The sequence below is a fragment of the Candidatus Limimorpha sp. genome, from assembly GCF_056203535.1.
This window is the reverse complement of sequence record NZ_JBADWU010000115.1, coordinates 1-50,805: the sequence shown is the minus strand read 5'-3', so window position 1 is coordinate 50,805 and position 50,805 is coordinate 1. Positions and strand designations below refer to the sequence as shown.

The window sequence follows — 50,805 nt, the reverse complement described above, 5'->3', positions numbered from 1 at the left end:
ATTTCAGCAAAATTTCGTACTTTTGACATCGCAAGCTTTTTTGCGATTCCCCCAATTTTCACTTTTTCGCGGTGGTTGGGGGAATTCTGTTTCCCAATATCAAAGATACAAAATTCTAATGAATTATTAATCAATTTGTTAAAAAAGTTTTCAACATTTCCCGACTGCCCCCAGATTAATTTATGGAAATTCATGTTTAATTTGTGGAAATTCGTGTTTATAAAAAACGATATTGATAGGTGTTAGAATTGTCTCAACTTATTATTTTATCGTACTAAAGTTATTGTTTACAAAAGGCTCACCGTCTTCTCCTGTCTTTTTTCTTGCCGTTATTTTCATCCAGAATCACAAAGTCCATCTGGCGCTTGAACAAATCGACGGCCTTGATTCTGACCTTCACTTCGTCGCCCAACTGAATGACCTTTCCGGTGTCCTCACCGATGACGCGGAAATTGTCTTCATCGAGGAAATAATAGTCGCCGGGCAAATCCTCGTAACGCACCATGCCCTCGCACTTGTTGCCTTTCAGTTCGACATAAACGCCCCACTTACTCACGCCCGAAACCAAGCCCTCGAACACTTGGCCGATTTTGTCCTGCAAGTATTCGGCCTGCTTGAATTTCACCGACTGGCGTTCCATTTCCTCGGCCTGTTTTTCCATGTCGCTTGAGTGCAAACACATTTCCTCGTATTTCTTCTTGTCGGCAGACGGCTGACCGTCAATCAGATAACGCTCAATCAAGCGGTGAACCATCAGGTCGGGATAACGACGGATAGGCGAAGTGAAATGCGTGTAGTAATCGAATGCCAAGCCATAGTGACCGATGTTGTCGGTAGTATAGACGGCCTTTGCCATAGTGCGGACAGCCACCTGTTCCACCAGATTCTTTTCGCCCTTGCCTTCGACATCCTTAAACAGTTTGTTGTAGGAACTGACCAGTTTCGAGCGCGTGCTGATGTCCATCGAATAGCCCAAACGCGAAATCAAGAGGATGAACTTGTTCAGTTTCTCAGGATTCGGCTCGTCGTGGACACGGAAGACAAAGGTATGGTTTTTCCACTTGCTTTGCTTGCCGCCGAAGGTTTCGGCCACCGTGCGGTTGGCCAGCAGCATGAAGTCTTCAATCAGTTCGTGCGACTCGTTTTGTTCGCGGATATAAGTGTCAATCGGTTTCTTGTTTTCGTCGAGAATGAACTTCACCTCTTCCGAATGGAAATTGATGCTACCTGCCGCCATGCGTTTTTCGCGGAGCTTGGTAGCCAGTTTGTTGAAAGTGAGAATCTCTTCCTTGTAATCGCCATCGCCGCCTTCAATCATAGCCTGAACCTCTTCGTAAGTGTAACGGCGGCAGGATTTTATGGTGGTCTTTCCAATCCAACTGTTGTAAATGTTAGCATCATCGTCCATTTCGAAAACGACCGAGAAAGTGAGTTTTTCCTCATCGGGACGCAAGGAACAGACATTGTTGCACAGCTTTTCGGGCAACATCGGAATAGTCCGGTCGACCAGATAAACCGAAGTGCCGCGGCTCAAAGCCTCCTTGTCGATGGCCGAACCTGGCGTGACGTAATGCGAAACATCGGCAATGTGAACGCCCGCCTCCCAATGTCCGTTTTCCAATTTGCGCAGCGAGATGGCATCGTCGAAGTCCTTAGCATCGGCTGGGTCGATGGTGACGGTGAACACATCGCGGAAATCGCGGCGTTTCCTGATTTCTTCCGCCTTGATTTTCACCGGAATACTTGCCGCTTCCTTTTCAACCTCTTCAGGAAAATCTATCGGATATTCGTGCGCCGCAAGGATGGATTCCATCTCCACATCGTTTTCGCCAGGCGTGCCCAACACGCGGACGATTTCACCAAACGGGTTGCCTGAACCGTCAGGCCAATCCACCAAATGAACGATGACTTTCTGTCCGTTCTTGGCGCCATTCAGTTCGCCTTTCGGAACGAAAATATCGACCGGAATCGATTCCATATCGGGCACCACAAACACATAGCCATGCGTGATGCGCAACAAGCCGACAAAATCAGTATGCTTTCTTTCAAGCACCTCAACGATCTCACCTTCAGGCTTTTTCTTATTGCGTTTCGGGAACATCGCCACACGCACGCGGTCGCCATGCAAGGCCTTGCCCGTGTTGTTGGAAGCGATGAAAATGTCTTCGCCGTCCTCGTCATCCAAAACCACATACGCCTTGCCCGTCGATTTCATGTCAACGGTTCCTTCCACATATTGCGTCTTCGGACCAAACTGTGCCAATCCGGCAGCACTCAAAATGTAACTGTAAGGACGTGCTTCCTCAAGCAAGCCTTTCTCGTTCAGATCAATGAGAATGTTGTAAACCACATCTTTTCCGGCTTGATCCTTGATTCCCATGATTTTACATACCTGTTTGTAGTTTTTCGGACGGAATGGTTCTTCAACAAAAATGCCCAAAATAGCACTTGTAAATGTGCTTAACTTGTTTTCTATTCTTTTCTTTTTTGCCATAATGTTCTAATTTTTAATGTTTTTTAATCTTTCATGTCAAGCAATTTTCCAATCAGATACAACCCGCACTGCCTTTCATGAACAAAAACACAACGCAACGACCTTTTGTTTCCATTTGCGCTGCAAAAATAATCAAATCAAACGAAATCAAAGGATTAGCATGTTGATAATTTTGTTGATAAAAAAATTCCGCCGTTTTTTGGTGCGGAAAAATGAAAAGATTTACTTTTGCAAAATGAGTTTTTCCAAAAGAAAAATTCACTCAACTTTCTGAAAATCAGGGAATATTGTAAAACGAGCACATTTTATGAGCAACGGCGGACTATACATTACCAAAAGAGACGGAAAGGAAGAAGCCTTTTCCGTTGAGAAGATAAAAATAGCCATTAGCAAGGCTTTTCTGGCATCGGGATTCTATGCCACCGACGAGGATTTGAACTCCATTCTGAGCCGCGTCAGGGTGACCAACGGCATGACCGTTGAGGACATCCAGAACCAAGTGGAAACCGCGCTGATGGCCGAACAATATTATACCGTGGCGAAGAATTACATTCTTTACCGCCAAAAGCATACTGAAGACCGTGAAATTCACGAGAAAATCGAGTTTTTGAGTAATTACTGCGATGCTTCCAACGCTGCAACGGGTTCGAAATACGATGCCAACGCCAATGTGGAAAAGAAAAACATTGCCACGCTGATTGGCGAATTGCCCAAGTCGAGTTTCATCCGCATCAACCGCCGCATGCTCACCGACCGCATCAAGGAAGTGTATGGTAAGGAATTGGCTGACAGATATATGTATCTGCTCAACAATCACTTTATCTATAAAAATGATGAAACTTCGTTAGCCAATTACTGTGCTTCCATCACCATGTATCCTTGGCTGTTAGATGGCACCAAGTCCATTGGCGGTAATTCCACCGCTCCGACCAACTTGCGCTCGTTCTGCGGCGGATTCATCAACATGGTGTTCATGGTCTCCTCTCAGCTTTCGGGAGCCTGCGCCACGCCTGAATTCCTGATGTATATGAACTATTTCATCGGCTTGGAATACGGCACTGATTATTACAAGCGTGCCGATGAGGTGGTCGATTATTCCTTGAAAAAGCGCACCATCGACAAAGTCATCACCGATTGCTTCCAGCAGATTATCTACTCGCTCAACCAGCCTGCCGGTGCCCGCAATTACCAGTCGGTGTTCTGGAATATCGCCTACTACGACAAAAATTATTTTGAATCGCTATTCGGCAACTTCTATTTCCCTGACGGCACAAAACCCGATTGGGAATCACTGAGTTGGCTGCAAAAACGCTTCATGAAATGGTTCAATGCCGAGCGCCAGCGTGCCGTGTTGACCTTCCCTGTCGAAACCATGGCTTTGCTCTCGAAAGACGGTGATGTCATCGATACGGAATGGGGCGATTTCACAGCTGAGATGTATGCCGAAGGTCATTCCTTCTTCACTTATCTGAGCGACAACGCCGATTCGCTGTCGTCGTGCTGCCGTCTGCGCAACGAAATCCAGGACAATGGTTTCAGCTACACTTTGGGTGCTGGTGGCGTTTCCACCGGTTCAAAGAGCGTGCTGACCATCAACCTGAACCGCTGCATCCAGTATGCCGTGCGCAACAACATGCACTATCTCACTTTCTTGGAGGAAATCGTTGACCTCTGCCACAAGGTGCAGATTTGCTACAACGAAAATCTGAAAAACCTGCTGAACAAAGGCATGTTGCCGCTGTTCGATGCCGGCTACATCAACATTGCGCGCCAGTACCTCACCATCGGCGTGAACGGCTTGGTGGAAGCAGCCGAATTCATGAAGATTCAGATTACGGATAATCCAGATTATGAGAAATTCGTACAGGATATCTTAGGCCTGATTGAAACCTACAACAGGAAATACCGCTCCAAGGAACTGATGTTCAACTGCGAAATGATTCCTGCCGAAAATGTGGGTGTGAAGCACGCCAAATGGGACAAGGAAGACGGCTATGAAGTCCACCGCGACTGCTACAACAGCTATTTCTACATCGTGGAAGACCCGAACACCAACGTCCTTGACAAATTCCGTCTGCATGGCGAAAAATACATCAAGCATCTTACAGGAGGTTCGGCCCTGCACATGAATCTGGAAGAGCATTTGAGCCAGGCGCAATACCGCCAACTGCTGAGAGTGGCCGCACGCGAAGGCTGCAACTACTTCACTTTCAACATTCCGAACACCATCTGCAACGACTGCGGACACATCGACAAACGCTATCTGAAGGAATGTCCGCATTGCCACAGCCACAATGTCGATTACCTGACCCGCATCATCGGCTATCTGAAACGCATCAGCAACTTCTCCGAAGCACGCCAACAGGAAGCCAGCCGCAGGTATTATGACAAAAGGAATAGCGAATGCCTTAATTAAGTTTGTAAGTGGAAAGTGTAGAAGTGGAAAGTGTAGAAGTGGAAAGTGAAAAAGTTAGGAGTTAGGAATTAGGAGTGAGGAGGAAAGAGCAAGGATTTGGAAATTTGGAATAATCAGCTCGTTGAACTTGTCAAAACGAATTGTTGATTTTTGGTTATCAGTTATCAGTTTACATTTCTTCAAAAGTCTAATAGTCAAACAGTCCACAAGTCCAATTGCCAAATCTTTAATTATTAAATCTTAAATCTTTAAATCAAACAATCCACAAATCTAAAAAGTCAAATAGTCTAAAAGTCCACAAGTCCATTTTTTTATGCTGAAATACGCAAATTTCGATATCGTTTTTCAAGAAGTGCCCGACGAGGTAACGCTTGCCATAAATATTACCAACTGTCCGAACCATTGCGTGGGCTGCCATAGTCCCTATCTTTGGGAAGACAAGGGAACCGTTTTAGACCGCGATGAACTTGACCAGCTTATCAAGAGATACGCATCCGGCATCACTTGTGTCTGCTTCATGGGCGGCGACGCATCGCCTTACGATGTGGCGAACCTTGCCATGTATCTGAAAAGCCAGCATCCGTGCCTCAAGGCAGGCTGGTATTCAGGAAAGAACGAACTGCCCGTCGCTTTCCACGACGAGGTTTTCGATTACATCAAATTAGGCCGCTACGATGCCAAATACGGCCCTTTGGACTCACCTACCACCAACCAGCGCATGATGAAACGTCTGGCCGACGGACGCGTCAAGGACATTACGGAAAGGTTCAGGAGCAAAAAACAGGAAACGACAAAACAACAATAAAAAAATCCCGTGCGTAGGCAGCTTGCTGCAACACACGGGATTGTTTAGACAAATGCTAAAGTCTTACTTCCAGCCGAAAGGATGGTCGCTCAACGGCAGTTTTGCCATCGGGTGATAGTCGCCAATCAAACCGACAGGCTGGGCGTTACGGATTTCGTAGACGATTTCGATGCAACGTCGTGCTTCGGAAATACTAAAGCCACGGCCTGCAAGGATTTCTTCGTAACTCTTAGTATGGAGTTCGGTGAATCCCTGGCTGAACTCAAATTCCTCGCCGTCAATGTTGATGGTGCGATAGGTGTTTTTTTCACCTTCAACGGCATTTTCCGGCAAAGTATCGGCATTGATACTCAGGAAGTAACGAACACGGGCACGCTTCAATTCCAGATAACCGGCAACACGGTCGTGTGAAGCGACATGAACGATGTTTTTCTGCACATCGCCGAAAATCCACGACAGCATATCGTAGAAATGGACACCGATATTCGTTGCAATGCCACCGCTCTTGTTGACATTGCCTTTCCATGATGTGTAATACCAGTAACCTCTTGAAGTGATGTAAGTTAAATCCACATCGTAGATTTTATCCTTCGGACCTTCCTCAACCTTTTTCTTCAAGGCAATGATAGCAGGATGCAAACGGAGCTGAAGGATGGTATAGGCCTTGTGGCCTTGGCGTTTTTCGACCTTTTCCAAAGCATCGATATTCCATGGATTCAAAACGACAGGCTTTTCGCAGATGACGTCAGCACCAAGTCGCAAACCGTAACGTGTGTGGGCATCATGCAGATAGTTTGGCGTACAGACACTCACATAATCAATCTGTTTGCCATCATCCTTGAGTTTTGTGCAATGACGGTCGAAAAGTTCCTGTTCGGTGAAAAAGGATGCTTTTGGAAAATAACTATCCATGATACCGACACTGTCGCTCTTGTCGTAAGCAGCAACAAGATCGTTTCCGGTATCCCTAATGGCTTTGAGGTGGCGTGGGGCAATGTAGCCGGCTACGCCAATGATGGCAAATTTTTTCATATTCTGAAGTTAATAATTTCGTCTTTTAAGAAACAAATCTAAAACAAATCAATAATAAATCTTTCTATTCTCTTTTCCTCTGTCCGATTCCCCTAATCGGGGTTATCGGATTGCACATCTTTGATGCTTGGTTTCTAACCTCTTAAGAGGTCAAAATCTTTTGAGCATTTGCTATACTTGTATTTTTCAGAATGAAGGTTCTTTGGTTCACCAAAATTGATGAGAATTCCATGACTACATTCTGTAATTTTCATATAGTTGAATAGTTGCGCCCGATGCTCTTTTGTGAGTTCTGAGACCGCTTTCAATTCAACAATAATATCCCCATAACAAACAAAATCCGCCTTATAGTTCTTTTCAAGTTTCTGACCATGAAAATACATGTGAAGTTCTTTCTCTCTTTCCCAAGGTATTGATCTTTCAGAACATATTACGGAGAGACATTCCTGATAAATTGGTTCAGAAAAGCCAGGCCCTATCTCATTGTAAAGACTCATAGCCGCTCCAATGATATTGTACATCTGTTGTTTATAATCGTCTTCTGTTTTCATAATGAAATTCATGAAATAGAAGCACCTTTAGGTGCAATGCCGAAGGCAAAAGATTTATAGCCGATAAGGTCCTTGAAGTCGCTTTGCGCCTTGTCCGGCAGGCATTTGTATTAGATTTGTGTGAGATTTGTTTCCCTAAAAAAATTACAGGTTATTCTTTTCTATGTCTTTAAAGTATTTCACGGTGCCGTAAGTCATTTCGTCGCAAGCAGCGTCATCGCAAACGATAATGCCTTTTGGATGCATTTGCAGCACGCTCACCGTCCACATCTGACTGACAGCGCCCTCAATGGCGTGAGCCAAAGCGCGTGCCTTGTTGTGACCGTTGGCCAGAATCATCACTTCGCGGCTGTCCATGACTGTGCCGACACCAACTGTCAAAGCAGTCTTTGGCACCTTATTGATGTCATTCTCGAAGAAACGTGAATTGGCAATGATAGTATCTGTCGTCAAGGTTTTGACGCGGGTGCGTGATGTCAACGAGCTGCCAGGTTCGTTGAAGGCGATGTGACCATCAGGACCAATGCCGCCCATGAAAAGGTCGATGCCGCCATACGACTTGATTTTAGCTTCGTAACGGGCACATTCGGCTTCCAAATCCTCGGCATTGCCGTTCAGAATGTTGACATTTTCCTTCTTGATGTCGATATGACTGAAGAAATTGTTCCACATGAAGCTGTGATAACTTTCCGGATGATTTTCAGGAATACGCACATATTCGTCCATGTTGAAAGTGACGACATTCTGGAACGAAATCTTGCCTTCCTTGTGCAGACGGATCAGTTCGCGGTAAGTGCCGATTGGCGTTGAACCCGTAGGCAAGCCCAAAATGAAAGGCTTTTCAGCCGTTGGATTGAATTTATTAATAGTTTCAACAATGTGGTTGGCAGCCCAACGCGACATTTCATCATAGCTGTTTTCAATGATAACTCTCATGATTTTAGTGATTTAAAGATTTAATATTTAAAGATTTAACGATTCAGAATTTTTAGAGGTTCTCAGTCATCAGTTTTTTCGATTTAAACCGAAAACTGATAACCTTCTATTTATTATTTGACTTGATTTCCTTAACGTGAGCAATGAATTTCTCGGTTTCTTCCTTGATTTGCTTCACAAAACTATTGTTTTCAATAGATCCAATGACGGCAATCTTTTCCTCTTCGTTGCGGAAAGTGGCATTGCGGTAAGGATTTTCGTAGTCTTTCTTTCTCGACTCATACACCTGATTACAAATGTACTGCTGGATTTCAACCGCCTTATCAAGCGTTGCGTTCCAAGCCTCATGGCTGATTTCGTTTGCCTGCAACAGATACAAGAGCGAAAGATAGGAATGGCGCAATTTTTCCTGCTGATAGTTTTCCCACAGCTCATCGTAACGGTGATGGATTTCATCCCAAGTGTTGAGGACACCTTCATTAATGTCCTTGCGCAATTGCTCGACATATTCGGCTGGCATCATCTGACCGCCAAGATTTATCCATTCGCGCAAACGCTTTCCCTCAAACATACTATTGAGTTTTTCAATGCTATTATCCTCGCTTTCATCAAGATAACGAATGATATTCTTTACGGCATAGTGCAAGATCATTTCACCGTAGGCATTGTAACCTTTGCGCACTTTCGAGATTCTAACTTTGCGTCTGCCTTTCTCCATGCCTTCGCCGAAAACTTCAAGCGAATCGACATATTCTGGCTGATTAATCAGCAGATTTTGACCGATTTGGCGCAATTTCTTATTTGAATATTCTGAAAATTCGACTTTCGATTTGATGAGATGAGCCTTTGCTGTCCAGACTTCAAGCAATTTGCGTCCGGCAATGGTTTCTTCTATCGTATCGGGAGCAAATGTCTCAAATTCAATGTTTTGAATACGTCTTTTGCGCTTGTCGCGACTTTGGTATTTCGAAGTGTTGCGGGCAATGGCGTACATATTGTACATCCACCAATAGGCAGGCTTTACTTCCAACTCGTCATGTTGCACATTATTGCTAACAAGGCTGAACGGCAACATGATGTTCATTTCGTTAGGATAGTCGGCTTTCGACATCATTGTGAAAGAAGCAAACCTTGAAGAATGTTTTACGCTTGAGCAAAGCCCTGGCCAAAAGCCACGCGATGCAACAATCTCGCCATCGGCGGCGCGGCTGTTGTGGTTGGAGCCAATGGTTGCACCGGCAGCCATGTTGCTTTGACCCATAATGCAGGCCGAAATCAGGAAAGAATTGTTGTGGTGCTGTTCGTGCGATGGGAAAATCAAATTGTTCAACACTTCGCAGCATGAAATCGTAGAGTTGTCACCCATAACGGAGTGAATCAGACGCGCTCCGTATTTCAGGGTGCAATTGTCGCCCAATACAAATCTCGTCGCCACAGCAGAATAGAAAATGCGGCAACCATAACCTGTAATACCGTTTACTAAAATGACACCTTCGCCAATTTGAGTCGGTTCTTCTTCAGATGAATTAATGGTGACGTTCTTCAGTTTGCTGGCTCCTTTAATATAACAGTAAGACCCAACTTTCACATCCTTCAAAGTCCAGGAATTCTTGATGACACTCGACTCGCCAATTGTGCCGTAATAGCCACGTTGAGCATCGAAACTGTTTTGAGTGATTTCTTTCAGGCGTTGCTGAAGTTTCGTGTCATCAACATATTTTGCCCAAAGGTAAGCGTCGGCCGTAATCATGCCATCGAACGGCAAAATGCTACGGCCGCCCGACTCATTCATCACTTCGATTTTCACACGGACATCTTCGGATTCACCTTCCTTGATGATACCGTTACCGAATTTCGAGTGGTCTGTGGTGCTGATTTCCTGAATGTTGAAAAGAATGCAATTATCACCGACAATGTAATTGGCCATGTAATGCACATCGTGAATGGCGACATTATCGCCAATATCACATGAAATGATGCTGCTGTCGGTAATGCCAACAGGAACGCGCAAATCGTGATACTGCAAGACTTCGCATTTCACACGTCCGATGCGCACCATGCCGAAAAACCGATTATTACGGATCATGACCGGATCGAATTCTTCCGTGACCAAAATATCATCCCAATTGGTGGCGGAATTGCTGTTTTTCACCAATTGTTCAACCTCATCGGAACGCAAATGACGCCAATGGCTGTCAGGTTTGCCAACTTGCTGCTTGCGGAAATAGTATTCATCATGATTATCATGAAGATATTTCCCCTCGATGAAGTTCTTATAAATTCTATCGTATTCTATTAAAGTTACTTTATCCATTTGATTATTAATTTGTGGTTAAACGAAAAACAAAGATTGGCAAATAAAGTTCATCCTTTCCAATTACTATGGGAAGGGACTGACCACACAGCCATATCTGATGCCTCGACAACAACAAGAATCAGTCATGTTTTGGAAAAATTAAAGTCAATAATTTATTTGCTTTTGGCAACTGGCCTCTGGCTATTGGCTCAATTAATCCTCAATAGAGGAATTATTGCTGAATGATGAACCACTACGCCAACAGATAGAAGCCAACCGCCAGTAGCCAATTATTTCAACGATTTTTATACATATCCTCGTAATACTTCTGGTAGTCGCCAGAGGTGACATTATCCATCCATTCCTGATTGTCGAGATACCAGCGGACGGTCTTTTCGATGCCTTCCTCAAACTGTAAGGATGGTTCCCAACCCAATTCCTTCTGCAATTTCGTGGAATCGATGGCATAGCGCATATCGTGTCCGGCACGGTCAGTGACGTAGGTAATCAGGTCTTCATCAGCACCTTCCGAACGACCCAAAAGACGGTCGACGGTCTTTATCAAGACGTGAATGATATCTATGTTTTTCCATTCGTTGAAACCGCCGATGTTGTAAGTCTCTGCCACTTTTCCTTCATGGAAAATCAAGTCGATGGCGCGGGCGTGGTCTTCGACGAAGAGCCAGTCACGCACATTTTCACCTTTTCCATACACGGGCAATGGTTTGCGGTGACGGATATTGTTGATAAACAATGGAATGAGTTTCTCTGGGAACTGATATGGACCATAATTGTTGGAACAGTTCGTCACCACGGTAGGCATTCCGTAAGTGTCGTGGAAAGCGCGGACGAAATGGTCGGAACTTGCCTTGGCGGCACTGTATGGGCTGTGAGGCTGGTATTTCAGTTCTTCGGTGAAGAACTTTTCGCCGTAGGCTAAATGATGTTCGCCCGACGAAGCCTTTGTCGTGAAAGGCGGCTCAATACCTTGCGGATGAGTCATTTCCAAAGCGCCATACACTTCATCGGTCGAGATGTGGTAGAAACGCTTGCCTTCCCATTTTTCGGGTAGCGATTCCCAATACAATTTGGCGGCCTGCAACATGCTCAAGGTGCCCATCACATTGGTCTGCGCAAAGGTAAACGGGTCCTTGATGCTACGGTCGACGTGGCTTTCGGCAGCGAGATGAATGATGCCATCCACATGTTCTTCCTGCATCAGCTGATAGACACCTTCGAAATCGCAGATGTCCATCTTGACGAAGCGGTAATTCGGCTTGTCCTCAATGTCCTTGAGGTTGGCGAGATTGCCAGCGTAAGTCAGCTTATCGAGGTTGATGATCCTATATTCAGGATATTTGTTGACAAAAAGGCGGACGACATGTGAGCCGATGAAACCGGCACCGCCTGTGATGATGATTGTTCGTTTGTAATTCATTTGGAACACTGTTATTATTGAACACGGATTTATCGGATTTAACTGATTTTTTCTTCCTTGAAAATCCGTGCTATCCGTATTCGATTTGATTTTTACCGAACACTGATTTATCGGATTTCCACGGTTTTTTTTGCTTTGCAATTCTTCCGTGTCTATCCGTGCTATCCGTGTTCAGTTTTAATCCAAGTTTTCTTTTCCCGTAGCTTTCATTTCGTCGATGACGCGAATCAAATACTGACCGTATTCGTTCTTAATCATCGGCTGCGCAATTTGACGCATTCTTTCTTCCGTAATCCAGCCTTTGCGATAGGCAATGCCTTCCAAACAGCCGACTTTCAGGCCCGTACGCTTTTCTATGACTTCGACGAAAGTGGAAGCCTCGCTCAGCGAATCGTGCGTTCCCGTGTCAAGCCAAGCGAAACCGCGGCCCAAAGTCTGGACCTTCAGTTCGCCATCTTCCAAAAAGCGCTGGTTGACCGTAGTGATTTCCAATTCGCCACGTGCCGAAGGCTTGATGGTCTTTGCCACGTCGACGACTTTATTTGGATAGAAATATAATCCCACCACGGCATAATTGCTTTTCGGTTGCTTTGGCTTTTCTTCAATCGAAATGCAGTTGCCATCCTTGTCGAATTCAGCCACGCCGTAACGTTCCGGGTCGGCAACCCAATAGCCGAAAACGGTAGCTTTCTTGTCTTCTTCGGCAGTGCGGACGGCTTCTTTCAGAAGTGAAGTGAAACCATTGCCGTAGAAGATGTTATCGCCCAAGACCAAGCAGGCGCAATCGTCGCCGATGAATTTTTCACCGATGATGAATGCCTGAGCCAGACCGTCAGGTGAAGGCTGTTCGGCATACTCGAAGTGAACGCCATAGTCGGAGCCGTCGCCAAGCAAACGCTTGAAACCTGGTAAATCCATAGGCGTCGATATGATGAGAATATCACGGATTCCAGCCAACATCAAGGCTGAAATCGGATAGTAAACCATCGGTTTGTCGTAGATTGGAAGCATTTGTTTGCTTACACCCTTTGTGATAGGGTAAAGACGTGTGCCAGATCCGCCGGCGAGTACGATGCCTTTCATATTTTTATATTTTGATTTCTATTTAATACCCTTCCGGATTGTTTTTCTGCCAGTTCCAGGCGTCGCGGCACATTTCGTCAAGGCCGAACTGAGCTTTCCAGCCCAATTCCTTTTCGGCTTTGGCTGGATTGGAATAGCAAGTTGCAATGTCGCCCGCGCGTCGCGGCTTGATGCTGTAAGGAATGTCGACACCATTGACGCGAATGAAAGCCTTCACTAAATCGAGGACCGAATAACCATGGCCTGTGCCGAGATTGTAAATACCTAAGCCACAATTCTTTTCAATGGCTTGCAAAGCCGCCACATGGCCTTTTGCCAAATCAACGACATGAATGTAATCGCGCACACCCGTGCCATCTGCCGTATCGTAATCGTTGCCGAAAACGCCCAATTCAGCGCGTTTTCCGACGGCTACCTGCGTGACGTAAGGCATCAGGTTGTTCGGAATGCCATTTGGATTTTCACCAATCAAACCGCTCGGATGCGCTCCGATAGGATTGAAATAGCGCAGCAAAACCACGTTCCATTCCTTGTCGGCTTTCTGCATGTCCATCATGATTTCCTCCAACATGCTTTTCGTCTGTCCGTAAGGATTCGTGCAATGGCCTTTGGGACATTCTTCCGTAATCGGGATGATGGCTGGGTCGCCGTAAACCGTTGCAGATGAGGAAAATATGATATTCTTGCAATTGTGCTTGCGCATCACATCAAGAAGTGTCAAAGTGCCGGAAATATTGTTTTCGTAATATTCCAAAGGTTTTTCAACCGATTCGCCGACAGCTTTCAATCCGGCAAAATGAATGCAAGCATCGAATTGATGGGCTTCCATCACCTTATTGAGACCTTTCCTGTCGCGGATGTCGACCTCATAAAACGGAATTTCCTTGCCTATGATTTGCGCTACGCGTGCCAATGATTTTCTGTTTGAATTGCAAAGATTGTCAACGACAACCGTCTCATGTCCAGCATGATGCAACTCTATTAACGTATGCGTGCCAATGAATCCGGCGCCTCCGGTAACTAATATTTTCATAACTTGATTTGATACAAATTGTAAATAAATTCGTCGATAGCCGAGATGTATTGTTCATCGCCAGCCAACACCTTGTCAACCATCGCACTTAATGCTTGGTCTTGCTCAGCCGTGATTTTCGGGAAAGGCAAGCTCATCAGGTTGCTTTTCAGAATCTTGACATCATCGTAGCGTTTCGTGTAATAGAAATTGAAAAGCTCTGAATTAAGGAAAGCTAATACCGTCTTGATACTCATGCCTTTAACTTCCGGAATGAGAATGTTGGCGCTATTCAGAAACAAACATTGTCCGTTGTCGTAAGTGAAGCAAAGATGACTCGAAATGAATTTGTAGACAAGCTTTTCGGGTGCGCGGTAAAATTCTTCCTTGGCGCATTGCTGAAAACCTGCACGGTCGAACTTAATATATTTTTCGGTAGGCAAAAGTTTGTATTTCCGAATGTTTTTGCCCGTATGAATCGGTTCTAAATCTTTGCCTTTCTTTTCTTTAAGTTTCTGTTCGTTGTTGCCCGTAATGATGCCCAAGGCAAACTGGCTGTGCGACAAATCATCGTTGCGCAAGTTGTCCATTTTTGCCAAAATCGCTTTTTCGTGTTTTGTCAAAATTGGCAATGCGCAATCCATTTTGTGCTGTTTTCCAGAGGCTTTCGGACTGACGGAAAGACTCACAAAATCGGTGAAGACGCCTTTGAAACGGTCGTCGAACAACTGCAAATCTTCCACACAAGCGTTTTCCATCACAAACTGACGGAAGTCGGCGTGGCGTTTGATTTTCAGCAACGAAGTCGGCAAAAGGAATTTCATGATACCCGTTTCCTTGAGCAAAGGCAGCGAATGGCTGAAAAATGTCGATGCACGCTCTTCGTTATCGTGATGACGGTCGATGCCCCAAGGTGGATTCGTGACGATGAAATCAAATTTCTGATCGCCCAATGCCGTCTGTGCATGTTTCAGGAAATCAAGCAGATATACTTGTGGATAAAGTGTTGAATTCTCAAATTTCGACATTAAGTTCGCCTTGGCAATCATGATGGCAATCGGGTCGTTGTCGAAGCCGAAAAGCTGTTCGGGCTTGGCGTTTTCGAGCATCATCAGGAAGATGCCGCTACCGCAGCAAGGGTCAAGGAAAATGGACTTGTGGTCGAGATAGAGATTGGAAAGCATCTTGCTGACAATCATCGGATTGGTGTAATACAAACCCGTGAGAATGCGCTGACCTTCAGCCGTAAGCGACTGATAGACAAAGCCAATCCAATCGTCCTGACGGTTTTTCAAAATCTGTCGCGGAATGTTGAATTCAATTCTTTGACAATCAGAATATTCCTCTAAAAAACGGTTTTTGTTTTCGGGGCAAACCTTGTTCTGCTCGATTTTTGCAACACATAGGCTGAAAATCAAGTCCTTCATCGGGTAATCGTTTTCCTTCAACTGCTCGACAAAACGCGGCAAACTACGCGCCGTGACATAGCCTTCGGGCGTGATGGTTTTCTGCGAGCGGCTTTTGTTTGCACGTCGTGTAAGTCGCTCGTTTTTAGAACCTTTCAGTTTGTCCCAATTGCGCCGTGTGGCGTCTGAAATAAGTAAATCGTTGGTTTTCGACATAATAATGCTTCGCCTTCTAAGTCCCATTGCAAAGTTGCAAGGAACCTCTAAAAAACTGTTAGAAAGCCTTAATCCGAGTGGATTTTGTATATACGCCACAAAAATAGGAAATTATGAGAATTAATCGGTCAAAAAGTATGTTTAATTTTTTAAAAGCCGTGTATCTTTTCTCTTTTATCAAGAATTTGAGAAATCGAAGATTCGACGTAGTCAATTAGAGAAGCCTGCCGGAAGTGCTGGAGAATGTGCTACAGAAGTTCTGTGCGCTAGCGCACTTTGTTGAATTTGAGATTTCCCTGATTCACGTATGAAGTACCAACTTCAAGTAGGACTGCGTCTAGAAAAATTCTCTAATTCTCTAATTCTTGACAAGAAAAATCATTTTGATTGCCCCTAAAACCGTACCTTTGCGGCAAATTTCATCATCATGATACTCTGTTTGGAAACCGCCACGCCTGTTTGTTCGGTGGCACTCAACGATGGCAACAAGACTTTGGCTCAGCGCGAATGTATGGGTCAAAATGCACATTCTGAAAAGATTACGATATTCATCAAGGAAGTTCTCGATGAAGTCGGCGTTGGTTACGACCAGCTTGATGCCGTGGCCGTGAGCATGGGACCGGGTTCCTACACGGGCTTGCGCATCGGCGTGAGCACCGCCAAAGGCGTTTGCTATGCCGCCGACCGCAAACTGATGGCTGTCGACACCTTGCAGGCCATGGCTTACGGGATGCACCAGCAACTGGCCGACCGTTTGCAACCTAATGACTTGCTGATTCCCATGATCGATGCCCGCCGTATGGAAGTCTACGCCTCCATTTTCGATGCCAACCTGAATAAGATTCAAGACACGGCAGCCTTGGTCATCGACGAGCATAGTTTTGAAGATTTGCTCAGCAACCACCGCATCTGGCTTTTCGGCGACGGTGCTCCGAAACTTGAAAAAGTGTTTGGCGGTAACGAAAAAGTTCAGATTATCAATGGTTTCACGCCTTCGGCAGCCTATATGGCTCCATTGGTTGATAAGGCTTTACAGGAAAACCAATTTGTCGATGTGGCGTATTTTGAACCATTCTATCTGAAAGACTTCGTGGCTGGAAAACCGCATGTGAAGGGGTTGTAATGATGCGATTTGTGCTGTCCAAATCTTAAAATGGAACTATTGGCAATATTCCATTTCACGCATAAACTCATCGGCAACATAGAGGTCGTCATAGAGATACAAGCCTGTGGACTTGTCGTGCAAATCTGCACAGGTTTTGCTCTCGTAAAACAATTTTAATGCTTTTACCGGCTCAATACCCAACCGTTTGGCCAATTCCATCGAAATGACGCCTATGCGATTGCTAATGATAATTTCCTGAATTATCTGAGATTTAGCAGAATCCTCATAAACAATGCGATTGCTCATAATTTTTCCTCCCAGTTTTTCAGACATTCAGCAATGCCCTGTGCGATGTTTTCCCTGCTTTCGCTATGAAGTGTTTCGTATTGCGGAACAATATAATTTTCAATTAATCCCACACAATTCATCCGATAGTAAATTTCTTTATATGAAGTGTTTAGCAGCCTTGCGGTAGCTTCGATGCAAGTAGCCACAAAAGCCATCACAATCTGCATTCTTGGTATTTCGATAAGCTGTTCCATCATTTTTTCGTTTGACTTTGCAAAAATAGTAAAAAACAATGCAAAAGGAAAAATCTTTGGGCACACTTATCGGACGATGATGGGAGAGAATCTTCAAGATATTCTTATGAATTAGCAAGCGTTTCTTTGAGAAAATTCAAAAGCATTGTTTCTGTTATAGTTTCGTTGGTAGGGAACTTTCCTTCTACCACACAAATGACCGTCTTTTTTCCGCAGACGCAATTCAATTAAAAAATGATTTAATTCATTCATTATGAAGAAAAACAACCGCAAATCATTTGTTAATTATTTGAATATCAAATTAATGAATAATTATCGGTAATTTGCGTTGAGAGACAAACGTTTTCACATAATTTCCGTATTTTTGCGGTCTCAAACAATTGCAATATGTTCACAAGGAGAAAAAGATGGCGCGTTCCAGCCGGAGAGGAACCTACAGCATTGGATAGAAAAGTGATGGCTTTTGAAAATCGTGGTGCCTTGGTGCCGAAACGCACACTCATCCGCACTCCCGAAGAGATTGAAGGCATCCGCCGCAGCGGTGTCATCAATACAGCTATCCTCGATTTGGTCGGGGAGAAGATCCATGCCGGCATGAGTACTTTGGAAATCAACGACATCGTTCACAATTACACGATTGAACACAATGCCATTCCTGCCACTTTGGGTTACGAAGGTTTCCCGAAAAGTGTCTGCACTTCCATCAACGAAGTGGTTTGCCACGGTATTCCGTCGGCAAAGGAAATCCTGAAGGAAGGCGACATTATCAACGTGGACTGCACGACTATTTTGGACGGTTATTATGCCGACGCATCGCGCATGTTCATCATTGGTAAAACCACACCACAAAAGGAAAAGCTGGTGCAGGTCGCCAAGGAATGTCTCGAAATCGGCATGGAAGCCGCCAAGCCTTTCGGCTTTGTCGGCGACATCGGCTATGCCATTGAAAAACATGCACATAAGAACGGCTTTAGCGTGGTGCGCGACCTATGCGGCCATGGCGTGGGACTGAAATTCCACGAAGACCCCGAAGTGCTGCACTACGGCAAGAAAGGCACAGGCATGTTGCTGGTTCCAGGTATGGTTTTCACCATCGAACCAATGATCAATATGGGCACATGGAAAGTCTTCATCGACAGTGCCGACGGTTGGACCGTTATCACCGAAGACGAACTGCCCTCAGCCCAATGGGAACATACTTTCGTGATGACCGAAACAGGATTGGAAATCCTGACGCGTTGATTTTTCTGTGGAAGTTTCCAAACAAAATATTTCGAGATAAGCAATTGACATTTTCAATTACTTATCTCGAAATTGTTTTTTAAACAGCTTTACTTTCTTTCTAATTCTTCAATGCGACTTTGCAAGCTTTCGATGATTTCCTGCTGTTTCAGTGTGTAAAGTGTCAGTTCCTCGATTTTTTTCAGGAGAATGCCTTGCATTTCGTTCAGTTCGATGCCGTTTTCCATCACTTCCTTTTCAGATGGCACATCGGGCAAGTGCTGGTTTTCGCTGATGTAGGCTTTCAGTTCGTTCAAAGGCATGAGGCCGTAATTTTTGCCAAAGACATAATCATGCCATGCGCTGACATCCTTAATGAGCACTTCATCGGTAATGATGCCTCCGCCGACAGTCAGCGAAAAGCCTTCAATATCGTTTGCAGCATTGATGCCGACCTTGCCGTTTAAGGTTAATGGTAGCTGGTTGTTTTCAGCGCCGCTGTTGATGCACATCTCGCCGTTTGTGCCTACGCTGATGCCGTGGTTTTCGTCGTGCAACCTGATGAAAGTGCTATTTGTCTCGGGTTGCTTCGGTTCAAGGATGATGCCTGCCTCTTCGCCTTCGTCAGAACGGATAATCATTTTAGCATCAGTATCTCTTAGTTCATCTCCAGAGACATCACCTATGGCGATTTTACCCGTCATATCAATAACATCTCCAACATTTCTTGGGCCATAAACTAGAAAGGTCGGTTTTGTACTGTTGAAGCCGACCGTAAAAGAGCAATTTATGGTATTCTCAAATTGAATGGACTCTACACCATTGTAATAACCACTTCCAAACGAAATGGAATTGAGACCTGCCACAGTTAAATTTGAGCCAAAAGCCATAGCTAAATCGCATGCCGTAATGTTTGAACTGCCTACGATAAAGCCATCCATTGCTGATATAATGTTATGGTTGCCAAAAATTGCAGAGCATGGACTAAGTCGATAGATGGTGTTGAAACTTCCTGCTGCCAAGGAACAATTTGAATGGATTTCGTTTTGCAAGCCAATGGCATTACCATAATCAACACCATCGCCTATCACATTGCTGCTGCCGACATTCAAATATGAGCCAACCACAGGATCTTCAATTTGTGCATTTGCATTTTTTACACATAAAATCACTGAAATCAGTGCTACTACAATATATATACTTTTTTTCATTTTTTTAAAATTTAAATTATTGTTTGTCATTCTTTTACAAATTTACCTTTTGTCAAAATCCTATCGGCGGAAACTACTTGGTAGAGATATGTCCCTGCTTCAAGGTTTTGCGTGTCGATTATGATGAGATTCCCGTTTTTGCTGATGCTGCAATCGAGACATTTCTCACCCAACAAGTTGTAAATCTGAATGTGTGAAACATCAGAGGTGATGTCGTTTATTGGAATGTTCAGAGTGCTGTTTGCAGGATTCGGAAAAGCCGCCGCAAGATGGTCTTGGCTTTCGCTGACGCCCGTTCCCGAAATGCGGAAATGAGCCGATTGCTGCGAGGCAGCTGAAAAGGAGAAGCCAGGCAACAGGCTGATGTAGTCAGTGGCTACATATTCGTGGCTTTCGTTGGCAGGCAAGGCCTCGGCCAAATTGAATTGCTGTCCGAAATGCTGCTGGGCAAATGCCGTCGATGCCGACAGCAAAATCAATGCTATGATTATCGTTTGTCTTTTCATGGTGTCGTTATTTGTTTTCAAGTCCTTCGATGCGGTTTTGCAGCATGGCGTTCTGCTCTTGCAATTGCTCAAGCATTTCCTGCTGTTTCAGTGTATAAAGTGTCAGTTCTTCGATTTTTTTCAGGAGAATGCCTTGCATTTCGCTCAGTTCGATGCCGTTTTCCATTACTTCCTTTTCAGATGGCACATCGGGCAAGTGCTGGTTTTCGCTGATGTAGGCTTTCAGTTCGTTCAAAGGCATGAGGCCGTAGTTTTTGCCAAAGACATAATCGTGCCATGCGCCTACATCCTTAATGAGCACTTCATCGGTAATGATGCCTCCGCCGACAGCCAGCGAAAAACCTGCAACATCGTTTGCAGCATTGATGCCGACCTTGCCGTTGAGTGTGATTTCTTGCGCATCCATGTCAACGGCATCATTTCCAGAAATGCTGATTTTTGAAGCTGCCATCGTCATGTTTTCGGGAGCGATAATTGAAAATTCCTCGTTTCCATTATTTTTAATAAAGGCATTTTCGGAGCCAAAGCAATACGAATCGGCTTTGAATATCATCTTGCCGTTTCCTGCACTAAACCACATTCTGTTGTCTGTTCCAACCGAAAGGAAATGGTTTTCGTCTTGCATTTGAATGTAAGCAGAATCATGAGCCTGATTAGTAGATTGGATTATCATTCCTGCGATTTCATTTGGGTCGGAAATGATATGGAATTTTGCTTGTGGAACTGCTGCACCAATGCCGACTTTACCCGTGTTATACAACTTGTTGACTCCGTCATTATCAGAACGGGTGATGAACAAAGTCGGGTTGACACTGTTCATTCCCAACATGATGCCATCGGTGTAATTGTATAACGGATAAGACTGATTATTGATGATGCCGCATCCCAAAGTTATGGCATAATCCTGTTCAGTAACGGTGTGGGAACCGATTGAAACCGATGCCAATCCAAGTGCTTGATTGTTAAACCCAATCGAAACACTGCTGAAATTCTGAGCGTATGCTTCCAAGCCCATGGCAACGGAGCCTTCCCCAAAAGCTCTGGCATGGTAACCACAGGCAAACGAAAACTGACGGGTCGCCTTGCTTAGCTTCCCAAGAGCAAAGGCACTCTCACCCGTAACCGTATCGTTTTCTCCAAATGCAAAAGACTGATTTCCTGAAGCATAAGAATTAAGGCCTCCTGCAAACGAACTTTGGCCGCTGGCTTTGCTATTCGAGCCTATGGCCGATGAACAAACGCTTGAATCGGCTTCGCAAAGCGTGTCGTAATAAACTTGGGAATTTACACTTCCAACGATTCCCATGATAAAAAGCATGGAAATCAACAATGATTTGAATACAGTATTCATAATGAAAAATTGTTAAATTAAATGTTTTGATTTTCAATAGTTTGCATCATTACTTACAATGCGCAATCCGCATTAAAACTTCGCCATCGGAAACTGTGGCTGAACGGCGAAGCCGTCATTTGGGTCTCTTCTTCTTGCAGAGCCAAATCTTAGGCAAAACAAAACTTCCGCCCAAACAGGAGCTGAAATGTGAGGATGATATGAAGCAATGTGTCTTCATGGTTCTCGCTTTGTTTTGCCGAGGGCAAATTTATGAAGGAAAACACATTCAAGTCAAGGAAAAAATGAAGTTTTTTGTAATTGGAAATATCACTTCACTATTAGTTTCAATGTTTCAAGCTGGCGGCTTTCGTTGGAAATCTGCATGACATAGAAACCTTTCGCCAGATGGCTGATGTCCATCTGATGCAACTGATTGCCTCGTGAAAATCCAGCCGATTGCCGTTCAACCAATTGACCTTGAAGATTATAAACATCGAAATTCACCGTGCTATCGAATCGGTTGAAGAAACAAATGTTGACGACATCGGAAGCCGGATTGGGCGCGATGGAAGCGTTATACTCAGGTATCAAAACATTTTCTTCGACAGCCAGTTTTGCAGTGACTGCCAGCTTCATTGTGATGGGCAAATGGTCGGAGCAATCGAAAACGGCTTCGATCACGTCTTGTGGTGCCGAATTGTTACTACCTTGATTGATAGACTGATTGAAATGACGGCCGTCGTTGCCGACAGCTTTGTAAGAATCGCGCACATAGCGGATGTTGTGGTAGCCGAAAGCGATTTCATCGGCCATGAGAATGAAGTCGAAACGGTCGTCCATGCCGCCCGTCGAGCGGCAGTCGTTGTCAATCCAGCTGGCCGTGGCCTGCGTGTGGTATTGTGCATAATTGGCGTTTTCGTTCCACGGACCGACACCCGCACTTCCGACAGGATCGACAAAACAGATTTCCGAATGGCTGTAGGTGCGCGTCAAAAGCTGATAGCCTGATTCGGAAGACGAATACATATTGAAATCGCCCATAATCAGCACGTTATCATTCGGATAATACTGATAAATGTAATCCATTGCAGTCTGCAATTGCGCCCTTCTTGAGCTTTCTTCATTCATGCCTGCCTTCAGGTGTGCCACCACGCAGATCAGTTTTACGGTGTCGCCGGCCGCTAAACTTGCCGTCTTGCAAAATAATTCATAAACATCTGTATCACGAGGATTTGTTCGTAATGCAACTCGTTTCTTCAGTCCAAATTTATTTGAATTATAAAAAATGTGATTTATGATAGTGCTGCCAGCATAATTAATTCTATTGTCAGATTTCCAATAATTTACACCGCCAACATTCAGGTTGTGCCGCAAAAAATCGTTGCAAATGGCATCGGAAGCGCCAAACTCGTTGACGGTGAAAATATCAGGTTTCACATATTTCAATATCGTGCGGATGTCTTCATCCTTTTGCTGCGTGTTGTTGTTAGTCTCGAAACAACTTGCCCAGCCGCTATTGTAATTGCCGTATTCCAGCAGATTGTACTGCATGACGGTGATGGTGTCTTGTGCGAAAGCAAAATACGGAGCAAAAACAGCGAATAATAAAACTATGGTTTTTCTCAACATGTCGATGATATTAGGTTGCAAAGTTAGTCAAAAGTCGTAAAATCGAGTCTTATTTGAAGTTTTTTGGCGCGATATTTGAGAAAAATTTATCTTTGCAAAGTTTTTCTACGATGAATAATAAAAACTTGATAGTAAAATGTTTGGCTTTTGCTGCTGTTCTATTGGTTTGCGTAGCCTGCAACAAAAGCAAAATCGATGCGCCTATTGTAGGGCATTGGGGCTGTAAAGATTTCGTCAAATGCATTACCGATGAAACTACTGGCGCAATAACATGGGATACGACACATTATGAAGTTGGGGAAGGCGTTGGCATCGAAGTCTTTTTCAACAGCGATGGCACTGGGCGGTTGCTTCTTAACGAAAGCCCTGCGATGATAACAGACTTTAGCTGCAAATATTCTTACAACGAAGCCCAGCAACAAGTTGTCGTGGAAGTGCCTGCATTACTGTATATTCTAAGCCAGCCATATATTTCGCTTTCTGAAAACAAGGCGGTATTCGACATTGAAGAAATCAGCGACACGACTTTTGTCGCCTCTTGGACAGATAAAGTTGCGGAAGATACGCCTGCCTTTGAGCGGTTTTATCTGAAAAGAATTGATTAACAAATAAATACACAAAGAAAATGAAAAAATTAGGTTTAATTACATTTTGCCTTGCATTAGGAATGCTTTTCGCTTCCTGCAACAAGGATTCTGCTGATCCAAAACCAATTGATCCAGTCAATCCTGATACGCTTAGTCCTGCACCTGTCAATCCCGATACACTTGGTCCTGCTCCCGTCAATCCTACGATAACATTGAAAGACAGCCTGTTTTGGGGCAGCTGGGGCGTAAAGAAAATAGAATATTACAATATCGATTATGCAGGGAATCCGATTGAAGCCTCAATGGAGACCTTCGAGATGATTCCCGGTGATCCACAAAGCGGCATTGACCTGATTTTCAGGCAAAACAAGACAGGCGAGATGCGCGACAGAAGCCAAGATACGATTTACACTGACTGGAATCCGCAAACACAGCAATACGAGACCATGATTATCTGTCCGGATACGACTTTGGTCAACACTTTCACCTATCTTGTCGATGGTGAAGATTCCACATTGTATCTGAACATGGATTACGCCCATACCTTCAAAATGGGCATTCAGGAAATCACCGACAGCACATTCATCTATACCAACGAATATGATGTCGACTATGTTGAAAGAGCCTATTTGAGACGGCTTTCCAATGCAAAAGTTGCACCTTCCAAGCAAAACGTCAAGCGTCCAAACAAGCCGGGGGCGTTTCTTGGTGAAAGAGAATAGTTGAAGCATAATACAATGAAAGCGGAACGTAAATTATTTTGCGTTCCGCTTTTTTTAGTTAATGGACGAAACCAATTATTCGACCAGCAACACTAATCCTTTCAAATAAGCACCTTCTGGATGGAAAATGTTAATCGGATGGTCGGCGGGTTGCGATAATTGGTAAAGTATTCTCACATTGCGTTTTGCGTCAATGGCGGCTGCGGTAACAACACTTTGGAAAGCCGCCTTGTCGATGGCTTGCGAACAGCTGAAGGTGAACAATATGCCGCCTTTGGCAATCTTGCGGATGGCTTCCGCATTGATGTAACGGTAGCCCGAAAGTCCTTTGTGCTTGTCCTGATGGCGTTTGGCAAAGGCGGGCGGGTCGAGGATGATAAGGTCGAATTCATCTTGTTTCATTTCCTGCAAGAAATCCTTCATGTCGGCCACCACGCAAGGGTTTTCTTCTTTTGAAAAACCATTCAATTCCAAATTATTATCGGCAGCTAGAATCGCTTTTTTGGAAGCATCGACGGTCACGACTTTCTTGGCTTCGCCTTTCAAGGCCGTCACCGAAAAACCACCCGTGTAGCCGAAGGCGTTCAACACGGTTTTGTCCTTGGCTAATTGGCGCACCAAATCGCGGTTGTCGCGCTGGTCGAGGAAAAAGCCTGTCTTTTGGCCTTCTTCCCAGTCGATGTGGAACTTGCTGCCATTTTCAAGTACCATTTCATCGGCTTTTTCGCCGAAAAGATAACCATCTTCAACCACATCGTCCTTTCCCATGCGCTGCATGGCTTCGGCGCTTTTGTTGTAGATAGCATCTAATTTCAGATTGGGGATGAGTTTCAAGGCGCGCACAATCTCTTTCAGATGCAAGGCCATGCCTTCGGTCTGCGCCTGAACGACAGCGGTCTTGTTGTAAATGTCGATAATCAATCCGGCCAAGCCGTCGCCTTCGGAATGAACGAGACGATAGCAGTTTGTCTGCTGATTGTCAGTAAGATTCATGGCATTTCGGGCTTCAAAAGCCTTGCTGAGACGGTCGAGGAAAAACCATTCGTCAATCTTACGGTTTTCGAAGCAAAGCATCTTGACGGCAATGCTGTCCGACTCGCAGAACCCCGTGCCTAAAATATTGCCTTGGAAATCGGTAACTGTAACAGTATCACCAGCTTGCAGGTTTTCAGCAGCCGATGCAATGGCGCCCGAAAACACCCAAGGATGGAAACGGCGCACGGCTTCGTCCTTGCCTTTTTTCAGTTGTATGATTGGATAAAGTGCTTGTTGATTCATAATTGATAAATTGTGATGAGTAATTTCTGTTGGATGGAAAGTTTTAAAGTAGAATGATGAATACGCTCGTTGAGCTTGTCGAAACGATGGTTTAAGCGAAAAGATTTTGGACTTTTTAAACTGATAACCGATGTTTTGACAAGCTCAGCAACCGAAAACTGATAACTGACTAATTTTCTTACGATTAGTTCTGTTTCATGAAAAAGCTACTCAAAAAGCGAAGTGAAGCCAAACTGCTTCACATCGAACAGGCCCTTGTCGCTGAGTTTCAAATCGGGGATGACGACCAATGACATAAAGGCCAAAGTCATGAAAGGCGCGTAAAGCGTGGTGCCGAGACGATGTGCCAAAGCATCAGCCTTTTCATAGTTTTCAGCTACCTTTTCACCTTCGTCGGCACTCATCAGGCCAGCAACTGGAAGCGGCAAAACGGCTGATTCCTCATGGCTGTAAGTCACCACACCGCCTTTGTTTTCAATCAGCATGTTGATGGCGGCAACGATTTCCTCATCGGAAGCGCCAACCGCAACGATGTTGTGACTGTCGTGTGCCACACTCGAAGCGATGGCACCTTTTTTCAAACCGAAATTACGGATGAAAGCCACGGCAGGTTTCGCCTTGGCATAACGATTGACGACAACCATTTTCAGAATATCACGCTCAACATCGCTGACCAAATTGCCGTTTTCGACCTTTGGCTTCGCAATAGTGACATCCGTAATCAATTGACCATCAAAGCATCCAATCACCTTGATGTTTTTGCCTTCATTGGCCAATGCGATGTCTTCCTTGGCGATAGGTCCGATGACAAAATTGTTTGGCGTAGCCGACTGCAAATGCGCAATGCTTGAAACGCCATCGGCAGCCACACATTCGCCTTTAATATAAGTGCGCTTCACATTCAAGTCATTCAGATTATCCACGACAATGAAATCGGCATCGTCGCCCGTTTGCAGCAGACCGACATTCAGATGATAGTGATTGACCGCATTGACGGAAGCGGCTTTCAGCACATCCAGAATATTGTAACCCAAATCAATGGCGCGTTTCACCAATTCGTTGACGTGACCTTTCAGCAAATCGTTCGGGTGCTTGTCGTCAGAACAAAACATCAGTTTTTCGGGGTGCGTGGCCATCAGCGGAATCAAAGCCTCGAAATTCTTTGCGGCACTGCCTTCGCGGATTTGAATCAGCATTCCTTCGGCTATCTTTTCTTCGGCTTCTTCCAAAGTGAAACATTCATGGTCGGTGCTGATACCTGCGGCAACATATTTCTTCAAGCCATCACCCGAAAGCGCCGGAGCATGGCCATCGATAGGTTTGTTGGCATTTTTGGCAGCGGCAAGTTTCTTGAGAATGTCGGCATCCTCGAACAGCACGCCCGGACAATTCATCATTTCCGAAAGGTAATGGATGTCGTCCATCGCCATAAGTTGCTCAATGGCAGATGAATCGAGGGTGAAGCCCGCCGTCTCAAAGCAAGTGGAAGGCACACAGCTTGGTGCGCCAAAGAAAAACTTGAACGGCACGCGTTTACCGCTTTCAATCATAAACTTGATGCCTTCAATGCCAAGAACATTGGCGATTTCGTGCGGGTCGCTGACGGTGGCCACCGTGCCGTGAGGCGTTGCCATGCGGGCAAACTCGCTCGGCACGACCATCGAACTCTCAATATGGATGTGGGCATCGACAAAGCCCGGCATGATGAACTGATTTTCAGTAGTTTCACATTCCTTGATGGAAACGATTTTGCCGTTTTCAACGCTTACGGTTCCCGAAAAAATGCGTGAAGCAATAAGGTCAACTATCTGACCACTGATTGTAAATGTGTTGTTTTTCATTGATTTAGTTTAAGAAAAATAAGCCAGGCGTGATGCCAACCCATTTCAGGACGGTTTCGCCCCAAAGCAGAATCAGCACCCACGAAATGGTCATCATCGTGATGCCAAACTTAAAGGCATCAGTCTGACTATACATGTTTGTATTATAGAGCAGTGCAGCCGGCTTACTGTTGAACGGCAGCACATAGCAATGTTCGATAAGCATGGCGACGGGCAGCGAAAGACTCATTACGGGAAATCCGAAACGCGCTTCGACACCCAAAGCGATAGGCACGAAAACCATGGTGCGGATGGTCTTCGACTGGAAGACAAGGCCCGAATACATCATCAGGAAAGTGAGGATGACATAAAGCACCCAGAATGGCGTATCAGCCGTGATGCCCATGCTGTCGAAGGCCGCATTGACCATCGTGTTGGGCAAGTCGGTGGCATTCAGTCCGGAACCTAAAGTATAAGCACCTGCTGAGAAAAGCATCAGGTGCCAAGGAATGTCGACATCGTTCCATTTCACCACGCCAACGCCTGGCAACAAGGCCAAAACAGCACCCAAAAGGGCAACGATGGTTTCGTCAATGTTATGGAAAGTGCCCTTCGTAACCCATAAGAACAGCACGAGAACGAATATGCCGACAGCCTTATATTCTTCACCTTTCATCTTGCCCATGGCATCGAGTTCCTTCTGCAAACGTTCAATGCCGCCTTCAATCTGAGGTTTTTGCTCCTCTTTCTTCATCGGGAAGAAAACATAAATGCCGAGAACAAGGCCTATGACCAGAATCAAAAGGCTCATCGGGCCACAGGTAAGCAGCCAGTCGGCATAACCGAAATCGCAACTGCCCACGAAACCCGCAATCAGCGAAATGGCCAGCAAGTGAGCACCACTGCCGGTATAAAAAGCGTTGGCACCGATATTCACTTGGAAAAGATTCTGAATGACGAGGTTACGGCCAAAGTTATTGCGGTTATCGCCGGTGGCACCGTAAATGGCACAGACGGTCATGAAGATAGGCAGCATGATGGTTGCCTTCACGGTAGTTGCGGAGATAAAGGCTGACAATACGATATTGATGATCAAGAAACTCCACAACACGCCTTTGGCGCTTTTGCCGAATTTGATGACAAAAGCCAAGGCCATTCGTTTGGCGAACTGGGTCTTCACCAGCATACTCGCCAATACGAAAGAAAGGATATTCAGCCACATGACGGGGTGACCCAGTTGGGCCAAGGCGTCTTTTTGCGTGGTGACGTTACAGAGCACAATACCCAAAATCAACAACAAGGAAGTCAAGTAGTTAGGAATGGCTTCCGTCATCCAAAGAATGAGACTCGCCACGAAAATGGCCAGCATGGCATAGTTGGTTCGGATGAAAGTGTCGAAACCGATGTCGTTGCAGCGTTTCAAGGCTTTTTCAGTCAGCAAGGAAGTGTCGAGGTTGTCGATAAACCCGATATGACAAAACCAATAAATGACGACAAAAGCGATGATAGCCAGCGGACCACCCAAACGGGCCATCCAGATTTCGAAGGACGATTTCTGCATTTTCGGCAGTTTCTCAATCCTGTAATTGTTCATGTCCAAGGGGTCAAATGTGCTCATGTTCTTTTTTTTAGCTATTAGCTTTTAGCCATTAGCCGCTTGCAACCGAAGGCAAGCTAAAAGCTAATGGCCAATGGCTAATAGCTGACAAAATTATTTCCAGTTCTTAAAAGGATTCTTCATCAACATGGAGTTGAAATATTTCGGGTCGCCCGTCACTTCTTCACCGAGCCATGCAGGTTTGTCGAAAGGTTCGTTTTCGTCTGCAAGTTCGACTTCTGCAACAGTCAGACCGTCGTTGTCACCGTAGAATTCGTCCACTTCCCAAGTGTGTTTTCCGTCGGTGTTCTTGACGAGATAGCGGGTCTTGTCGATGACGCCAGGTTCGGCCAATTCGAGCAACGACTGCACTTCTTCAACTGGTATTTCCTTTTCCCATTCAAAGCGGGCGGCGCCTGATGCGTTGCCGATGCCCTTGATGGTGATGTAGCCCTTATCGCCCTTCACGCGGATGCGGACGGTGCGTTCAGGCACACTGCAAAGATAACCTTGCGTGATTCTTGTGGCTTTGAAAGCCTCCGATTTAAAATCTCCCTTAACAAGGAATTTCTTTTCTATTTCCTGAGCCATATTAATTTGAGATTCAAAGATTTAAAATTTAAGATTTAATGATTTAAAAATTGGTTGTCAGTTATCGGTTCTCAGTTATTTGTTAATCAATGACTGAAAACTGATAACTGAAAACCGATAACTTATTCATTAGCAAGTGGTTTGTCGGACATGCCGATGACGCGCTTGATAGCCTGTAAGTAATTGATGTTTTCGACGCCTTCGAGGCCGATGTCCTGAATGGTCTTCTTGATGTCTTCAATTTCAGTCGATTCCGAATTGATGGTCACGACCTTGGCACCATTGATGAGCACTTCGCCAAATTCGCAGATGGTATCGTTGACCATATAGCCGAGACGGCGCTTATGAACACGGACGGCAGCCAAATCGGGATTGGCTTTCACCATGGCGATAAATTCATCATAGGTGTAAGTGTCCTTATCCAATTTAGGCATTTCGACCATGAAAGCCGGAAAGACTTCCTTTTCGAGGACTTCCTTGGCGATAGGAAACTCGCCCTTCATGAGCGGATTCCACAGTTCCAGTCCATCGACAGTCTGGACGTAGGTCTTGATGTCCATCTTGCCATTGCGGATCTTGGTGTTGTTGATGTCGTTTTTGCGCGAAATGATGTAGATTTCGTCACTTAAACGTTCCCATACTTTTTCAGGCACAGGCATCGAGAGGCGAGCCATGCGCTTATGTGCTTCGCAGAAACACTGTCCGAATGAACGGAATTCAAATCTCGGCTTTGATTCTTCGCCGATTTTCATTTCTTCTTTTGCCATTATTTTTTGAGCTTTAAGCCATAAGCCATAAGCTGTAAGCCATTGCAGATGATGCTTATGGCTTACAGCTTATAGCTTAAAGCTGATTATTTATTCTTGAGGTATGTCTTCGCCTTCGGCTGGGTTGGCAGCGTTTGGTGTAGCATCGGCAAGTTTCCATGCACCGCCGTCTGGTGTGCGAGCGTATGATTTTTCACCGACATTTGAAATGGTCTGACCCCATTCGCCGGTCGTACCTCTTTCGAAGGCATCTCTTTCGGTACCATCAGCCATGAAGAGCGCCATGCGAATGGTCTTCTTTCCTGACAGACCGCTGCTGAAGAAGAGATTTTCAGGTTGTTCAGGGTGGTCAACCAAAACATCTTCGCTATAAAGCAAGATATAGCCGTGAGCTGGAGCTACGACAGTAGCGTCAGCAACCCATTTGGCGTTTTCAAGGCCTTCGTTGCCATCCTTGCAGATGTACATGCCTTCGAGAGGAAGGTCGAGGTCGCCCATGTTGTAGATTTCGATGAACTTGGTGTCGCCGTTCAGTTCGTTGAGAACGATGTTGGTGTAGTCAGGCTGTGGAGTTGGAGGTTCTGGAGTGTCACCACCTTCAAGGCCTAAGAGCAAGTTAGCGCCATCAATATTGGGTTCACCTGGAGTGGAAGGAGCATAGTACCACAAGCCATCAGCGTTACGGCCGTATGATTCTGGAGCAGGAATCATAGCTGGGTCGTTCATGTCGATGTTCACCAAGTTAAAGTCATCGATGCTTTGGCCAGCAGGGGTGAAAAGTTGGATGCGGACGTTCTTCTTTGCAGAGAGACCGCTGCTGAAAATCAGAGATTCGGGATAGCCATAGTGAGGCATGCCTTCAGCTTCGCAAACGTCAATGCTATAGAGCAGCAAGTAACCGCCTGCTTCGATGGTGACGTCGGCAGCGCCAAGCCAGTTCTGTTCGGCATCTTTTTCAATGTAACAGCCAGCCATGTTGATGGCTTCGGCACCGGCATTGTAGATTTCGATGAACTTGTCGTTACCATTCAGTTCGTTGAGACGAAGGACTGAGTAATCGACAGCGACAGCGCCAACGGTATAATCCATTTCGGCGGAAACAGCTTCAGCCTTATCGTTGACAGCCTTGACGTAGAACACGACCTTTGTGTCGTTTGGCATGGCAGGAATAACAGCTGCGTAGGTGTCTCTTTCGTTTGCAGGAATCATCTCGACAGGAGTCATTGTGCCGCCAGCGAGATTGGCATCCATATAATATAAGGTGGCCGTAAAGGTTTCGAAACTTGTGATGATAGCCTTGACGGTGACATCAGTGTTTTCAGTAACCGCAGTAGGCGTGTAACTTACTCCCGTGATTTTGATGCCAGGATATTTTTCGTCTTTAACGCATGAAGCAAGACCAACGATAAGGGCTAATGCCACAAATAATATCTTTTTCATTTTCATTCAATTTTAAAGTTTGACAATAAGGTGTGATTTTTAGAAAGCGACTTGGAAACGTGCGAGGAGCATGTGATAGTTGACGCCGGCATCGCCTGCTTTCATGTCAATTTGTGTGAAATCCTTGGTCGGGTTGCCGGCAGCATCAAGGCCACAGTAAAGTTTGCCCTTGCCGTTGGCATAACGGTCGTTGTTGACATACTGATAGTTGAGGGCGACCTTCACGTTCTTGCCGAAATAGAAATTCAAGGCTGCGCCATAAAGTTCTGCTGCACCGCCATAGATGGCTTCTGCAGCAGCACGGTCTTCATAATCATTCATGTTGACATATTCGTAACGGAGAGCCAGTTCGACATCACCCCAGCTGCGACCATTGCGGACGCGGTTGAACTTGGCGCCGTCGCTGTCGTAGCTCTGCTTGCCGCCGAAAAGGAGATAACCGCCTTCAATGTACCATCCGTTGAAATAATACGGCTTGTCAAGTTTGTGATCCTTATCCAAGTAGCACCAGTCGGCCAACCATGCACCTTCCATGCGGAGACCCTCATAGTGACCGGCAATTTCAGCTGTTGCCAAAAGGTTGTAGTCGGTGTACTTGATGTCGTCGGTATCGACATACTTCTTGCGGTTGATGTTGGTGGTGTTGCGGCAGCTGTAGCGTGTCACGCCCATGATGCCGTTTTCATCAGAAGTCTTTGGCGTGTCGTACATGAAAGCGCCACCAATATGGAGGCCATAGTTGGCTTCGTTGACAGGACGGACAACGATTTTACCGACATACGACAGACCTTCGTCCATGCCGTAATCCTTATTCTGTGTTTCCACGAAATCGCGTGTTTCCTGACCTTCGATTTCTTGGAACAAGACGCTAGCACTGCCAAAGAAGTACTTGTTGGTGTACTTGGCAAAGAGGCCGAGGTGACGGCTTGGAGCCAACGCACTGACAATCATCGGGCGTTCCATGAATTCGAGGTAACGCGACGAAGTGTTGCGTGAAAGTGAGAAATCAGGTTTCTGGCTACCGACGCTGAACTGCCAGTTCTTGAGGCCGTTGTAGCGGAAGATAGCGTCTTTCAGTTCAAAGGAACCATTGGCAAGTTCCATGTCGACTTCACCGTACCAGTCAGGGGTGATTTGAGTCTTGACGGCAAAACGGGCACGGCGGATGCTGGCTCCGTTACCAATCGGGTCGGCCCAATCCTGCTGGCCGAAGAAACTGCCGAAATCGACCTGCACTCTGGAATCGAACCACAGCTTGTAGTCCTTGTCTTTTGATTCGAACACGAGGATACCGTCACGGCTTGATGCTGTCACTTCCTCGACATCCACTTTGTTGCCATACTGGTCAATGGCTTGCGCCTTGTCTTCAGTCTGGGCAAAGGCCATTGTTCCTGCGAACAATGCAGCCAACATAAAAGTAAATCTTTTCATTGCTGTTAGTTTTAGTGAAACAATTTGTTTATTAACTGTGTTTATCTATTTAAGTCACAAAACTATAAATTTGTTTTTGGAACAATGCAAGAAAAAACAAAATAAAATAAAAAAAACGGACGCTTGCTGCATCTGTTTCATTTTTCACGTTACGGAAAAGAATCAGAACGTATAGCTGAACATGACATTAAGCCTGTTGGCACATCCATATTTAGTATCATTTGAATCAGGCATATAATCCAAGCGTAATCCATGCAGGTATTCAACGCCACACATGCAATAGTCATTTATCCTATAAAAAAGGTTGAGGGCTACATATTGTGACAAATCGAATTTATTAAGTCTCTTATATAAGTCATTCACATTGCTTACGGCAGTCAGTCCATAAATAAATGCCGAACGGAATTTTTTGTTCCAATTGTACTGGAATGAGCCATAACCGCCGTATGTTGTAAGAGCTTTCAATGAGTTTTTAATAGGATCCTCCTCGTTTATCTCATCTAAGACAAGATCCATTTCAGCATCCGCAAAATCATTGATATACTGTGCTATGCCTGCCCCGTAAATGCCTTGGAAAGTGAAGAAACATTTTGGTGTAATATTTATCAATCCACTTAGCGATACGCCATTGCCACTGCATCTTTTTGATTTATTAATATCTTGGTCTTTAGGGAAAACCCAATAATGCAATCTTCGTGTAAGGAAACCAAGCTGCAAATGTCCGAAAGAGGCCTTATATTGGACATGGGCCGTAAAATCAGGAGATGACTGGAAATCATTTTCGATGCTGTAATCCTTGAAATCCTCCGGCACTGAATATTTCGGCATTTCCAAAGCGACTGCAAAAGTCCATTTTCCAAAAGGATGCGTATAGCCTATTAAAGGCGTATTCAACGAAATCTGGGTGTTTGGTCCTTGCAAGTCGACGGTCATCGGGCCGGCGGCCAAATCCATGAAGAAAGAATAAGTCTTGCCAATGGTGACATCGCCCCATGAAATATAGGCTTGTCTGAGCTTTATTCTGTCTTCCGACGAAGGCGTGTTCAGCGAAACGAAAGCTATGAGATTGTGACGGCCTAACTTTGATTTCGACTTGAAATTAATCTTTGTGCTTCCAACGGTCATTCCATATTGCGAAGTGTGGCTGGTCGGCACAGGAATGTTCCAAGTCGAGAAATCCTTGCTGTCAAGCGAACCTATGAAATCGTAAAACGAAATCACCTGAAGCACACCGCCCACGCCGAAACTGAATGTCTCGTCCTCGTTGGTAATCATGAACCTTGGATCACCTTCATCGGAATATGCTTTCTGGAAAAAGCCCCGTTCAGGATTGTATTGGTTCCAGTTTTTGTCGTTCTGCTTGATATGAGTCTGAACGGAATCGTTTTCCTGCGCAAAAACGCCACTACAGCATAAAAAGGTAAACAAAATCATCAAATTTCTTTTCATATTTCAATGTGTTTTTAAAGTTACTTTTCAAAACAAAACTGCTAATTGATTTCGAGAGTTATTGGTATATCACATTCACCAATCATCACTCACCGTCATTTCCCATTTCCTTGGCTTTCATATCCTTATACTTGCCTCCAAAAATGTCAAAACGCACAAAACGGCACTCCAAAGGGCCATTCCACACCGGGATTTTTTCACTTGGTTTCAGCCCCACATGTTTCAAGGCAACGGCATCGTCGGTGATGAGCCAGCACTGGAACCCTTGGAAATTGTGTTTCAATGTGTTGCCGATGTTTTCATAAACCAAATCAATGTCGTCTTCCTCCAAACGGTCGCCATACGGCGGATTGATGATGACGATGCCGCCACCTTCGGGAGGCGTCAGGTCTTCCATGTTTTTCTTCATCAAGTGAATATCATGCTGCAAGTGCGCATAGTTGAAATTGTTTTCGGCAATGGCGACAGCCTTCGGCGAACGGTCGGAAGCCCAAATTTCGTAATCGAAATCACGGATCTGGCTGTCGGCTTCATCCTTGATGCGGTTCCAAAGCTCAGGGTCCCAGTCGTCCCATTTCATGAAGCCCCATTGCTTGCGGTAGTAGCCTGCCGGAATCTTCATGGCAAACATGGCCGCCTCGATGGGCAGCGTGCCCGAACCGCACATGCAGTCTAAGAAATTGCAGTCGGCTTTCCAGCCCGAAAGCTGAATCAGTCCAGCGGCAAGCACTTCGTTCATAGGCGCTTTGTCGACTTGTTTGCGGTAGCCGCGATGGTGCAGCGACTCGCCTGAACTATCAAACAAAATCTGAACCTTATCTTCACGAATATGCAAATTGATGCGCAAATCGGGATTCAAAGTATTGATGCTTGGACGGATGCCGTACACATCGCGGAACTGGTCGACGATGGCATCTTTCATCCTCAGGCTTGCATATTGCGAATGGGTAAAAAAGCGTCCGCTGGTGACGGCATCGATGCAGAAAGTCTGGTCGGTGCGGAGCAGTTCGCACCAGTTGATTTCCTGAACCGCCTGATACAACTGGTCATCGTTTTTGGCATAAAAGGTCTTGAAAGGCTTCAGCACCTTCAGGGCTGTGCGGACGGTATAGTTGATGCGGTACATCAGTTCCTTGTTGCCTTCGCAGAGCACGGCACGGTGCAATATACGCACGTTTTTAGCACCCAAGGCCTTGATTTCGGCAGCCAAAACTTCTTCCAATCCCGCCGCCGTTTTCGTCACAAGTTGATAATTGTCTTCCATGGAGTTAAAATTTATGCAAATATAGGAAAGAATAACTTTTCGTCAACTTTAAGGGGAAAATATTTAGCTGTTATCCTTTAGCTTGCTGTTACACATTGATCAGAAGAAAAAACTGAAAACTGGTGACCGATAACTGACTACCGATAACCATTTAACTACAGAAAGCAAATCATCCCGAAACCATGAAGACGCGTGGGTCTTTCCACTTGGAATGCCGAATCATTTCGTTGGTGAAGTGGGTGCGACTTCCGACTTGATCGAGCAGTTCTTTTGCCTTGTCGAATTGGCGCAATTCACGGTAGATTTCCGGCATCTCAAGGTCGATTTGCTCTTCAGGGTGCTTTTCCAATAAGACTAGTAAACGTTTCAGATTTTCGGTAAAACCATTGAGGTTTTTGAAGAAAAGCTTTTCGCCTTCGATAATGAGGCTGCGATTGCAATGCCACACGCCGAAACTCATGAATCCATTCAGGAAATAACGCAAACGGATATGCTGATGGTTGCGGTGCAAGTCGTTGTAAGCCCACCAAAGCAGCCGGCGCAGGTAGATTTCCTTTGTTGGCTCATAGTGGCTTTTCTGCAAAAAAGTCTTGTAATGGTTGATTAAGGCCATCTTGCCTTTGTTGTCGGAAAACTTGATGCCGTAGAAACGCCATGTGTTCCAAGAATAGATGAACGAATCGGGCTTCTGCCAAGTGACGATTGGCTCGATGGGATTCTCTATCCAGAAAGCATGTCCGCAAGAAGGGCATAGCACCAATTTTTGACGGGTTGTGATGTAGTTGTCGTACAAAATCTTTCCATCGGAATAAAGGATGGCTTCATTCACTAATTCCGATTTGAGGTTGCGGCCTTCAAGCCAAGCCTTGCAATTCGGGCATTGGAAATAATATGGGTCAAATTTCAGCATTACCTATAATCATCTGATTACCAATAAAAAAATATGTTACAGAAAAGTTCATCAACAAATAGCATAAGGTGCAGTGACATCAGTTTTTGAAAACTTTCTTGGTCGCAAAAATAATGTTTTTTCCTACAAGTAGATGAGCAAATTTAGAGGCTGTTTAAATTTCAATTGAATAAGTAGGTGATTAAAATTAGTTTACATATTGAAAACGAGGCATCGAGGTCGCGGGAATGCGAGATTACGAGTCATTCCGGCATCCCGAAGCCTCGCAGTCTCGAAATCCCGTATCCTTTATAATGTAGTTTATTTTTGAACAGTTACTTATTATGCTATTGTTGCTTTTGGTGCATCCCGATGGGATGTCGAGTCAAGAAGCTGCCGTTTTTTACCGAACGTAAATCCCTACGGGATTGAACTTTATATGCCATAGGCATGGATGTTCGGTAAAATGCAAAATAATAAGGAGGTGCGTTTTGCACACCTCCTTATTGATTTACGGACACTTTCCGGATTACATCATGCCGTCCATTCCGCCGCCCATTGGTGGCATTTGCGGAGCAGGATTCGGATCCTTATGGTTAGAGATGACACATTCCGTTGTCAGCAACATACCAACAATTGAAGGAATGCGCAGGTATAGTGGAAAGTATTGATTCATTAATGAAAAATCAGAAGCCCCAAGATTTTCCCTCCATCAAATAGCCTGACAAAGGTTGAATTCTATTCTCCATTGTAATGCCAAGGAAAAAAGCAGCTCGAGATACACCCACATACACATAACGACTTAACAAATCCTTATCAATATTGGATTTATCAATATTATGGAAAAACACGACATCAAACTCCATACCTTTCACTACATTTATTGGATATACACGGATGGAATCTCCATTACTTAAAACATTTCCTTCAGATCCGTCAACAATTCGAATTCCATTATCATTAACAAAGTCCGTATCATTCAGCATCCTGACAAATTCGTAGATGTCCTTTTTGTCATTCAGAAAAATAGCAATTGCTGGTAGTTTTTTTCCATAAGCATTATAAACTTCTTCTATCCTCTTTACTATCCACAATATTTTATCTTCCTCATTAGACGATACATACAACAAAGGTTGTGGTACTTTTGTCGCCGTCATTTTCGCTTTATAACCTGCTTCTTCCTTCATTGCATCAAAATACAGTTTTTTGGCCAAATTCAATAAGGAACTGCTTTGACGATATGAAGTACGGAGAGACATTACTTTCGGTTTAGGCAAATATTTCATTGCTTCATCCCATGAATTGATTCCTGTTGTTGTAAGACGTTGCATAATATCACCACAAAGTGTTATGGAATAAAAGTCCAGATTAGAAAATGAAGCCATTGCATAAATGTCAATTCCCGAAAAGTCTGTTGCTTCATCTATTCCAATTATTGGGCGGCAGTTTTCTTCATAAGCCTCTATGTAATAATGTTTCACTGATTCATTAGGCAAATTCTTTTTGATTTCTTTGACCAAATTATTAATGAATCCAAGTAATAAAGATTGTTCCTGAGGATGTAAATATTTGTTTTGGGAAGATTGAATCAGTTCATCTAAAAGTTCATGATTCCAACCTTCTGCTTTAGCTTTAAGAATTTGACGCCTAAAACTCTTGTAAACGTTTGGGATTATAGAAAGCATGTTCGGCCTTATTCCCCTAGTATACTTTGCATATTGTTCAAACAACAATAATTCACCTATTTGTTTTACCGATTCTTTTTCTTCATCGCCGAGAGAAGGAGATAATAAATCCGATAGCAATTCCTGTAATTCGCTTAACTTAGTATTAGGAACGCTTTGTTTGTATGCATATTTTCTCACCCACGACCTTATAGTCCTATATATTCTATCAGCTTGAGCAGCTCTTATTTCACCATCTTCACCAATAATATCTTCCAATTCAGCATCTAATTCAACATTTTCATTTTCAATTGCATCATCTTGTTTGTCGATGATTGAATCAATGCTCTTTTTTAATTCGTCATTTGAATCTATTTTAGCTTGAATCCATAATGTGATGTCTTCAATTCGTTTTTTGCTTTCATTCAAATATTGCTGACATTCATCAGCATAAAACTCTTTCAAATTATGGAAAAGCATAATATAATCCCGAACACTATTGAACCCATTTGTTTGGGACAATTTTTCTCCAATATTTAAGGCTAATTTTGCCCATCTATAGGAAGAATTACCAATTGCAGGAAGTTTCTCTTTTAAAGTTCGCAATGTTTCAAGATAATGTTTCATCAATAAATCAATCGCGTTGGAATTGGAAAACATTAAAGAAACATTTGAACGTTTTATTTTAAAACCAGAATCCAATAAGTGATAATAATCTCGTATCATTTTGACTCTAAAAGCATTCCAATCATATACTCTTGGGGCTGGGTCAACAAGGTTTTCTTTTGACATTGTGGACGACAAATAGTCCTTTAGCAATTCCGATGGAGAGAAAAAAATCCAGTCTTTTTTCTGTGCAATTAGGTCTTTCAATTTATTCCTATTAGCAAGTGATAGAGAATATTTATGTTCTGATAATTCAGAATCTTCATTGAGCGCCTCTTCATCTATAAGATAGCCCAACCTTTGAATCATTGTTGTAGTTTTGCCTGTTCCTGGTCCGCCATCTATATTAATGTTGTGCCATCATAAAGATGCGATGTTTTTATTGACACTTGTGTTTTATCAAGAATAGGATTGAATCTTAACTTCCCTTGTTCACGAATATACCGTGAAAGTTTTATCATTTCATCCTGCTGCAAGGTAAGCTCTCTATGTTTATTCTTGATCTGGTTTATTTGTTTTGTGAGCAGCTCCCTTTCCTTCTTTGTTTTTTCTTTTTCCTCTTGCTCAAGTAATATCTTTCTTTTCTCTTCTAATTCCTTTTGCTTTTTTTCATTCTCAATAATCTCTTCCTCTTTCCTCCTTAATTCTTCAAAAAACTCATAAATATCATTATAACGATACTCTGTATCATCATTATAGATATTGATAGTATTATTTACCAAATCACTTTTGTTGTAAATAGTAGCCGTATGGTTAAAACTACGCTTTAGTCCATCAAAACCCACATAGGAAAAAGTTTTTCCTAATTCGACTTTTTGTAACTTAATTCCAAGTGATGAATTTCTAGATACTGGTACACTGTTTTCAGGAAGATTGTCAGAATACTTCAAAGGTCTTATAAACATCCATGCGATTTTATTAGAATCATCAACATCGAGGTTATAACGGCCTATATAAGATGATATTTTTTGCTCCTTCAGTGTGGTAATACCTTTTACTATTCCATTTACCACATCCATTAATTTCTCGTCCATAATAAATCTATGATTTGGTGATTTTGCATTGAACACTGCAAAAATAGTATTTTCCCATCAGATGAAAAACAAATTTGAAAATGAATTTATTACAAATCAAATTAAACAAACATTCACTTTCTTGCAAACATATTTCAAATGTTATTACATACTTCATCTGCATAAATCAGAGTTTCTTCCTTCTTTCCGCAAAATTATTCGTATTATTGCAGCGGAAAAGGAAAGGATGAAAAAAATGACAACGCTAACTATCAATTATGATGAAACCAATGTTGAGGTTTTAAATCTCATCAAACTGTTGCTTGCCGCAGGAGTTACTGCCGTGCCTTCTGATGAAGACTGGACAGAAGAAGAGGAAAAAGAGGCTTTTCTTTGCACGTCAAAGGCTAACGCTTCAAGAATATTTGCCAAATATTTGTGATATGAAATATTCCCAACGCGACATAGTGGAAATCAATTTCCTATTTCCCGATGGCACATTCAAGCCTCATCCCGCAGTCATTGTATCAAACAACGAATTACAAGAAAATGAAGGGTTTATTTATCTTTGCATGATTTCGTCCAAACCATATAATGAGCAGTATTGTTACGAACTGACAGAAGAAATGCTCACTGTTCCCATGCAAAAGAAAAGTTTTGTGAAATGCCATCTTTTAGTCGGAAACATTGAAAGGGATGTCACTCGGAAACTAAGCCGAATGAAACAACCTTATTTTGATGAAATGGTAGACAAAGTGATACAGTCAATTTTTTGAAAACGATTCCGACTTGTTCGGATAAATTGAATTCAAGTTCCTCAATTGCAAAAAAATAAGGAGATGCGCAACGCACCTCCTTATTGATTTACGGACACTTCCCGGATTACATCATGCCGTCCATTCCGCCGCCCATTGGTGGCATTTGTGGAGCAGGATTCGGATCCTTATGGTTGGAGATGACACATTCCGTTGTCAGCAACATGCCGGCAATTGAAGCAGCGTTTTCGAGGGCAACGCGTGAAACCTTGGCTGGGTCGATGACGCCAGTTTCGAGCAGGTTTTCGTAAGTTTCCGTACGGGCGTTGAAACCGAAGTCCTTCTTGCCTTTCTTCACGCGGTCGACGATGACCGAGCCTTCCAAGCCAGCGTTTTCGACAATCTGACGCATTGGTTCTTCCAAAGCGCGCTTGATGATGCAGATACCTGTGGTTTCGTCTTCGTTGTCGCCCTTCATGTTCTTGATGGCCTCGATGCTGCGGATGTAACCGACACCACCGCCTGGGATGATGCCTTCTTCGATGGCAGCGCGCGTGGCGGCCAAAGCGTCTTCAACGCGGTCTTTCTTTTCCTTCATTTCCACTTCTGACGGAGCGCCGACATAGATGACAGCAACGCCACCGGCAATCTTAGCCAGACGTTCCTGCAACTTTTCGCGGTCGTAGTCGGATGTGGTGGTGGCAATCTGAGCCTTGATTTGAGCAGCGCGTGCAGCGATGCTTTCCTTGTCACCGTGGCCATTCACGATGGTGGTGTTGTCCTTGTTGATGCTGACCTTGTCGGCCTGACCAAGCATCTGGAGGTTAGCGTCTTCAAGTTTGTAGCCTTTTTCTTCGCTGATGACGGTGCCGCCTGTCAGGATGGCAATGTCTTCAAGCATTTCTTTTCTTCTGTCACCGAAGCCAGGAGCCTTGACGGCAGCGACTTTCAGCGAACCGCGCAGACGGTTGACAACCAATGTGGCAAGGGCTTCGCCGTCGATGTCTTCAGCAATGATGACGAGGGCGCGGCCTGTCTGGATGGTCTGTTCGAGGACAGGAAGCAAATCCTTCATGACGGAAATCTTCTTGTCGTAGATGAGGATGAATGGGTTTTCGTAAACGGCTTCCATCTTCTCGGTGTTGGTCACGAAGTAAGGTGAAATGTAGCCGCGGTCGAACTGCATGCCTTCAACCACATCGACGTAGGTGTTGATGCCTTTTGCATCTTCAACGGTGATGACGCCTTCTTCTTTCACCTTTTCCATAGCTTCGGCGATGAGTCCACCGATGGTGGCGTCGTTGTTGGCCGAAATGGTGGCAACTTGCTTGATTTTCTCGTTGGAGCCGTCAACTTTGACTGCCATGTCCTGAATCGACTTCACGACAGCGGCAACAGCCTTGTCGATACCGCGCTTCAAATCCAGAGGATTAGCGCCAGCAGTAACGTTTTTCAGACCCGTGTTGACGATAGCCTGAGCCAAAACGGTAGCGGTGGTGGTACCATCACCAGCCTGGTCGTTGGTCTTCGAAGCCACTTCCTTGACGAGCTGTGCGCCCATGTTTTCGGCGGCATCGCTGAGTTCGATTTCCTTAGCCACGGTGACGCCGTCCTTCGTGATGTGAGGAGCGCCATAAGATTTTTCAATCACCACGTTGCGGCCTTTAGGTCCGAGGGTGACTTTCACTGCGTTTGCCAATGCATCGACGCCTCTCTTGAGACCGTCGCGAGCATCCATATTGAAGATAATGTCTTTTGCCATGTTAAATTATGATTTAAGATTTAATATTCAAGATTTAAAAATTTAAAGATTTAAAATTCAATGATTTAATGAAAATCGCTTTGTGCAATTTTTAAATATTAAATTTTTGAATTTTAAATGATGGCGATTACATCTGCCTCGCGCATGATCATATAATCCTTGCCTTCGAGGTGGAATTCGGTGCCTGCATATTTGCCATAGATGACCTTATCGCCGACTTTCAGGGTGACGGCATTGTCCTTTGTGCCAGGACCAACGGCCACTACCGTGCCTTGCTGTGGTTTTTCTTTTGCTGTGTCAGGGATGATGATGCCGCTGGCGGTTTTCTGTTCTGCGAGAGCCGGTTCAATGACAACGCGGTCTGCCAAAGGTTTGATTGATAAGTTTGCCATAATTTTGTTTAATGTTTATTGTTGATTTGTTTAATTGTTTTCGCCCGTTGAGCCTGTCGAAACGGCTTTCTTCTTCCTTTTTTTCTTCTTCCTCCAAAATTCGACAGACGGCATCAGTCACATTCCGTGCCAAACCCGAAAAGAGACCTATTTTGTCAGTAAAAGTGACAAACTGACACATAGGCGTGAAATGAAGGTTATTGGTTATTGGTGGCGAATGACGGGTTTAACCAACAACGCGTCCCTCGCCACCCATAACCATTAATCTTTCACCATTCTCACTCCACTTTCACCCGCATTCCATTGGAATAGGCACTGAACTCAGGCGCGTAGAGGCACTGTATGAGGGCATAGCCGTTGCTGAGGTTGCCTTCCTTGGTGACAAACATGCTGTATTCCACCTGGTGCGTGCCTTTGGGCAGGAACTCGATGAAGAACTCCATGTCGGTGTCGGTGTTCGTCTGATAATACGACATTTGGTCGTTGTGCTCGTAATGCGAGATTTGCTCAATCGGTTCGAAACCGGCGGCACGCAAATCCTTCACGAAGACATATTCCATGTCCTGCTTGCTCTCGAAGGTGATTTTCACGGTCAGCTTGTCGCCGACTTTCAAAGCCTGCTTTTCAATCGGGACAAGGATTTTGCCGTTTTCATCGGTTTTTTCAACAAACAGCTCGCGGCTGATCTTGAATGCCGATTCGTCGCTCTTCACCTCGTCAATCGGGACGAAATACTGGCGGAACAGACCGCCCCAAACCAAGTGTTTCGTCGGGTTGTTCACGGTCAGTTGGCGCATGTCTTCGGTAATCTCATTGACATTCCAACGGCGCTGAATGAAGCCTGTTCCGGCAACGGCACCATCCATATCAATCTGCTGATTGCCAAGTTTTAAGGTGACTTCCTTGTCATCATTCAGCCAATCGGTGCCACGCAGCAGCAGGGCATAAACGGCTTCGGCTGTCGATGCTGAATTTTCCCATTGGTTGGTCTGCTTCTGGGTGAGCAGCCAAACGCGCAACTGGTCGAGCATTTCGGTGTCGTTTTCAATCTCGGCGAAGGCCGCCATGATGTTGGCGTGGGTGGCAATGTGCGACTCAAACGAGAAATACTTCTTCGGCCAGTACATGCCGATGGCTTCATCCTTTTGGGCACATTCCTTGAACGACTGAATCATCAGCTTGGCAGTCTTTTCGTTACCCGAACGGAAGAGCAGCACTGCTGCCTTTGAGCGCATATTGAAGTCAAAATCAGTCCATTCCTTTTCCAAACGGCCTAAGAAATACTTCTTGGCTTCGGCAAAACTTTTGTCCGATTTCTGCTCGGGGAAGAAACTCAAGGCATACAATTCATTCAAAGTTGAACCGTCAATCGGCCATTCCTTTTTATGGTTTCTCATTCGGCGGTAAGTGTCGCCAACTTCATATTCCAGATAGCGCACTGCTTTGTCAATAATCTGATTGGCAGTGCTTTGGTTTGCCTGCGATAAACTCGAGAACGCATCCATCGCTTTCAGTCGGCCAAAACCCGAAAGGATGTAAGTCGAAATGTAAGGACTTTCCGGCATACCTTCCATCCACGGCCAGCCGCCGTTTGAAGTCTGTTTCTGCGCAATCAGTTTGAGGCTTGAAGTCTGATTCTGACTCAGCGTGTTGATTTCAAACAAAGTACTGATTCTTGACCTTTGCTCCGTCTCGCTCTTGGCTTCCATCACCCAAGGCGTTTCGCGCAGCATGATGGCTTTCAGATCCTGGTCTTTTTCCAATTGCGACAGCAAGGCATCGGGTGTTTCAATCTGCCACTTCTTGATGTAGTTCAGCAAGTTAGGAATCTTTGAAGCGATGTACGACGACAAGGTGTTGGCATAAAACACATAGAATGCCGATTCGGCGCGGTCGGTCCTTTGGTCAGCCAGATATGGCAGCGATTGTACGGCATACCACACTGGGTTGGTGCTGAAATTCAAGGTCAGGCTGTAATCGCGTTCATGGCTGTCTGGATTGGCAATAGCTTCAAAATCAAAGGTTTTTTCAGTCTCCGCCTTGACGGTGATTGGCAAAGTCTGTGTCATGAAAATTTCGCTGCTCAACACAGGCAACAAATGTTGTTCAGCATCGCTGAATTGTCCGGCGAAGGCCGTGAAACGGAATGCCAGCAAGCCCAAGTCTTTCTTTGCCGCCACTTTCCAGTGTACTTCCTTGCTGCGTCCCGGCACGATTTCTTCCATCGCGATCATGGCATCCGAAGCCAAAATGTTGACAGGTTTCATGCTTGCCGCATCGAAAATCTCAAGTTTCGCCTTCGGCGTCACGGCTTCCTCGCCCGTGTTGATGACATTGGTCACAAACCAAAGCGTGTCGCCGTCGTACATATAGCGCGGCATGTCGGCCATAATCATCACCGGCTTGCTCGACTTGAAGTCGTAGGTCTTGTAGCCCGTCTTGCGGTCTTTGGTATAGGCCAGCATCATCAGTTTCCAGCGTGTCAAGGCATCGGGCATGGTGAAACTAAAGGTTGTGCTGCCATCTGCATTGGTGCGCAGATTCGGGAAGAAAAACGCCGTTTCGTTGAAGTTTTCGCGGACTGTCGGAACGGGTTCTCCTGACTTATCGAAGTCCGTTTGCATGGATACTTCCACAAATTCTTCATTATTAGCCTTTGAATTAGGTGATTGCGGCGATGGCACAGGTATTTCGTAATCAATAATCATTGATTCGTCACCATCACTCATTTCAGGAGCAGCATATTCTTCAACGCAATCGAATGCGACACTTCTGAGCACCCTCCCACCTTTAGCTCGGCCATAATACATCATGTAGCCAAAATCGAAGAAAGGATAATCGGAAGGCAATGAAAATCCGAACAACGCGGCCAAATAAATGTATTGACCATTTGTGGATGACGAAACGAAACCAAACTGGTCGTCATAACCAAATGAGTTGGCATATTTCGAATAAGGTTTCATATTGAAATACCATGAATTTGGAGCGAATACATCCAAAGAAGCATCGTACATTCCTGCCAGCAGACTTGCTGCGACTGGCTTGTCATTATAATCGTGGACGGTCACTTCCCAATGCTCCTCGGCGCCCGGGCGCAACACATCGCGGACGGTTGCCAACTCGACATTCAGGTCAAGGTTATCGTATGGAACATAGATGCTTTGACTTTTTGTTTTCACAAGGCCGTCTTTCACGAAAATGGTCTTCCAAGTCAAGCCGCCACGGTCATTTTCAGTGACTTTATAAGTGAGTTTCGTGATTTCGTTGTTCAATTTCAGCCATTTTTCCATGCGCTTTTCCTGTCCCGACAGCAACTGCACCCAAATTTGCGTGTCTTTTGTCGAAGTGCCGATGGAGAGCGTGATGGTTTCGTCTGGTTTCGCTGTGGATTTGTCCACACTATTCCACGATAAAGTTGTGTAAGGCAATGATTTAGCCTTGTCGTCAAAGAGCATGAACTCAGTGCTGTTCATAGCCAGTTTGTCGTCAAGACTTTGCAATTCCACATAATACTTGCCTGATTTCAAATCCGCTTTTTCGGGGAATAAAGCCGTCTTTTCATTGATTTCAACGACATCTTCATAAACCAAAACCTTGTTTTTCAAGCGGTTTGTGTATGAATAATAGTCATAATCTGGGAATGCCTTGGCCAGTTCCTCATCGCTCATTACCTGACGGTCGAAACGGCTTCTTTGGCTTGAGGCTTCAAAGAAATCCATTTTTCCATTGTCGTTGAAGCGGTAGAATTTGCGCGAGACCTTGCTCTTGGCGGGTTGTCCGCCCATATTCAGGACTTCGATTCGGTAATTTTCCAACTGCGATTTTTCGACCAGATTATTCAGATTTGTTGAAAGGCAGATTTCGTTGTAACCCGCTCTAATCGAATACGTTTCGGAATGTGTTTCGCCTTGGGCGCTGGTTGCCGTCACCTCAATTTCGTAGGTGAACACTGGCTGTTGTTCCGGTTTGGTTTTCAGCGAAGGCTTCAGGTTGAAAGTGATGGCAAACTTGCCGCTTTCATCGGTACGGGCATCGCCAAAATCGATTTGCTCGTCGCTGACAACGGGATAGAACCACCACCAGCAACGCCACGGGAAGGATGTGCGGCGCGTCACGCGATAGGTGTATTTCACATCATCAAGGCCAAAACCAGCGTAGGCATCAACGCTGCCGTGAATGGTAACATCATGATTCAGTTTGTATTGCTCTTTCGGCTTTTCAAAATTCACCTCGAAAGTCGGGCGCTTGTATTCCTCAACGCGAATAGTTGTGCTGCCATGACTGCCATCCAAACGGAACACGCCGTTCAAGCGGTCGGTCGGAATGACAAACGAGCCGTCAAAGGAACCATATTCGTCCGTTGTAAACGATAACGATTTGATTTCCTCATAGTTGGCATCGCGGAAACGCACTGTCTCGCTGAAACCTTCTGCCAAGGCCATGTCATCGCCTTGGTGACGCAAGACGATACCTTTGAAATAAACCGTCTGTCCGGGACGATAAATGGCGCGGTCGGTGAAAAATGTCGTAGAGTATATTTCTGAATTTCTGCTGTTTGGATGCGGAACATTCATGTATTTCCCCGAAAGCAAGGCATCATCGCCGCTGCGTAAATTGACGAAAAACGAATTGTTGCCTTTGACATTGGAAATGCTTACCTTACCGTTATTATCACTTTGGTAATCAGCAAGTTTTGTGTTTTCATATTGGCGAATTTTGTAATTGTAGTTTCTTGTGTATAACTCAACTTTCACATTGGTCAAAGGCTTGCCTGTCTTGCGGTCGAGCGTAAATAAAGTTATTGCATCCGTCTCATTGTTAGTTACATAACTCAAATTCGAGACCTGAAAACGAAACATAGCTCTTTTTTCTGAACTTTGTTCGGTTTTACTAGTCTTTGCAATGATATAATACTGACCTACAGATAATTGCGGCAAAGCAACCAATGTAGAATGGGAGCAGAAATCTGTTTCGGCAGACAAAGCAAGTTCCTGCTCGGCAGCAGGTTTTTTGCCGTTGAGTTTTTGGAACAGTTCATCTTCGTCTAAATTCGAATAACTGTTGTTTTCCGCTTCCGTCACCTTAACTATCTTATAATAAGGATGTTCCACATTGCGGTAGCGGAGTTGCAAGGCAATGGCCTGATTGGGCAGTTGCGTTTCCTGCATCTGGACATTGATTTCGTCATTTTCAATGAATTTCACAATATCCTTGCATTGCTTAGCCCCTTTCGATTTCGGGAACTTTTCAATGGTATTCTGGCAGATTTCAAAAGCCTTTCTGTAGTTGCCGAAAGTGCTGCTGTCCGACTCTGAATAATTGTCAACCAGACTATTAGCATAAACTGATGCGATTTCAGCCGACATCGGGTTTTCGGCATATTGCTGCATCAAGGCGTTCAGTTTTTCGTTGAAAATGTCGTTTTCCATCAAAATGCTGTTCACAAACTGATAGCGTTTCACATCGTTGTAAAGCAGCACATCTTCGTTGTTTTCCTTTTGGTTGTAGGCGATAAGTTCCTGGAAAATCTTCAGGCATTTGATGATGCCGTTGTCGCTGTCGCCAAAATCGGCCTTCACGAAATCCTTGGCATCGGCCCACCAGATTTCGGTGTTCCAGTCCGACTGAATGTCGTCGGCAGAAGCAATCTCCCTATAGTATTTTGCCACGCGATGGAAGACATATTCGAACATAGTCTTCTCATAATCAATGTTTTCATATACATTTTTTTGGTCTTCAAACAAGATGAGATAATCGTTTGTCTTGGCGTTTTTCAAGGCTTCCTTGTCTTTCAGAGCCTCGGTAAAGTGTTGGTTGATGACCTTGCGGAAGGTCTTTTCATCCCAATATTTCATTTCCACCTTGCTCATGTCGCCATCGATAGGAAAATTGTTGCGCAACTGCCACTGATTTTGCTTGTAAAAATCAGCGTAGGTCTTGGCAATTTCCAAATGCAACACCGCCGTTTCGGTTTTGCCGAGTCCGTCCATTTTGCTTTCGGCAAAGGCCAAAAATGCCTTTTCGGGGTCCTCTTCCTTCAAACGGAAAATCTGCTGCCGATAAAGCACCGTCTTGAGCAATTGCGGCTGGTTTTTGTCGCGTTTTGCCGCTGATTCAATTTCATTCAGCTGTTTTTCAGCCGTTTCCGGCAAATTGTTTTCAATGCTTTCCTTTACTTTTTTCCACATTTCGTTATAATCCTTATCTGTTTTCTGAAACGATAAAAGTGCCAATGATGAAACCACCAACGCACCGATAATCAATATTTTAGTTTTCATATTACAATGATTTTATTTTATTCAATAACGCAAAAATAGCAAATATCGTGCAAAAAGTTGGCCATTAGCCTATAGCTTTTGACTATTAGCTGGCGCAAAGCGACCCGAGAGCCTATAACCAACATTTTGCGGATTAGTTCCCTGCTGCTCCCTGAGCCTGTCGAAGGGGCGATTCCAACACAAAACAAATTTCCATGCGTAAAGTTTTGCCGTTTCCAAAAACGAAAAAGGAACACACGAAATGTTTCGGTGTCCCTTTTCGTCCCTCACTGAGGAAACCCGGCCAAGGTTCTTTGATAGAAGATATATGCGACAGATGCTCTTCGCTCGAAATTTAGTTTATAGTGTTCATATCGAGACTAATAAGTAATAAAATAGGTATCAGTTACAGAAAAAAAACTCAATATCGAGTTCAACAACTTCTCTAAACTTAGTCGATCTTTGAAAAGATGTATCCAAAGCAAGAATTTTCACTGCATTTAGACTGACAGCGACATCCAATCCCTTGTTGATTTCTTTGGTCAATTCACAATGAATGGTCTCTGAATATTGGAGATTTTCATTAGCTGGATTTCTTCTGCGTATAAGAGAGTTAATCATCGTGTCGGTTTCAAGATTATACCGATGTACTAAATTCTTCGCCTTTTCATAGGATTCCTTTGAAACAACGGGAACACCTTTAAAAGCTGCACTCAAAGAGAAGCTTCCTTCTGTTGCTGATTTTATATCGCTATTTATTTTTGCTTCACCAGAAATCTTTTTAAACTCCATTTTCCCGTCAGAAGTCTTCGTTAGTTCTTCCGTTTCTATTCTTGTATATGTAGCCTTATATCCAGTAGCGCCTAATTGTTGGGCAATTTCTGCATATGCGTAGAACTTAACATCCTTGAAATTCTCGATTTCTGCAACATTGATGTAAGTTGCATCTTCAAAAGGATGTAACATTAAGACTTCACCTTCGTTGTAAGTCTTTGGGAAGGTTGCATCAAGTTTGCTAATATCTTCCCTGTCAACAACCTTTACTTTAGGATCAAGCTTTTTGGCTCCTTCATCCCATTGATATGACTTTATTACTGGTGCGTTAATTTTAGGTCTAAAATAAAGTTAGTTCTTTGACATTTTGCTTTGAATTCAAGTAGCCGAGTTTATCGTTTGGTAAGGCAAGCAGTTCTTTCAAATCAGCCTTTTCAAACAGGGAGACACTGACA

Annotated in this window: 41 protein-coding genes; 8 read left to right on the top strand and 33 right to left on the bottom strand. The window is 44.4% G+C overall.

The window, feature by feature from the left end:
* Positions 1–194 (bottom strand): hypothetical protein (locus tag AC06MN_RS14435; protein WP_475673078.1); only part of this gene is annotated, 194 nt, incomplete at its 3' end.
* A 104-nt stretch (positions 195–298) separates the two neighbouring features.
* A complete protein-coding gene (gene rnr / locus AC06MN_RS14430; protein ID WP_475673077.1) occupies positions 299–2,494 on the bottom strand; it encodes a ribonuclease R in 2,196 nt (731 codons plus the stop codon).
* A 307-nt stretch (positions 2,495–2,801) separates the two neighbouring features.
* On the opposite strand from rnr, the gene nrdD reads away from it, so the two are divergent.
* Complete coding sequence (gene nrdD / locus AC06MN_RS14425; RefSeq protein ID WP_475673076.1) at positions 2,802–4,910, top strand: anaerobic ribonucleoside-triphosphate reductase; 2,109 nt, start codon at positions 2,802–2,804, stop codon at positions 4,908–4,910.
* A 313-nt stretch (positions 4,911–5,223) separates the two neighbouring features.
* Positions 5,224–5,715: an anaerobic ribonucleoside-triphosphate reductase activating protein gene (gene nrdG, locus AC06MN_RS14420; protein WP_475673075.1), complete on the top strand. Its 492-nt coding sequence runs from the start codon at positions 5,224–5,226 to the stop codon at positions 5,713–5,715.
* Between the two features lie 63 nt (positions 5,716–5,778).
* Here the strand turns inward: nrdG and AC06MN_RS14415 are convergent, their stop codons facing one another.
* The 8 genes from AC06MN_RS14415 to AC06MN_RS14380 form a co-directional block, all read right to left on the bottom strand.
* Positions 5,779–6,747 (bottom strand): Gfo/Idh/MocA family oxidoreductase, encoded by a 969-nt coding sequence (locus tag AC06MN_RS14415; protein WP_475673074.1) that lies wholly within the window; start codon positions 6,745–6,747, stop codon positions 5,779–5,781.
* A 134-nt stretch (positions 6,748–6,881) separates the two neighbouring features.
* Positions 6,882–7,298, bottom strand: a complete 417-nt coding sequence (locus tag AC06MN_RS14410; RefSeq protein WP_475673073.1) for a GxxExxY protein — start codon at positions 7,296–7,298, stop codon at positions 6,882–6,884.
* A gap of 144 nt (positions 7,299–7,442) precedes the next feature.
* On the bottom strand, positions 7,443–8,234 hold the full coding sequence (nagB, locus tag AC06MN_RS14405) for a glucosamine-6-phosphate deaminase (protein WP_475673072.1): 792 nt from the start codon (positions 8,232–8,234) through the stop codon (positions 7,443–7,445).
* Positions 8,235–8,340: 106 nt separating this feature from the next.
* A complete protein-coding gene (locus AC06MN_RS14400) occupies positions 8,341–10,548 on the bottom strand; it encodes a DUF4954 family protein (RefSeq protein ID WP_475673071.1) in 2,208 nt (735 codons plus the stop codon).
* A gap of 277 nt (positions 10,549–10,825) precedes the next feature.
* Positions 10,826–11,968 carry a dTDP-glucose 4,6-dehydratase gene (locus AC06MN_RS14395; protein ID WP_475673070.1) on the bottom strand — a complete coding sequence of 381 codons (1,143 nt, stop codon included), beginning with the start codon at positions 11,966–11,968 and terminating at the stop codon, positions 10,826–10,828.
* Positions 11,969–12,145: 177 nt separating this feature from the next.
* Positions 12,146–13,051 (bottom strand): glucose-1-phosphate thymidylyltransferase RfbA, encoded by a 906-nt coding sequence (rfbA, locus tag AC06MN_RS14390; RefSeq protein ID WP_475673069.1) that lies wholly within the window; start codon positions 13,049–13,051, stop codon positions 12,146–12,148.
* A 22-nt stretch (positions 13,052–13,073) separates the two neighbouring features.
* On the bottom strand, positions 13,074–14,084 hold the full coding sequence (gene galE / locus AC06MN_RS14385; RefSeq protein WP_475673068.1) for a UDP-glucose 4-epimerase GalE: 1,011 nt from the start codon (positions 14,082–14,084) through the stop codon (positions 13,074–13,076).
* Positions 14,081–15,685: an N-6 DNA methylase family protein gene (locus AC06MN_RS14380; protein ID WP_475673067.1), complete on the bottom strand. Its 1,605-nt coding sequence runs from the start codon at positions 15,683–15,685 to the stop codon at positions 14,081–14,083. The genes galE and AC06MN_RS14380 overlap by 4 nt, the downstream gene beginning before the upstream one ends.
* A 427-nt stretch (positions 15,686–16,112) precedes the next feature.
* On the opposite strand from AC06MN_RS14380, the gene tsaB reads away from it, so the two are divergent.
* Positions 16,113–16,808, top strand: a complete 696-nt coding sequence (tsaB, locus tag AC06MN_RS14375) for a tRNA (adenosine(37)-N6)-threonylcarbamoyltransferase complex dimerization subunit type 1 TsaB (protein WP_475673066.1) — start codon at positions 16,113–16,115, stop codon at positions 16,806–16,808.
* A gap of 36 nt (positions 16,809–16,844) precedes the next feature.
* On the opposite strand, the gene AC06MN_RS14370 is transcribed toward tsaB, so the two are convergent.
* Together AC06MN_RS14370 and AC06MN_RS14365 are read right to left on the bottom strand one after the other, a co-directional pair.
* Entirely contained in the window at positions 16,845–17,123 is a 279-nt protein-coding gene (locus AC06MN_RS14370; protein WP_475673065.1) for a hypothetical protein, read from the bottom strand.
* Entirely contained in the window at positions 17,093–17,332 is a 240-nt protein-coding gene (locus tag AC06MN_RS14365) for a DUF3791 domain-containing protein (protein WP_475673064.1), read from the bottom strand. The genes AC06MN_RS14370 and AC06MN_RS14365 overlap by 31 nt, the downstream gene beginning before the upstream one ends.
* A gap of 387 nt (positions 17,333–17,719) precedes the next feature.
* Here AC06MN_RS14365 and map point away from each other — a divergent pair, with 387 nt between their 5' ends.
* Entirely contained in the window at positions 17,720–18,574 is an 855-nt protein-coding gene (map, locus tag AC06MN_RS14360) for a type I methionyl aminopeptidase (RefSeq protein ID WP_475673063.1), read from the top strand.
* A gap of 89 nt (positions 18,575–18,663) precedes the next feature.
* Here the strand turns inward: map and AC06MN_RS14355 are convergent, their stop codons facing one another.
* The 4 genes from AC06MN_RS14355 to AC06MN_RS14340 form a co-directional block, all read right to left on the bottom strand.
* Positions 18,664–19,764 (bottom strand): hypothetical protein, encoded by a 1,101-nt coding sequence (locus AC06MN_RS14355; RefSeq protein WP_475673062.1) that lies wholly within the window; start codon positions 19,762–19,764, stop codon positions 18,664–18,666.
* A 26-nt stretch (positions 19,765–19,790) separates the two neighbouring features.
* Positions 19,791–20,270, bottom strand: a complete 480-nt coding sequence (locus tag AC06MN_RS14350) for a T9SS type A sorting domain-containing protein (protein ID WP_475673061.1) — start codon at positions 20,268–20,270, stop codon at positions 19,791–19,793.
* Between the two features lie 7 nt (positions 20,271–20,277).
* Positions 20,278–21,621: a hypothetical protein gene (locus AC06MN_RS14345; RefSeq protein WP_475673060.1), complete on the bottom strand. Its 1,344-nt coding sequence runs from the start codon at positions 21,619–21,621 to the stop codon at positions 20,278–20,280.
* Positions 21,622–21,930: 309 nt separating this feature from the next.
* Positions 21,931–23,232 (bottom strand): T9SS type A sorting domain-containing protein, encoded by a 1,302-nt coding sequence (locus AC06MN_RS14340; protein WP_475673059.1) that lies wholly within the window; start codon positions 23,230–23,232, stop codon positions 21,931–21,933.
* A gap of 53 nt (positions 23,233–23,285) precedes the next feature.
* On the opposite strand from AC06MN_RS14340, the gene AC06MN_RS14335 reads away from it, so the two are divergent.
* Positions 23,286–23,837: a hypothetical protein gene (locus tag AC06MN_RS14335; RefSeq protein ID WP_475673058.1), complete on the top strand. Its 552-nt coding sequence runs from the start codon at positions 23,286–23,288 to the stop codon at positions 23,835–23,837.
* Positions 23,838–23,857: 20 nt separating this feature from the next.
* Positions 23,858–24,541, top strand: coding sequence for a hypothetical protein (locus tag AC06MN_RS14330; RefSeq protein ID WP_475673057.1), 684 nt, complete (start codon positions 23,858–23,860; stop codon positions 24,539–24,541).
* A gap of 75 nt (positions 24,542–24,616) precedes the next feature.
* Here the strand turns inward: AC06MN_RS14330 and AC06MN_RS14325 are convergent, their stop codons facing one another.
* The 13 genes from AC06MN_RS14325 to AC06MN_RS14265 form a co-directional block, all read right to left on the bottom strand.
* Positions 24,617–25,819, bottom strand: coding sequence for a class I SAM-dependent rRNA methyltransferase (locus tag AC06MN_RS14325; protein ID WP_475673056.1), 1,203 nt, complete (start codon positions 25,817–25,819; stop codon positions 24,617–24,619).
* A gap of 206 nt (positions 25,820–26,025) precedes the next feature.
* Positions 26,026–27,660, bottom strand: coding sequence for an adenine deaminase (gene ade, locus AC06MN_RS14320; protein ID WP_475673055.1), 1,635 nt, complete (start codon positions 27,658–27,660; stop codon positions 26,026–26,028).
* A 4-nt stretch (positions 27,661–27,664) separates the two neighbouring features.
* Complete coding sequence (locus AC06MN_RS14315; protein WP_475673054.1) at positions 27,665–29,257, bottom strand: SLC13 family permease; 1,593 nt, start codon at positions 29,255–29,257, stop codon at positions 27,665–27,667.
* 93 nt (positions 29,258–29,350) lie between these two features.
* On the bottom strand, positions 29,351–29,827 hold the full coding sequence (locus tag AC06MN_RS14310; protein WP_475673053.1) for a CYTH domain-containing protein: 477 nt from the start codon (positions 29,825–29,827) through the stop codon (positions 29,351–29,353).
* 122 nt (positions 29,828–29,949) lie between these two features.
* Entirely contained in the window at positions 29,950–30,594 is a 645-nt protein-coding gene (locus AC06MN_RS14305) for a hypothetical protein (protein ID WP_475673052.1), read from the bottom strand.
* 90 nt (positions 30,595–30,684) lie between these two features.
* On the bottom strand, positions 30,685–32,034 hold the full coding sequence (locus AC06MN_RS14300; RefSeq protein ID WP_475673051.1) for a lamin tail domain-containing protein: 1,350 nt from the start codon (positions 32,032–32,034) through the stop codon (positions 30,685–30,687).
* Between the two features lie 39 nt (positions 32,035–32,073).
* The gene (locus AC06MN_RS14295; RefSeq protein WP_475673050.1) at positions 32,074–33,465 is read right to left on the bottom strand and encodes an OprO/OprP family phosphate-selective porin; all 1,392 of its coding nucleotides are present in this window, start codon (positions 33,463–33,465) and stop codon (positions 32,074–32,076) included.
* Between the two features lie 162 nt (positions 33,466–33,627).
* A complete protein-coding gene (locus AC06MN_RS14290) occupies positions 33,628–34,914 on the bottom strand; it encodes a porin (protein ID WP_475673049.1) in 1,287 nt (428 codons plus the stop codon).
* 85 nt (positions 34,915–34,999) lie between these two features.
* Complete coding sequence (locus AC06MN_RS14285) at positions 35,000–36,178, bottom strand: THUMP domain-containing class I SAM-dependent RNA methyltransferase (protein WP_475673048.1); 1,179 nt, start codon at positions 36,176–36,178, stop codon at positions 35,000–35,002.
* Between the two features lie 169 nt (positions 36,179–36,347).
* The gene (locus AC06MN_RS14280; RefSeq protein WP_475673047.1) at positions 36,348–37,088 is read right to left on the bottom strand and encodes a hypothetical protein; all 741 of its coding nucleotides are present in this window, start codon (positions 37,086–37,088) and stop codon (positions 36,348–36,350) included.
* 508 nt (positions 37,089–37,596) lie between these two features.
* On the bottom strand, positions 37,597–37,743 hold the full coding sequence (locus AC06MN_RS14275) for a hypothetical protein (protein ID WP_475673046.1): 147 nt from the start codon (positions 37,741–37,743) through the stop codon (positions 37,597–37,599).
* Between the two features lie 10 nt (positions 37,744–37,753).
* Positions 37,754–39,706: an ATP-binding domain-containing protein gene (locus tag AC06MN_RS14270; RefSeq protein ID WP_475673045.1), complete on the bottom strand. Its 1,953-nt coding sequence runs from the start codon at positions 39,704–39,706 to the stop codon at positions 37,754–37,756.
* Between the two features lie 32 nt (positions 39,707–39,738).
* Positions 39,739–40,431, bottom strand: coding sequence for a hypothetical protein (locus AC06MN_RS14265; protein ID WP_475673044.1), 693 nt, complete (start codon positions 40,429–40,431; stop codon positions 39,739–39,741).
* Positions 40,432–40,492: 61 nt separating this feature from the next.
* Here AC06MN_RS14265 and AC06MN_RS14260 point away from each other — a divergent pair, with 61 nt between their 5' ends.
* Both AC06MN_RS14260 and AC06MN_RS14255 read left to right on the top strand, forming a co-directional pair.
* Positions 40,493–40,852, top strand: coding sequence for a hypothetical protein (locus AC06MN_RS14260; protein ID WP_475673043.1), 360 nt, complete (start codon positions 40,493–40,495; stop codon positions 40,850–40,852).
* A 1-nt stretch (position 40,853) separates the two neighbouring features.
* A complete protein-coding gene (locus tag AC06MN_RS14255; protein ID WP_475673042.1) occupies positions 40,854–41,186 on the top strand; it encodes a type II toxin-antitoxin system PemK/MazF family toxin in 333 nt (110 codons plus the stop codon).
* A gap of 106 nt (positions 41,187–41,292) precedes the next feature.
* Here the strand turns inward: AC06MN_RS14255 and groL are convergent, their stop codons facing one another.
* The 4 genes from groL to AC06MN_RS14235 form a co-directional block, all read right to left on the bottom strand.
* Positions 41,293–42,927, bottom strand: coding sequence for a chaperonin GroEL (gene groL, locus AC06MN_RS14250; protein WP_475673041.1), 1,635 nt, complete (start codon positions 42,925–42,927; stop codon positions 41,293–41,295).
* A 113-nt stretch (positions 42,928–43,040) separates the two neighbouring features.
* Positions 43,041–43,319, bottom strand: coding sequence for a co-chaperone GroES (locus tag AC06MN_RS14245; protein ID WP_475673040.1), 279 nt, complete (start codon positions 43,317–43,319; stop codon positions 43,041–43,043).
* A gap of 278 nt (positions 43,320–43,597) precedes the next feature.
* Positions 43,598–49,597: an alpha-2-macroglobulin family protein gene (locus tag AC06MN_RS14240; RefSeq protein ID WP_475673039.1), complete on the bottom strand. Its 6,000-nt coding sequence runs from the start codon at positions 49,595–49,597 to the stop codon at positions 43,598–43,600.
* 381 nt (positions 49,598–49,978) lie between these two features.
* Positions 49,979–50,542 (bottom strand): hypothetical protein, encoded by a 564-nt coding sequence (locus AC06MN_RS14235; protein WP_475673038.1) that lies wholly within the window; start codon positions 50,540–50,542, stop codon positions 49,979–49,981.
* Positions 50,543–50,805 lie beyond the last annotated feature (263 nt).

Coding starts and splice junctions, on each gene's coding strand:
- tsaB (WP_475673066.1), top strand. CDS start 16,113: ATGATACTCTGTTTGGAAACCGCCACGCCTGTTTGTTCGGTGGCACTC.
- groL (WP_475673041.1), bottom strand. CDS start 42,927: ATGGCAAAAGACATTATCTTCAATATGGATGCTCGCGACGGTCTCAAG.
- ade (WP_475673055.1), bottom strand. CDS start 27,660: ATGAAAAACAACACATTTACAATCAGTGGTCAGATAGTTGACCTTATT.
- AC06MN_RS14400 (WP_475673071.1), bottom strand. CDS start 10,548: ATGGATAAAGTAACTTTAATAGAATACGATAGAATTTATAAGAACTTC.
- AC06MN_RS14315 (WP_475673054.1), bottom strand. CDS start 29,257: ATGAGCACATTTGACCCCTTGGACATGAACAATTACAGGATTGAGAAA.
- rnr (WP_475673077.1), bottom strand. CDS start 2,494: ATGGCAAAAAAGAAAAGAATAGAAAACAAGTTAAGCACATTTACAAGT.
- AC06MN_RS14295 (WP_475673050.1), bottom strand. CDS start 33,465: ATGAAAAGATTTACTTTTATGTTGGCTGCATTGTTCGCAGGAACAATG.
- AC06MN_RS14245 (WP_475673040.1), bottom strand. CDS start 43,319: ATGGCAAACTTATCAATCAAACCTTTGGCAGACCGCGTTGTCATTGAA.
- AC06MN_RS14380 (WP_475673067.1), bottom strand. CDS start 15,685: ATGTCGAAAACCAACGATTTACTTATTTCAGACGCCACACGGCGCAAT.
- AC06MN_RS14305 (WP_475673052.1), bottom strand. CDS start 30,594: ATGGCAAAAGAAGAAATGAAAATCGGCGAAGAATCAAAGCCGAGATTT.
- AC06MN_RS14255 (WP_475673042.1), top strand. CDS start 40,854: ATGAAATATTCCCAACGCGACATAGTGGAAATCAATTTCCTATTTCCC.
- AC06MN_RS14365 (WP_475673064.1), bottom strand. CDS start 17,332: ATGGAACAGCTTATCGAAATACCAAGAATGCAGATTGTGATGGCTTTT.
- AC06MN_RS14395 (WP_475673070.1), bottom strand. CDS start 11,968: ATGAATTACAAACGAACAATCATCATCACAGGCGGTGCCGGTTTCATC.
- AC06MN_RS14290 (WP_475673049.1), bottom strand. CDS start 34,914: ATGAAAAGAAATTTGATGATTTTGTTTACCTTTTTATGCTGTAGTGGC.
- nrdD (WP_475673076.1), top strand. CDS start 2,802: ATGAGCAACGGCGGACTATACATTACCAAAAGAGACGGAAAGGAAGAA.
- AC06MN_RS14280 (WP_475673047.1), bottom strand. CDS start 37,088: ATGCTGAAATTTGACCCATATTATTTCCAATGCCCGAATTGCAAGGCT.
- AC06MN_RS14415 (WP_475673074.1), bottom strand. CDS start 6,747: ATGAAAAAATTTGCCATCATTGGCGTAGCCGGCTACATTGCCCCACGC.
- AC06MN_RS14325 (WP_475673056.1), bottom strand. CDS start 25,819: ATGAATCAACAAGCACTTTATCCAATCATACAACTGAAAAAAGGCAAG.
- AC06MN_RS14270 (WP_475673045.1), bottom strand. CDS start 39,706: ATGATTCAAAGGTTGGGCTATCTTATAGATGAAGAGGCGCTCAATGAA.
- AC06MN_RS14265 (WP_475673044.1), bottom strand. CDS start 40,431: ATGGACGAGAAATTAATGGATGTGGTAAATGGAATAGTAAAAGGTATT.
- AC06MN_RS14370 (WP_475673065.1), bottom strand. CDS start 17,123: ATGTCTGAAAAACTGGGAGGAAAAATTATGAGCAATCGCATTGTTTAT.
- rfbA (WP_475673069.1), bottom strand. CDS start 13,051: ATGAAAGGCATCGTACTCGCCGGCGGATCTGGCACACGTCTTTACCCT.
- galE (WP_475673068.1), bottom strand. CDS start 14,084: ATGAAAATATTAGTTACCGGAGGCGCCGGATTCATTGGCACGCATACG.
- AC06MN_RS14240 (WP_475673039.1), bottom strand. CDS start 49,597: ATGAAAACTAAAATATTGATTATCGGTGCGTTGGTGGTTTCATCATTG.
- nagB (WP_475673072.1), bottom strand. CDS start 8,234: ATGAGAGTTATCATTGAAAACAGCTATGATGAAATGTCGCGTTGGGCT.
- AC06MN_RS14330 (WP_475673057.1), top strand. CDS start 23,858: ATGAAAAAATTAGGTTTAATTACATTTTGCCTTGCATTAGGAATGCTT.
- AC06MN_RS14350 (WP_475673061.1), bottom strand. CDS start 20,270: ATGAAAAGACAAACGATAATCATAGCATTGATTTTGCTGTCGGCATCG.
- map (WP_475673063.1), top strand. CDS start 17,720: ATGTTCACAAGGAGAAAAAGATGGCGCGTTCCAGCCGGAGAGGAACCT.
- AC06MN_RS14235 (WP_475673038.1), bottom strand. CDS start 50,542: ATGTTACATCCTTTTGAAGATGCAACTTACATCAATGTTGCAGAAATC.
- nrdG (WP_475673075.1), top strand. CDS start 5,224: ATGCTGAAATACGCAAATTTCGATATCGTTTTTCAAGAAGTGCCCGAC.
- AC06MN_RS14260 (WP_475673043.1), top strand. CDS start 40,493: ATGAAAAACAAATTTGAAAATGAATTTATTACAAATCAAATTAAACAA.
- AC06MN_RS14340 (WP_475673059.1), bottom strand. CDS start 23,232: ATGTTGAGAAAAACCATAGTTTTATTATTCGCTGTTTTTGCTCCGTAT.
- AC06MN_RS14275 (WP_475673046.1), bottom strand. CDS start 37,743: ATGAATCAATACTTTCCACTATACCTGCGCATTCCTTCAATTGTTGGT.
- AC06MN_RS14410 (WP_475673073.1), bottom strand. CDS start 7,298: ATGAAAACAGAAGACGATTATAAACAACAGATGTACAATATCATTGGA.
- AC06MN_RS14355 (WP_475673062.1), bottom strand. CDS start 19,764: ATGAAAAAAAGTATATATATTGTAGTAGCACTGATTTCAGTGATTTTA.
- AC06MN_RS14300 (WP_475673051.1), bottom strand. CDS start 32,034: ATGAAAAAGATATTATTTGTGGCATTAGCCCTTATCGTTGGTCTTGCT.
- AC06MN_RS14345 (WP_475673060.1), bottom strand. CDS start 21,621: ATGAATACTGTATTCAAATCATTGTTGATTTCCATGCTTTTTATCATG.
- AC06MN_RS14310 (WP_475673053.1), bottom strand. CDS start 29,827: ATGGCTCAGGAAATAGAAAAGAAATTCCTTGTTAAGGGAGATTTTAAA.
- AC06MN_RS14285 (WP_475673048.1), bottom strand. CDS start 36,178: ATGGAAGACAATTATCAACTTGTGACGAAAACGGCGGCGGGATTGGAA.